The sequence below is a fragment of the Pseudophaeobacter flagellatus genome (assembly GCF_021228235.1).
GTDB classification, from domain to species: Bacteria; Pseudomonadota; Alphaproteobacteria; order Rhodobacterales; family Rhodobacteraceae; genus Pseudophaeobacter; species Pseudophaeobacter flagellatus.
Genome location: NZ_JAJQRG010000010.1, coordinates 1 through 56,255, shown reverse-complemented (window position 1 = coordinate 56,255; position 56,255 = coordinate 1). Strand labels below are relative to the sequence as shown.

52 protein-coding genes (1 of these 52 running past the window's edge) are annotated in these 56,255 nt (G+C 60.1%); 31 read left to right on the top strand and 21 right to left on the bottom strand.

What is annotated here, in order from left to right:
* Nucleotides 1-835, top strand: the 3' portion of a protein-coding gene (locus LRK71_RS16885; RefSeq protein ID WP_232405109.1) for an ABC transporter permease. Its footprint begins 8 nt before the window's first position; 835 of the gene's 843 nt are visible here — the last part of the coding sequence; the start codon falls outside the window, past its left edge; it ends in the stop codon at nt 833-835.
* On the opposite strand, the gene LRK71_RS16880 is transcribed toward LRK71_RS16885, so the two are convergent.
* A complete protein-coding gene (locus tag LRK71_RS16880; protein WP_232405108.1) occupies nt 825-1,748 on the bottom strand; it encodes a DMT family transporter in 924 nt (307 codons plus the stop codon). The genes LRK71_RS16885 and LRK71_RS16880 overlap by 11 nt on opposite strands.
* Before the next feature lie 382 nt (nt 1,749-2,130).
* On the opposite strand from LRK71_RS16880, the gene LRK71_RS16875 reads away from it, so the two are divergent.
* The 3 genes from LRK71_RS16875 (at nt 2,131) to LRK71_RS16865 (ending at nt 4,990) form a co-directional block, all read left to right on the top strand.
* Nucleotides 2,131-3,306, top strand: coding sequence for an aspartate aminotransferase family protein (locus LRK71_RS16875; protein ID WP_232405107.1), 1,176 nt, complete (start codon nt 2,131-2,133; stop codon nt 3,304-3,306).
* Nucleotides 3,307-3,375: 69 nt separating this feature from the next.
* Complete coding sequence (argF, locus tag LRK71_RS16870) at nt 3,376-4,302, top strand: ornithine carbamoyltransferase (RefSeq protein WP_232405106.1); 927 nt, start codon at nt 3,376-3,378, stop codon at nt 4,300-4,302.
* Between the two features lie 94 nt (nt 4,303-4,396).
* A complete protein-coding gene (locus tag LRK71_RS16865) occupies nt 4,397-4,990 on the top strand; it encodes an isochorismatase family protein (protein WP_232405105.1) in 594 nt (197 codons plus the stop codon).
* Between the two features lie 130 nt (nt 4,991-5,120).
* Here the strand turns inward: LRK71_RS16865 and LRK71_RS16860 are convergent, their stop codons facing one another.
* Both LRK71_RS16860 and LRK71_RS16855 read right to left on the bottom strand, forming a co-directional pair.
* A complete protein-coding gene (locus tag LRK71_RS16860) occupies nt 5,121-6,602 on the bottom strand; it encodes an inorganic phosphate transporter (RefSeq protein ID WP_232405250.1) in 1,482 nt (493 codons plus the stop codon).
* A gap of 90 nt (nt 6,603-6,692) precedes the next feature.
* Nucleotides 6,693-7,154 (bottom strand): NUDIX hydrolase, encoded by a 462-nt coding sequence (locus tag LRK71_RS16855; protein WP_232405104.1) that lies wholly within the window; start codon nt 7,152-7,154, stop codon nt 6,693-6,695.
* Nucleotides 7,155-7,451: 297 nt separating this feature from the next.
* Here LRK71_RS16855 and LRK71_RS16850 point away from each other — a divergent pair, with 297 nt between their 5' ends.
* Complete coding sequence (locus tag LRK71_RS16850) at nt 7,452-8,201, top strand: SDR family NAD(P)-dependent oxidoreductase (RefSeq protein ID WP_232405103.1); 750 nt, start codon at nt 7,452-7,454, stop codon at nt 8,199-8,201.
* A 102-nt stretch (nt 8,202-8,303) separates the two neighbouring features.
* Here LRK71_RS16850 and hrpB read toward each other — a convergent pair whose 3' ends face one another.
* Nucleotides 8,304-10,778, bottom strand: coding sequence for an ATP-dependent helicase HrpB (hrpB, locus tag LRK71_RS16845; RefSeq protein WP_232405249.1), 2,475 nt, complete (start codon nt 10,776-10,778; stop codon nt 8,304-8,306).
* Nucleotides 10,779-10,966: 188 nt separating this feature from the next.
* Here hrpB and meaB point away from each other — a divergent pair, with 188 nt between their 5' ends.
* The 4 genes from meaB to LRK71_RS16825 all read left to right on the top strand — a co-directional run bounded on the left by meaB (nt 10,967) and on the right by LRK71_RS16825 (nt 13,540).
* Complete coding sequence (meaB, locus tag LRK71_RS16840) at nt 10,967-11,947, top strand: methylmalonyl Co-A mutase-associated GTPase MeaB (RefSeq protein ID WP_232405102.1); 981 nt, start codon at nt 10,967-10,969, stop codon at nt 11,945-11,947.
* 283 nt (nt 11,948-12,230) lie between these two features.
* A complete protein-coding gene (gene rpmB / locus LRK71_RS16835) occupies nt 12,231-12,521 on the top strand; it encodes a 50S ribosomal protein L28 (protein WP_232405101.1) in 291 nt (96 codons plus the stop codon).
* Nucleotides 12,522-12,661: 140 nt separating this feature from the next.
* Complete coding sequence (locus tag LRK71_RS16830) at nt 12,662-13,012, top strand: DUF2946 family protein (protein ID WP_232405100.1); 351 nt, start codon at nt 12,662-12,664, stop codon at nt 13,010-13,012.
* Nucleotides 13,013-13,069: 57 nt separating this feature from the next.
* A complete protein-coding gene (locus LRK71_RS16825; RefSeq protein ID WP_232405099.1) occupies nt 13,070-13,540 on the top strand; it encodes a copper chaperone PCu(A)C in 471 nt (156 codons plus the stop codon).
* A 91-nt stretch (nt 13,541-13,631) separates the two neighbouring features.
* Here LRK71_RS16825 and LRK71_RS16820 read toward each other — a convergent pair whose 3' ends face one another.
* The 3 genes from LRK71_RS16820 to LRK71_RS16810 all read right to left on the bottom strand — a co-directional run bounded on the left by LRK71_RS16820 (nt 13,632) and on the right by LRK71_RS16810 (nt 16,350).
* Entirely contained in the window at nt 13,632-14,633 is a 1,002-nt protein-coding gene (locus LRK71_RS16820; RefSeq protein WP_232405098.1) for a LysR family transcriptional regulator, read from the bottom strand.
* Nucleotides 14,634-14,905: 272 nt separating this feature from the next.
* Nucleotides 14,906-15,247, bottom strand: a complete 342-nt coding sequence (locus LRK71_RS16815) for a hypothetical protein (RefSeq protein ID WP_232405097.1) — start codon at nt 15,245-15,247, stop codon at nt 14,906-14,908.
* Between the two features lie 188 nt (nt 15,248-15,435).
* A complete protein-coding gene (locus LRK71_RS16810) occupies nt 15,436-16,350 on the bottom strand; it encodes a hypothetical protein (RefSeq protein WP_232405096.1) in 915 nt (304 codons plus the stop codon).
* Nucleotides 16,351-17,058: 708 nt separating this feature from the next.
* Here LRK71_RS16810 and lepA point away from each other — a divergent pair.
* The 6 genes from lepA (at nt 17,059) to LRK71_RS16780 (ending at nt 23,531) form a co-directional block, all read left to right on the top strand.
* Complete coding sequence (gene lepA / locus LRK71_RS16805; RefSeq protein WP_232405095.1) at nt 17,059-18,858, top strand: translation elongation factor 4; 1,800 nt, start codon at nt 17,059-17,061, stop codon at nt 18,856-18,858.
* 252 nt (nt 18,859-19,110) lie between these two features.
* A complete protein-coding gene (locus tag LRK71_RS16800) occupies nt 19,111-19,416 on the top strand; it encodes a TraR/DksA family transcriptional regulator (RefSeq protein WP_232405094.1) in 306 nt (101 codons plus the stop codon).
* Between the two features lie 196 nt (nt 19,417-19,612).
* A complete protein-coding gene (locus LRK71_RS16795) occupies nt 19,613-20,146 on the top strand; it encodes a PhnA domain-containing protein (protein WP_232405093.1) in 534 nt (177 codons plus the stop codon).
* Nucleotides 20,147-20,261: 115 nt separating this feature from the next.
* Nucleotides 20,262-20,915 carry a protein-L-isoaspartate O-methyltransferase family protein gene (locus LRK71_RS16790; protein ID WP_232405092.1) on the top strand — a complete coding sequence of 218 codons (654 nt, stop codon included), beginning with the start codon at nt 20,262-20,264 and terminating at the stop codon, nt 20,913-20,915.
* A 113-nt stretch (nt 20,916-21,028) separates the two neighbouring features.
* Entirely contained in the window at nt 21,029-22,441 is a 1,413-nt protein-coding gene (locus tag LRK71_RS16785; RefSeq protein ID WP_232405091.1) for a TolC family outer membrane protein, read from the top strand.
* A 73-nt stretch (nt 22,442-22,514) separates the two neighbouring features.
* A complete protein-coding gene (locus tag LRK71_RS16780) occupies nt 22,515-23,531 on the top strand; it encodes a hypothetical protein (protein ID WP_232405090.1) in 1,017 nt (338 codons plus the stop codon).
* A 173-nt stretch (nt 23,532-23,704) separates the two neighbouring features.
* On the opposite strand, the gene LRK71_RS16775 is transcribed toward LRK71_RS16780, so the two are convergent.
* Together LRK71_RS16775 and LRK71_RS16770 are read right to left on the bottom strand one after the other, a co-directional pair.
* Nucleotides 23,705-25,204, bottom strand: coding sequence for a cobyric acid synthase (locus LRK71_RS16775; protein WP_232405089.1), 1,500 nt, complete (start codon nt 25,202-25,204; stop codon nt 23,705-23,707).
* A gap of 274 nt (nt 25,205-25,478) precedes the next feature.
* The gene (locus LRK71_RS16770) at nt 25,479-25,796 is read right to left on the bottom strand and encodes a DUF6280 family protein (protein ID WP_009811619.1); all 318 of its coding nucleotides are present in this window, start codon (nt 25,794-25,796) and stop codon (nt 25,479-25,481) included.
* 218 nt (nt 25,797-26,014) lie between these two features.
* Between LRK71_RS16770 and efp the strand changes: the two genes are divergently transcribed.
* A complete protein-coding gene (efp, locus tag LRK71_RS16765) occupies nt 26,015-26,578 on the top strand; it encodes an elongation factor P (protein WP_232405088.1) in 564 nt (187 codons plus the stop codon).
* Nucleotides 26,579-26,660: 82 nt separating this feature from the next.
* On the opposite strand, the gene LRK71_RS16760 is transcribed toward efp, so the two are convergent.
* Complete coding sequence (locus LRK71_RS16760) at nt 26,661-27,236, bottom strand: invasion associated locus B family protein (RefSeq protein ID WP_232405087.1); 576 nt, start codon at nt 27,234-27,236, stop codon at nt 26,661-26,663.
* A 42-nt stretch (nt 27,237-27,278) separates the two neighbouring features.
* A complete protein-coding gene (ygfZ, locus tag LRK71_RS16755; protein WP_232405086.1) occupies nt 27,279-28,013 on the bottom strand; it encodes a CAF17-like 4Fe-4S cluster assembly/insertion protein YgfZ in 735 nt (244 codons plus the stop codon).
* A gap of 138 nt (nt 28,014-28,151) precedes the next feature.
* Here ygfZ and LRK71_RS16750 point away from each other — a divergent pair, with 138 nt between their 5' ends.
* Nucleotides 28,152-28,844 carry a TIGR04283 family arsenosugar biosynthesis glycosyltransferase gene (locus tag LRK71_RS16750; RefSeq protein WP_232405085.1) on the top strand — a complete coding sequence of 231 codons (693 nt, stop codon included), beginning with the start codon at nt 28,152-28,154 and terminating at the stop codon, nt 28,842-28,844.
* 71 nt (nt 28,845-28,915) lie between these two features.
* Here LRK71_RS16750 and LRK71_RS16745 read toward each other — a convergent pair whose 3' ends face one another.
* Nucleotides 28,916-30,775 carry an ABC transporter ATP-binding protein gene (locus LRK71_RS16745; protein WP_232405084.1) on the bottom strand — a complete coding sequence of 620 codons (1,860 nt, stop codon included), beginning with the start codon at nt 30,773-30,775 and terminating at the stop codon, nt 28,916-28,918.
* 293 nt (nt 30,776-31,068) lie between these two features.
* On the opposite strand from LRK71_RS16745, the gene LRK71_RS16740 reads away from it, so the two are divergent.
* Complete coding sequence (locus tag LRK71_RS16740) at nt 31,069-32,292, top strand: pyridoxal-phosphate-dependent aminotransferase family protein (RefSeq protein ID WP_232405083.1); 1,224 nt, start codon at nt 31,069-31,071, stop codon at nt 32,290-32,292.
* Between the two features lie 35 nt (nt 32,293-32,327).
* Here LRK71_RS16740 and LRK71_RS16735 read toward each other — a convergent pair whose 3' ends face one another.
* The gene (locus tag LRK71_RS16735) at nt 32,328-32,552 is read right to left on the bottom strand and encodes a histidinol phosphate aminotransferase (RefSeq protein WP_232405082.1); all 225 of its coding nucleotides are present in this window, start codon (nt 32,550-32,552) and stop codon (nt 32,328-32,330) included.
* 107 nt (nt 32,553-32,659) lie between these two features.
* The gene (locus LRK71_RS16730; RefSeq protein WP_232405081.1) at nt 32,660-33,784 is read right to left on the bottom strand and encodes a pyridoxal phosphate-dependent aminotransferase; all 1,125 of its coding nucleotides are present in this window, start codon (nt 33,782-33,784) and stop codon (nt 32,660-32,662) included.
* 92 nt (nt 33,785-33,876) lie between these two features.
* Here LRK71_RS16730 and LRK71_RS16725 point away from each other — a divergent pair, with 92 nt between their 5' ends.
* A complete protein-coding gene (locus LRK71_RS16725; protein WP_232405080.1) occupies nt 33,877-34,959 on the top strand; it encodes an SMP-30/gluconolactonase/LRE family protein in 1,083 nt (360 codons plus the stop codon).
* Between the two features lie 142 nt (nt 34,960-35,101).
* A complete protein-coding gene (locus LRK71_RS16720; protein ID WP_232405079.1) occupies nt 35,102-35,887 on the top strand; it encodes a crotonase/enoyl-CoA hydratase family protein in 786 nt (261 codons plus the stop codon).
* 247 nt (nt 35,888-36,134) lie between these two features.
* Here the strand turns inward: LRK71_RS16720 and LRK71_RS16715 are convergent, their stop codons facing one another.
* From LRK71_RS16715 to secG, 3 genes are all read right to left on the bottom strand, one after another.
* A complete protein-coding gene (locus LRK71_RS16715; protein ID WP_232405078.1) occupies nt 36,135-37,031 on the bottom strand; it encodes a fructose bisphosphate aldolase in 897 nt (298 codons plus the stop codon).
* A 214-nt stretch (nt 37,032-37,245) separates the two neighbouring features.
* Complete coding sequence (gene pyrG, locus LRK71_RS16710; RefSeq protein WP_232405077.1) at nt 37,246-38,889, bottom strand: CTP synthase; 1,644 nt, start codon at nt 38,887-38,889, stop codon at nt 37,246-37,248.
* Between the two features lie 177 nt (nt 38,890-39,066).
* Nucleotides 39,067-39,438 carry a preprotein translocase subunit SecG gene (secG, locus tag LRK71_RS16705; RefSeq protein ID WP_232405076.1) on the bottom strand — a complete coding sequence of 124 codons (372 nt, stop codon included), beginning with the start codon at nt 39,436-39,438 and terminating at the stop codon, nt 39,067-39,069.
* Between the two features lie 231 nt (nt 39,439-39,669).
* Here secG and nthA point away from each other — a divergent pair, with 231 nt between their 5' ends.
* The 5 genes from nthA (at nt 39,670) to LRK71_RS16680 (ending at nt 43,004) form a co-directional block, all read left to right on the top strand.
* Entirely contained in the window at nt 39,670-40,305 is a 636-nt protein-coding gene (gene nthA / locus LRK71_RS16700; protein WP_232405075.1) for a nitrile hydratase subunit alpha, read from the top strand.
* Nucleotides 40,302-40,997 carry a nitrile hydratase subunit beta gene (gene nthB, locus LRK71_RS16695; protein ID WP_232405074.1) on the top strand — a complete coding sequence of 232 codons (696 nt, stop codon included), beginning with the start codon at nt 40,302-40,304 and terminating at the stop codon, nt 40,995-40,997. Before nthA ends, nthB begins: the two co-directional genes overlap by 4 nt.
* Nucleotides 40,994-41,326 carry a nitrile hydratase accessory protein gene (locus LRK71_RS16690; protein WP_232405073.1) on the top strand — a complete coding sequence of 111 codons (333 nt, stop codon included), beginning with the start codon at nt 40,994-40,996 and terminating at the stop codon, nt 41,324-41,326. Before nthB ends, LRK71_RS16690 begins: the two co-directional genes overlap by 4 nt.
* A gap of 128 nt (nt 41,327-41,454) precedes the next feature.
* Entirely contained in the window at nt 41,455-42,768 is a 1,314-nt protein-coding gene (locus LRK71_RS16685) for an adenylosuccinate synthase (protein ID WP_232405072.1), read from the top strand.
* The gene (locus LRK71_RS16680; RefSeq protein WP_232405071.1) at nt 42,768-43,004 is read left to right on the top strand and encodes a DUF2842 domain-containing protein; all 237 of its coding nucleotides are present in this window, start codon (nt 42,768-42,770) and stop codon (nt 43,002-43,004) included. Before LRK71_RS16685 ends, LRK71_RS16680 begins: the two co-directional genes overlap by 1 nt.
* A 159-nt stretch (nt 43,005-43,163) precedes the next feature.
* Here the strand turns inward: LRK71_RS16680 and LRK71_RS16675 are convergent, their stop codons facing one another.
* Entirely contained in the window at nt 43,164-45,533 is a 2,370-nt protein-coding gene (locus LRK71_RS16675) for a chemotaxis protein CheA (protein WP_232405070.1), read from the bottom strand.
* Nucleotides 45,534-45,672: 139 nt separating this feature from the next.
* Between LRK71_RS16675 and LRK71_RS16670 the strand changes: the two genes are divergently transcribed.
* Nucleotides 45,673-46,344 carry a thiamine diphosphokinase gene (locus LRK71_RS16670; RefSeq protein WP_232405069.1) on the top strand — a complete coding sequence of 224 codons (672 nt, stop codon included), beginning with the start codon at nt 45,673-45,675 and terminating at the stop codon, nt 46,342-46,344.
* Here the strand turns inward: LRK71_RS16670 and LRK71_RS16665 are convergent.
* From LRK71_RS16665 to LRK71_RS16655, 3 genes are all read right to left on the bottom strand, one after another.
* Nucleotides 46,310-47,338: a DMT family transporter gene (locus LRK71_RS16665; RefSeq protein WP_232405068.1), complete on the bottom strand. Its 1,029-nt coding sequence runs from the start codon at nt 47,336-47,338 to the stop codon at nt 46,310-46,312. The genes LRK71_RS16670 and LRK71_RS16665 overlap by 35 nt on opposite strands.
* Before the next feature lie 70 nt (nt 47,339-47,408).
* Nucleotides 47,409-48,782, bottom strand: a complete 1,374-nt coding sequence (locus LRK71_RS16660) for an L-serine ammonia-lyase (protein ID WP_232405067.1) — start codon at nt 48,780-48,782, stop codon at nt 47,409-47,411.
* Nucleotides 48,782-49,489 carry a glutathione S-transferase family protein gene (locus tag LRK71_RS16655; RefSeq protein WP_232405066.1) on the bottom strand — a complete coding sequence of 236 codons (708 nt, stop codon included), beginning with the start codon at nt 49,487-49,489 and terminating at the stop codon, nt 48,782-48,784. The genes LRK71_RS16660 and LRK71_RS16655 overlap by 1 nt, the downstream gene beginning before the upstream one ends.
* A gap of 227 nt (nt 49,490-49,716) precedes the next feature.
* Here LRK71_RS16655 and rpiA point away from each other — a divergent pair, with 227 nt between their 5' ends.
* From rpiA to LRK71_RS16630, 5 genes are all read left to right on the top strand, one after another.
* Nucleotides 49,717-50,505, top strand: coding sequence for a ribose-5-phosphate isomerase RpiA (rpiA, locus tag LRK71_RS16650; RefSeq protein ID WP_232405065.1), 789 nt, complete (start codon nt 49,717-49,719; stop codon nt 50,503-50,505).
* 14 nt (nt 50,506-50,519) lie between these two features.
* Nucleotides 50,520-51,875 carry a glutathione-disulfide reductase gene (gene gor, locus LRK71_RS16645; RefSeq protein WP_232405064.1) on the top strand — a complete coding sequence of 452 codons (1,356 nt, stop codon included), beginning with the start codon at nt 50,520-50,522 and terminating at the stop codon, nt 51,873-51,875.
* A 69-nt stretch (nt 51,876-51,944) separates the two neighbouring features.
* Entirely contained in the window at nt 51,945-53,123 is a 1,179-nt protein-coding gene (hflK, locus tag LRK71_RS16640) for an FtsH protease activity modulator HflK (RefSeq protein ID WP_232405063.1), read from the top strand.
* Entirely contained in the window at nt 53,123-54,004 is an 882-nt protein-coding gene (hflC, locus tag LRK71_RS16635) for a protease modulator HflC (protein WP_232405062.1), read from the top strand. The genes hflK and hflC overlap by 1 nt, the downstream gene beginning before the upstream one ends.
* 607 nt (nt 54,005-54,611) lie before the next feature.
* Nucleotides 54,612-56,051 (top strand): Do family serine endopeptidase, encoded by a 1,440-nt coding sequence (locus LRK71_RS16630; protein ID WP_408636020.1) that lies wholly within the window; start codon nt 54,612-54,614, stop codon nt 56,049-56,051.
* Nucleotides 56,052-56,255: the final 204 nt, after the last annotated feature.

Genomic DNA, 56,255 nt, shown 5'->3' with positions numbered 1-56,255 from the left:
CTATTCGTCAGACCAGCGGTCACAGCAGCAGAACGGCTATCAAATCTCCCTCGGAGAGCGCAGGTTTGGCCGGATCAACTGGCTGGGGTTGCAGACTCTGGCAGGGCGCGAAGTGACTCGGTTTCTGGTGGTCTGGACCCAAACTCTGCTGGCGCCACTGATGACGGCGGCCCTGTTCCTGATGATTTTCAACCTGGCCATTGGTCCCAGACGCGGTGATGTGATGGGGGTGCCCTTCCTGCATTTTCTGGCGCCAGGCATCATGATGATGACAGTGATTCAGAACGCCTTTGCCAATACATCCTCTTCGATTGTGATTTCAAAGGTGCAGGGGAATATTGTCGACACCCTGATGCCGCCGCTTTCGGGGCTTGAGATCCTGCTGGGCTATCTGGCGGGCGCGGTGGTGCGGGGTACATTGGTGGCCTGTGGCATCGGGTTGGGGCTGGCGCTGGTCTTGCAGATGATCCCGGCGCATCCGCTGGTGGCCCTGGCCTTTATCGTGCAGGGGGCGCTGTTTCTCGGTGGCCTGGGTATCGTGGCCGGTGTTTTTGCGGACAAATTTGACCAGATGGCGGCGATTACCAATTTCATCGTCACGCCCTTGGCCTTTTTGTCGGGGACTTTTTATTCGGTGCAGGCGCTGCCGCCGGTTTTGCGGACGCTGTCGCAGTTCAACCCGGTGTTTTACCTGATCGACGGGCTGCGCTTTGGCATGATTGGTACATCGGACAGCGCGCCGCTTGTGGGGATGATGATCTGCTCTGGTGCCAGCTTTGGTATCTGCCTGCTGGCCTGGGTCATGCTGCGCAGCGGTTATCGCCTCAAGGCCTGAAAGGTGGGGCTTCAGGTGTGCCCGCTGGCAGGCGCGGCCTTTGTCGCCCTTCGCGCCAGGCCAGCACCGCTGCCCCAGTCAGGATTGTACCAGCCCCTGCAAGGGTGACGGCATCCGGTATGACGCCAAAGCCGAGATAGTCATAGAGACTGGCAAAGATCAGCGTCGCATAGCTGAAGGGCGCCACAAAGGACGCATCTGCCCGCGCCATACCATTGATGAAACAGGCCTGGGCGCAGGCCATCAAGGTGCCAAGCGCCGCCAAAGTGCTCCATTGCATTGGGGTTGGCGCTTGCCAAACCGGAAACACTGCCACGGTGGCGATCACCATTCCCAGCGCATTGTTGAACCACAGCACCTGCAGCGGGTGTTCGCGCCCAGCGAGCTTTTTGATAAAGATCAGCTCTAATCCGATCACCGCAGCGGCGCTCAGCGCCAGCAGGGCAGAGGGCTGAAAACTGGCCCCGGTGGGGCGCAGCAGGATCATCGCCCCTAGCAGAGCCAGCCCCGCCGCGCCCCAGCGCCAGCGGCCCACCCGTTCCCCCAGCAGCGGGATCGCCAGCAGCATGGCAAAGACCGGGTTCAAAAAGGCAATTGCGGTGGCATCTGCCAGCGGGATCTGCGCGACAGCGGCAAACATCAGCGTAATACCCAGCCAGCCACAACTGGTGCGCCCCAGATGCAACCGCCATTGCGGGCGCTGCAAGCGAAAACGCAGCAGCACAACAGCGCTGGAAATCACCATAAAGGCAAAGAGAAACCGCCCATGGCTGATCTGAAGCGGGTGCAGCGGCGTGCCAAGCGTATCGGTCCCAAGGGCCTTGGCCAGCAACGTGGTTGCCGCAATAAAGACCGAGGCCATGGTGATCAGCGCGGCGGCCAAGGGTGGGTTTTGTGGTGTGACATGCATCATGATCTGCAGCTTCACCGCTTTCGCGGCATTTGCAAGAGGTCTGCTGCAAGACCCGCCCTGGCTGTTTCGACTTATCTCTGGTGGGAACAACGGCAAGGGCGGTGGCGGGGGGGGCGGCAACAGGGCGGGTGCCAAATTGTCCGTCTGCGGTGGCAAAAGGGCTTTCATTTTGTCAAATCCTCCGATATGGAGCTGTCTTATGGTCAAAGCCACGCATATCCCTTTGTTGCGACGTCGACGCCGACTGGCGTAATTCGACCACTTTGACCTATGGCCTGGCCGCTTTTGCGGCGCATTGGCACAAAACCATTCTCTCTTTCTTGACCCCTTGGCCCAGCTCATGCACTGCTTCGGCCGCAACTTGTGAAAAAGGATGATCCCGATGATCCCATCCGTACTGCCCACCTACAATCGCGCTCCGTTGGAGTTTGTCAAAGGCGAAGGTTCCTGGCTGTTTGAGGCGGATGGGCGCCGCTTTCTGGATCTCGGCTCTGGGATTGCGGTGAACGCTTTGGGCCATGCGAACCCAAAGCTGGTCGAGGTGCTGAGCGCACAGGCGCAGAATCTTTGGCATGTCTCCAACCTCTACAAGATACCGCAGCAGGAAAAGCTCGCCGATCTGCTGGTCGAACACAGCTTTGCCGATACGGTGTTCTTTACCAATTCCGGCACCGAAGCCTGTGAATTGGCCGTCAAGATGGCGCGCAAGTATTTCTATGACAAAGGCCAGCCAGAGCGGGTAGAGATTATCACCTTTGATGGCTCTTTTCATGGCCGCTCCTCGGCGGGGATCGCGGCGGCGGGGACCGAAAAAATGGTCAAGGGATTTGGCCCGCTCCTACCGGGCTTTGTGCATCTGACCTTTGGCGACATGGATGGCCTGACCAGTGCCATCAGCGATCAAACCGCTGCGGTCCTGATTGAACCGATACAGGGCGAGGGCGGCATTCGCCCGCTGCCGGATGCCGAATTGAAAGCGCTGCGTCAGATCTGCGATGCGGCGGGCATTCTGCTGATCCTGGACGAGGTGCAATGCGGTGTCGGGCGGACAGGTAAATTCTTTGCCCATGAATGGGCCGGGGTCACGCCCGACATCATGATGGTGGCCAAGGGCATTGGCGGCGGCTTTCCCCTAGGCGCGGTGTTGGCCACGGAAGAGGCGGCCTCGGGCATGACTGCGGGCACCCATGGATCCACCTATGGCGGCAACCCGTTGGGCTGTGCCGTTGGTTGCGCGGTGGTCGAAGAGGTGATGGCACCGGGCTTCCTTGCGGAGGTGAACCGGCGGGCAGGTCTGTTTCAGCAAAAACTGGAAGGCCTGGTTGCTGCCCACCCGGATGTGTTCGAAGAGCTGCGCGGCACCGGGCTGATGCTGGGACTGAAATGCAAGGCTTTGAACATGGATGTTGTCCAAGCAGGCTACGACAATGAGGTGATCACCGTGCCGGCCGCCGACAATGTCATCCGCCTGTTGCCGCCACTCACCGTGAGCGACGACGAGATCTGCGAAGCCATCGCCCGTCTGGACAAGGCCGCCACCCAGGTGGCAAGCGCCTGAATTTCCAATCTTACCTTTCCCCGTTAGCAGGCAGCGGCCTGCGGGGCTGATATGAAAAGCGAATACCCCATGAACCACTTTCTTGATATTCACAAAACCAGTGCCGCCGATCTGCACGGCATTATCGACCAAGCCAAGACGATGAAACAGGCGCGCCAGGGGCGCCCCAAGGGCATGCTGGATGACGAACTGCCCCTGGCTGGCCAGATGGTGGCCCTGATCTTTGAAAAACCATCAACCCGGACGCGCATTTCCTTTGACGTGGGGGTGCGCCAGATGGGCGGTCAGAGCATGGTGCTGTCTGGCAAGGATATGCAGCTGGGCCATGGTGAAACCATTGCGGATACCGCGCGGGTGATGTCGCGCTATGTCGATCTGATCATGATCCGTACCTTTGACGAAACCGTGCTGACCGAAATGGCGGAATATGCCACGGTGCCGGTGATCAACGGGCTGACTGATCGCACCCATCCCTGCCAGATCATGGCAGATATCCAGACCTATGAAGAACACCGCGGCCCGATTAAGGGCAAGAAGGTGGTCTGGGCGGGCGACGGCAATAATGTCTGTGCGTCTTTCCTGCATGCGGCGGCGCAGTTTGGTTTTGATCTGACTTTCACCGGCCCTGCACAGCTGGACCCAGAGGAGGAATTTGTTGGCCTCGCGCGCAAGGCGGGCTGCAAGGTGGTGATCGAACGGGATGCGGTCAAGGCGGTAACTGGCGCCGATCTGGTGGTGGCCGATACCTGGGTCAGCATGCATGACAGCCAGTCCTCTAAAGAGCGGCGGCACAATATGCTGCGCCCCTATCAGATCAATGATGCGCTGATGGCCCATGCAAAGGATGATGCGCTCTTCATGCACTGCCTGCCCGCGCACCGCGAAGAAGAGGTGACCTCTTCGGTGATGGATGGCCCGCAGTCGGTGATCTTTGACGAGGCCGAAAATCGTCTGCACGCTCAAAAAGCCATCATGCGCTGGTGTCTGGGCGTCTGAACCGCCTGGGGGCCCGCTTGGGCCAGGCCAGAGGCTGGTAAACTAGAGAAATTTCTGCAACCCTCGCGCGACTCAGTCAGCGCGGGGGATTATTTTGCGACAAACAACAGATCAAGCCATGGGGCCAAATTGCGCGCTATTGGTGGTCGATATGCAGATGGAGATGGCAAATGTCACCGCTGCGGGACGCCCGCGCGCCAACCCTGATGCCGAAGACAATGTCGCAAGCCTGCTTGCGGGCTTTCGTGGCGCGGGGCTGCCGGTGCTGCATGTGATGCATGATGATCCGCGCCCCGAGAGCAAATTTCGCCGGGATCTGGCCTCTGGTCAGCCAATGCCCTGTGCGCAGCCGCTGGCTAGTGAAAAGCTGTTCTGGAAAACCGGGTCTTCGGGGTTTGTTGGCACCGAATTGGCCGTCACGCTAGAGGCCGAGGGGATTACCAATCTGGTTATCGTGGGCGGGGTGGCGGCGTTCTGCGTCAATTCCACCGCCCGTTCGGCGGCCAATCTTGGCTTCCAGATCGAGGTGGTCGAAGATGCCCTGATCGCCTTTGCAATGCCCGCGCGAAAAGGCGGAGACATTGATGCGGACCTGGTGCTTGAGGTCACGCTTTCGGGTTTAGCGGCGGGCTTTGGCGCGGTGGTGCCCACGGCAGAGGTTTTGGCGCGACTAAGCGTTGCCGCATGACCGCCCCCGGCCCCAGGGCACTGCGTATCGCGGTGGCGGGGGTCAGCCCAATTACGCATGCTTTGGGCTGTCGGCAAGGCATTCGAAGACCCTGCCTGGGTGCCGCCCACAGCCTTCTAGTAGGTGACTGTTAGTGGGTGACTGTGGCGAGCAGCAGGTAAATACAGCCAGAAAGCAGCGCGGCAGCCGGAACGGTGATCACCCAGGCGGCGGCGATGGTCATGAAGTGACTGCGGCGCACCAGCTTGCGGCGACGGCGCTCTTCCGGGGCGATGCGCGTTTCCGGCGCTTTGGCGATAGAGGAATTGCGGCGGCGGCGTTCGCTGTGCCATTCCCGAAAGAAGCCAACACCAAAGACCGCGCCCACTGCAATATGGGTGGAGGAAACTGGCAGCCCCAGCCAGCTGGCGACAATCACGGTGATGGCTGCTGAAAGCGAGACACAGAAGGCGCGCATCGGGTTCAGCTTGGTGATCTGGCTGCCCACCATGCGGATCAGCTTGGGGCCAAACAGGAACAGGCCAAAAGAGATGCCAAAGGCACCGATCACCATGACCCAAGTGGGGATGGTGACCTTGGCGGCAAAATCGCCAAATTCGGTGACATGCACGATGGCGGCCAGCGGCCCCACCGCATTGGCGACATCATTGGCACCATGGGCAAAGGACAAGAGGGCGGCCGAAATCACCAGCGGGATGCGAAACAGCACCTTCAGGGATTTGTTGCGGTTTTCCATGCCCTGCGATTGGTGACGGATCAGCGGTGCGGTGATAATGTAGCTTAGGGCACCAATTCCGGCACCAATGATCAGGGCCGTCTGCAGGTCGATCTTGACGATCCGCTTCAGCCCCTTGAGCGCCAGATAAGAGGCAAAGGCCCCAGCCATGATGCCCACAAGCACGGGCACCCAGCGCCGCGCGGCGGCGATCTTGTCATCCTGATAGATGATCTTAGCCTTGATCAGGGCAAGAAACAGCGCTGCGACTACGCCGCCCAGCACTGGTGAAATTACCCAGCTGGCGGCGATCTTGCTCATGGTGGCCCAGTTGACTGCGGAAATCCCGGCTGCCGCCACGCCTGCGCCCATAACTCCGCCGACAACCGAATGGGTGGTGGAGACCGGCGCGCCGATCCACGTGGCAAGGTTGACCCAGAGCGCCGAGGAAATCAGCGCGGCCATCATCGCCCAGATAAAGATATCGGCAGTCGCTACCGCATCGGGGTCGATGATGCCTTTGGAAATGGTTGAAACCACATCACCGCCGGCCAAGAGCGCACCAGCACTTTCCGCGATGGCGGCAATCAGGATGGCACCGCCCATGGTCAGCGCATTGGCGCCCACCGCTGGCCCCATGTTGTTGGCGACGTCGTTGGCGCCGATGTTGATTGCCATATAGGCACCAAAGGCGGCGGCTGCCACAACCACAAAACTGCTGGTAGAGCCACCAAGAAAAATCGCCGCAACGGCCCCGGCGATTACGATAAAGGCCAGCGCAATGCCAGGCGCGACCAAGGGTCGCGACACATAGGAGGTAGCCAGCTCCAGCTGTGAGATCCGGTTCAAATCCCGATCGAGTGTAGACCACTGGGGCCCCTTGGGCGCGTCGCTCATGTCATCAATCCCGATTCCATCTTCGCGCTCGCGCCTAACCTCCTGCCAGGCTTGGCGCAAGGTTTTCGTCATGAATTCTTTACAATGGCGCTAGAATTGTCGCAGCAGGTCTTGCAACTCTGGCTCGTTCACCAAGTTGGCAGCCTCTGCCGGACCCATCCATTTCCGCTGGCGCTGGTCGGCCTCGGGGTAGTCGTCTTCCAGTTCGGTAACCTCGGCGACATAGACCAGTGTATGCACCTGGATATGCGGGCGGCCATCTTCCAGTTTGACGTATTCATATGATCCCAGCGGTGCCTTGTTGCGCACTTCGGCGCGGATGACGCCAGCCTCTTCCCAGGCCTCTTGCAGGGCGGATTCAGCGCCGTCCTTGCCCGAAACGGGCCAGCCCTTGGGCAGGATCCAGCGGCCGGTGCCGCGACTGGTGATCATCAGAACCTCTTTGCCGTCCGGGGTGGTGCGGTAACACAGGGCCGCCACCTGCACCCGCTTGGGGCGAAACAGAATAGGCTTGATCATTTCTTCCCAGGCCTGGGTGAAAATGTTGCTCATTTCGAATTGCCTCGTCTTCTTATTGGCAGCCACCGCATCTGCTGCAGAGGCACGGCCTTGGGCTGCATTTTGTGAATGCCTCAAAATAGGTATTTTGTGGGTGAAATTCAACCTGTTTGGATTTTTGCCGCAAAGTTTGCCGCAAAGTTTGCCGCGAGAGGGGGCGGCGGTGGCCGCGCGGGCAGGGGCGGGGCGGTGATTAGCCCTTGTGCGGGAGGGCCGTATTGGCGAGGCTTTGACCGGCCGCGCCTGCGCAGATGGGGCGGATCGCAAGAACAGGAACAGATTGGGCATTTTATGAAGACAGCATTGATTACGGGCGCGGCGCGCGGAATTGGCCTGGCCACGGCACAGGGGTTGCTGGCCGAGGGATGGCAGCTGGCCCTATTGGATCGCGACGCAGAGGCGCTGGCAGAGGCGGCGACAGCCCTGCCTGAGGCGCTGATCATCGAAGCGGATGTCTCTGTGCCGGAAGATGTCGCGCGGGCACTGTCTGAGATCGAGGCGCGTTTCGGGCGGCTGGATGGGTTGGTCAATAACGCAGGCGTCGCCGATTTTGGTCCGATCAGGGACACCAGCTTTGCCCGCTGGCGTCGGGTGATGGAGACCAATCTGGATGGTCCGTTTCTGATGACGCAGGCCTTTACCGATTTGATCGCGGCTGAGGGCGGTGGGGCGGTGGTCAATATCACCTCGATCTCTGGCCTGCGGGCCAGTACCCTGCGGGTGGCCTATGGGACGTCAAAGGCAGCTTTGGCGCATCTGACCCTGCAGCAGGCAGTCGAACTGGGTGAGCTGGGCATTCGTGTCAATGCAGTGGCGCCAGGGCCAGTGGCCACCAAGCTGGCGATGGCGGTACACAGCCCCGAGATCATCGCGGCCTACCACGATGCCCTGCCGTTGAACCGCTATGGCAGCGAAGCGGAAATCGCCGCTGCGGTGACCTTTCTGCTGTCTGACAAGGCGAGTTTTGTCACGGGTCAGATCCTGGCCGCAGATGGCGGCTTTGAGGCCACGGGTATTGGTCTGCCGGCGCTGCGCATCTAGAGCGAGGCGGAGCGCTCCCGCCCGTTGATCGGCGCATCAAAGATACGCCGCCAGCCGTTGGGCCTGGCAGCACCTCGGTAATGCCGAGGCACTGCGGTGGCGTTATTTGCGCCGTTTTGCCCGCAGGGTCGGGTCTTCGCGGGTGGGGTCCTCAGGCCAGGGGTGGCGGGGGTATTGCGCGCGCATGTCTTTGCGCACATCGGCGTAGGATCCGGTCCAGAAACCCGGCAGATCGCGGGTGATCTGGATCGGGCGCTGGGCCGGGGACAGGAGCGTGATCTTGAGGGGCACACCGCCGACGCTGGGGTGGCGGGTGACGCCAAACAGTTCTTGCAGGCGGACCGAAATTTCTGGTACCTCGGTGCTATAGGTGATCGGGATTTTGCGCCCCAACGGCGTGGTGAAACTGCCCGGTGCTTCGCGGTCCAACAGCTGCGCCTGGTCCCAAGTGAGCGCGGCGCGCAGGGCTGGCAGCAGGTCAAACTGTTTCCACGCGGCGGCGGACTTGACCCCGCCCAGCATGGGCAGCAGCCAGTTCTCCAGATCTTCCATCAGGCCGGGGCTGGAAAAATCGGGCAGATCATGACCATCGGCGCGCAGCAGTTCAACCCGCGCGGCGAGGCGAGCAGAGCCCCCTTCCAGTCGCAGACCGAGGTCGCGCACGCCGTCCAGCATGGCCGTGGCCACCTGATCTGCCGGGGCGTCTTTCCAGAGGCGGTCATCCAGGGTGATGGCGCCAAAGCGTTCCTGCTGGCGGGTGACCACCCGGCGTTCGCGTTTGGACCAGTGGCAATTGTCCTGCCATTCGATCTGATCGGCAAAGAGCGCGCGGATTTCCCCGAGCGTGATCTGGCTGGCCATGCGCACGCGGGCTTCACGCGGGTTGCCATCGGTATCCAGCGCCACGATGAAGGGCGCGGCGGCAAGCGGGTCGCCGGGGTCAAGCACAACGCCCTTGCCGCCTGACAGCACGTAGCGCGGCTGATCCCCCTTGCGGCGCTGCCCGATGCGATCGGGATAAGCCAGGGCAGCCATCGCTGCCGAGGAGAGACGGGCATGGCCCTTTGGGGCCAGGTCGCCATGTTTTTGCAAGCGCCGCGTTTCGCTGCGAATGCGCTCGATCACCGGATAGAAGAGTTGATAGGAACGGTTGCGCTGAAAGCTCTTGGGGTTTTTCAACGCCTCAAGGCGCAACGCCAGATCGGTTGGGGCACCGCGCAGCGGGTCGCGCTCTGCCAAAAGCGCCGCCAGCTCGGCGGCTTTGGGACCAGCGTGCAACAGCATATGGCCCAGACGGGGATGTAGCGGCAGTTTGGCCAGCGCCTTGCCGTGGTGGGTCATCCGGTTCTGCTGATCCAAGGCCCCCAGCATCTGCAGCAGCCTGCGAGCCTCTGCCATGGAGCCGCTGGGCGGCGGGGTGAGAAAGGCGAGATCGTCAGGCGCAGCGCCCCAAAGAGCCAGTTCCAGCGCCAGCCCGGTCAGATCCGCCGAGGCGATTTCTGGCGGCGGAAAGGCCGCCAGCGCGCCTTCCTCGCCCTTGGTCCACAATCGATAGGCGGTGCCGGGGGCCACCCGGCCAGCCCGGCCCTGCCGCTGGGTGGCCTCGGCGCGGGTGACCTTTTCGGTGATCAGCCGCGACATGCCAGAGCCGGGATCAAACCGGGCCCGCCGTGCCTGACCCATGTCGACGACCACGCGAATGTCCTGAATGGTCAGCGAAGTTTCGGCGATTGAAGTGGCCAGAACAATCTTGCGCCCGGATGTCGCGGGGCGGATGGCTGCCTGTTGTTCCGCAAAGGGCAGCGCCCCAAACAGCGGCTGGATCAGGCAATCGCCGGGCAGGCGCCTTTCCAGGTTTTTGGCGGCGCGGCGGATTTCACCTTCTCCGGGCAGAAAAACCAGGATGCCGCCGCCCATCTGGGCACCCCTGGTGGTATCGCGGCTGTCGGCTTCAGCCTGCACCACCAGATCGCAAAGCGCATCCAGGCGTCGCACCTGCGGTGCGAGCGGGCGATCAAGCCAGCGGGTTTCAACCGCAAAGCTGCGCCCTTCAGAGTTGATAAGCGGTGCCTGCATCAGCTCGGCCACCGGTGCGGCATCAAGGGTGGCAGACATGGCCAGCAGGATCAGATCGTCGCGTAGGGCACCTGCGACCTCCAGGCAGAAGGCGAGGCCAAGATCGGCATTCAAGGAACGTTCGTGAAATTCATCAAAGATCACCGCGCCGACGCCGGGCAGGTCTGGGTCCGATTGCAGCATCCGGGTCAGGATGCCCTCGGTGACCACTTCGATACGGGTGGCTGTGCTGATCTTGGCCGCGCCGCGAATACGGTAGCCGACGGTTTGACCAACCGGCTCGCCCAGGGTTTCGGCCATGCGTTCAGCCGCGGCGCGGGCGGCCAGGCGGCGGGGTTCCAGCATCAAGATCCGCTGATCAGTCAAGCCCGCCGCGCGTATGGCCAGCGGCACCTTTGTGGTCTTCCCGGCCCCTGGCGGCGCCTGAAGCACGGCACGGCGGTGCTGTTTCAAGGCGTCTATCAGCGCTGGCAGCGCGTCATCAATGGGGAGGCGAGGGATTGAGGGCTGTGTCATGCCCTGCTTATCGCCAAAGCGCCTGCCGGGGTCCAGAGCCGAGCTGTGGTGCAGGCTCTGCAGTGGCTGACCTGTGCCTGGTCTGCGCCAGCTTGGCACTGGACAAGGGGTTCGTGGCTGCGCCAAGAAGGGCGGAGAAATTTCAAGACCTGACGAATAACGGGAGACCGGGCATGCAGATCGCCGCGTTGAGTGAGAAAATCCTTGAGGGAGATCGTCGGGCGCTGGCGCGGGCCATCACGCTGGTTGAAAGCGGGCGTGAAGATCACCGGGCCGCCGCGACAGAGCTGCTGGAGCGGCTGGCGAAATCCGGGCGGCAGGCGCTGCGCATCGGTCTGTCGGGCACACCGGGGGTGGGGAAATCCACCTTTATCGAGAGCTTTGGCATGATGCTGGTGGCGCAGGGGCTGCGGGTGGCGGTGCTGGCAGTGGATCCCAGTTCTGCCCGTACCGGCGGATCCATCCTTGGCGATAAGACCCGGATGGAACACCTGAGCCGCGAAAAAGCCGCCTTCATCCGGCCATCGCCCAGTCAGACCAATCTGGGCGGCGTGGCGCGGCGCACCCGCGAGGCGGTGGCCCTATGCGAGGCGGCTGGCTTTGACGTGGTGCTGGTTGAAACCGTGGGGGTGGGACAGTCGGAAACGGTTGTAGCGCAGATGTCGGATCTTTTCTTGCTGCTGCTGGCACCGGCCGGCGGGGATGAGCTGCAGGGTGTCAAGCGAGGCATCATGGAGATGGCCGATATCATTCTGGTGAACAAGGCCGATGGCGATTTGAAATCCGCAGCCATGCGCACCTGCGCCGATTATTCTGGTGCCCTGCGCCTGCTGCGCAAACGGCCACAGGATCCAACAGGCTTTCCCAAGGCGCAGACGGTTTCCGCCCTGCAAGAGGCCGGGTTAGAAAGCGCCTGGCAAGAGATGCAGACCCTGGCCACCTGGCGGCGAGAGCAGGGCCACTGGGACCGGATGCGGGCCGAACAGGCGCGTTATTGGTTTGTCGAGGATGTGCGCCAGGCGCTGTTGGCGCGGTTGCAAACCCCCTGGGCGCGCGAGCGCATGGCAGAACTGTCGGATCAGGTGGCGGCAGGGGGCATGTCGCCCACCGTGGCCGCGCAGGATTTGCTTAAGGGGCTGGGTGTCTCGGCCTAGCCGTTTTGCGCGGCAAGAGCGTGTTGACACAAAAGGTAAAGAAGACTCGTCAAGGGGGATAAAAGCCCCTATAGCGCTGTTGAAAATCACGGGTTGGGGTGGGTTTTGCCATTTCACCGGAGGGTTGCCACAAAACGCCGTCATATGGCTTGACCCCTGCGGCGATTCCTCCTAAACGCATCCAACCAGTTTTCGGGCGTCGCCAATGGCTGCGCCCTTTGAGATATGGTAGATGATTCGAGGACTGCCCTCGGATACTGCCCCAGATACGAAGGATGAACCTATGTCGCGCCGTTGCGAACTGACCGGAAAAGGCCCGATGACTGGCAACAATGTCAGCCATGCAAAAAACAGAACTCGTCGTCGGTTTCTACCCAACCTGAACGATGTCACCCTGCAGTCCGAGACGCTGGGTCGCGGCATCAAGCTGAAGATCTCTGCTGCAGCCCTGCGCACCGTTGATCACCGCGGTGGCCTGGATGCTTTCCTGGCGAAAGCCAAGGACGAAGAGCTGTCCAACAGCGCGCTGAAAGTGAAAAAAGAAATCGCCAAAGCACAGTCCGTAGAGGCCTGATCGCTGGCGCGTCTGGTCCCGCATCAGCGCATGTGATTTATGAACGTCGTGTATCCTTGTGGATGCGCGACGTTTTGCCGTTATAGGCACATTTCATTTACAACTTGCAGCCCCTGCCGGGTGGGGGCATATGCTTGGGTATGGCGCATTCTCTGCGGATATCTTTTGCCCTTGTTCTGGCGCTGGTGGTGACCCTGACGGGGCATGCCTCTGCCACTGCGAAGGGGGCGCGGGATGCCAGTGGACAGATGGTGATCTGTTCCGGCAGCGGGCCCGTGACCATCTATATCGACGATCAGGGGCAACCGACCCAGCCGCCGCATTATTGTCCGGACTGCGTGATGCATCTGTTGGATGCTGTTCCCGTGCCGGATGCTCTGGCCCTGCCGACCTATGCCGGTCAGGCCTATGATCGCAGCTGGTTGCGCCTGCGCCTGCGTCATCGGCCCAAGCTGACGGCAACAGCGCGGGCGCCTCCCGTCGCTGTTTGACGATCCGACAGTCAGAATTACCCCTAAAATTTCAGTAACTTGAGAAAGGAGACAGAGATGTCCCTGAAATCCGTTTTGTTTGCGGCGGTTGCCGCCGTGTCGCTTGCTGGTGCGGCTTCTGCCGAGGGCACCAAGATCATGGTGCAGGATCAATATGCCCGCGTTTCTACCAAGATGGCCTCTAGCGGTGCTGCCTTTATGAACATCATGAATATGAGTTCGGAGGCAGATCAGTTGCTTGCGGTACGCTCTGACGTGGCCAAGCGGGTGGAGCTGCATACCCACATGGAAAGCGGCGATGGCGTCATGAAGATGATGCATGTGGAGGACGGCTTTGCCATCCCGGCCGAGGGCAGCCATATGCTGCAACGCGGCGGTGACCATGTGATGTTCATGGGTCTGACCGAAACGCTGGAGCATGGCGATGTGGTGCCCCTCACGCTGGTGTTTAAAAATGCCGGTGAGATCAATATCGAAATCCCCGTCGATCTGGAACGCAAGCCCGGCCATATGAAGCACTCTAACTAAGCACCAAGGCAGAGAGGGGGCAGCGACCATGCGGCCTTCCTCTTTGCCGCTGCCCACGCCAGGTGACCCCGGCGCAAACAGGGGCGAGAGGCTACAGCAATTCGTCCAGCAGCCGGAAATCCTGCGCCAGCCAGGGCAGGCGGGCGATGGAGGGGGCCACCATCTGCCGCTTGATCAAACCCTGAGTTGTCTGCGCCACAGTGCGGGGCAATTGGTCGGCCCAGTCCTTGCCTGCAAAGAGTGATATCTTGCGCGCAGAAAGCCCGTCAGAGGGGTCGAAGGGCAGCGGAAAGGCATCGATTTCATCGTGGAACCGCGCTGCACGCATATAGCCCAGCGGTGTTGTCACCGCCCAGCCGATACGGCGCGCCACCATGGCCATCAGTGCCAAGTGTGATCCAATTTCAAACCGGTTTTCAAAGGCTTGTTCCTGCCCCAGCGCCTGTGCGTGGTTCTGGACCAGGGCTTCGATTTGCTGCGAAATCAGCTGGTCTGCGGCATAACGCAGAAACGGCAGCTGGTCGAGCTGTTCTGCGGCGACTTTGGGGGTGGGGTAATAGCCCTTGGGCGCCACCAGAATAAAGGGATCGCGCACCAGCGGGAATTCGACCAGCCCGTCTTGCGGAGTACCCGTGGTGGCGGTGATCGCCAGATGAAGCTCCCCGGCCTCGATGGCGCGCAGGATGTCATGGCTGGAGGCGGTGATCATCTTGAACCGGCATTCGGTCAGGCTCTCGGCGAGGGCCGTCACCAGGCGGGGTGTTAGATCGTTGTCAAAGTCATCAATCAGACCGATCGACAGCTCCGGCAGGTGGCTCAGATCCATCATCGACAGCTCGCTCTGTGCCAGGCGCAGCTCGGACAAAACTGCATGGGTCCTGGCCAGAAAGTTCCGCCCGGCAGAGGTTGGCACCATGGGGCGGCGGCTGTGATCGACCAACTCTGTTCCCAGAGCTTTTTCAAGGTTGCGCAACTGTTGGCTGACGGCAGGCTGGCTGAGGCCAGTCACATCGGCGGTCTGCGCAACCGAGCCGGTCTTGGCCAGGGTTTCAAAGACCTCTAACCCTCGAAGGGTGACCCCCTTGATCAACATGCCCGCGCTCCTGAAAAAATGTTTGCCTGACGATAGTTTCCTCCAGCGCTTGCTGGTGGGTCAAGGGTGCTAATCCCCCTGCTATTCCCCCCCCAAGGTCGTATCGGTTGGGGGTTGAAGGCCCGAATGTAGGGGCAGGGGGCGTATTGGTGTCGGCTTTGGTTTTCTGAAAACATCCCGCGTCATGGTCTGCCCAGCCGCCTTGGCGCAGGCCAAGCCCGTCTGTTCGGCCCGTCTGTTCGGTGTGCTTTAGGGGAGCGCAGGCAGGCGCCTTAGCCGCAGGTTTTGGCGGCGGTATCACCAAAAACCTTGTAGCGCAGCCAGAGCCGTTCATCGCGGCTATTGCTGGACTGGCGCACCACCTGTGCCTGGTGCGGATCGGCAAACCACTTGGACACGGTGCGCCGCTCGGAAGAGGAGAGCTGCTGGTTGGCCACCTTCTGAATGCAGTTGCAGAGGGCCGGGCTGGCGGCGATCCGGTCAGAGTTGCGGCAGGCCCGTTCGATCACACCGGCCTGGGCGGGCTGAACAAACACGATCTGCGCAGTAAGAACCTGAGCAGCCAATACGGCACAAAGCCCTGCAGGACGCAGGAAGGTGGGCAGCAATCTCATCAAATGTCCCTCGTGTGTTTACCCCGGATCCCGTGCCCGGTTTTGCGCGAATATGGCGAAGTGCGAGATAAGTTTCAATCGTGGTTAAAATCGCTTCACAAATGCGCAAAATCTTGCTGGTGTCGGATCTGATTGGGGAAGGCCGAGCGCTTCGCACCCACCCAGGGTCAGGCGCTGACCTGAGGGATTTACAGAACGCCCAGTATGCGAAGGCCCACCTGGACCACCGCGTATAGAACCCCGCCAACACCACCAGTTACAGAAATAGCGAGCGCCGCGAGGCGGACAGATTTTGCGAGGTCGCTGTCAAAGGCCTGTGCGCCTTGTCTGGCTAGGTCTTTTCCATTTCGAATAAGCAGTCTCATTTTCGACACCCGGTCAAACAGCCGGGTTGTTACGTCTGCACCCGGCAGGGGCGGTGCGCCTATTGGCAGAGGGAGGATGCTATCATTGATCAGCTCTTGAATGTCATGCTTAAAATCATCGACAAGTTCCGGTTCGCTGATCGCGGTCAAGACGGGCAGTGCCTGTTCCAGGAGCGCTTTGTCCTCTGGTGTCAGGGCTTTCAGGGCTTGTTTGGTCAGTTGCTCGCGATTTGCGGCCTCCTCTGGGTGGTTGGCGCGAATACCGCGCACACCTTCCTCAACCGCATCAAGCAGAGCGAGATTGTCCTCATTGTCCGCCAATTCCCTCGTTTCATGCAGCTGGTTGCGCAGACGGCCCGCAACGCGGGTGAGGGTGAGTTCGGCGTTCTGCGGATCATTCCGGTATTTGGTCAGCACACGGTTGAGCTTTTTGACATTGCCGGAGCGTTCCGCCAGCCCGTTATGCCCGCCGAGGCAATCCTCCAGCGCATCTTCGATCTGCGACAGCAGGGCAGAGAGCGTGACCGGGTTTTCGACCGAGATCGGAACCGCGCGGAACTTGCCGGTGTCCGGGTTGATCTCAATGCGTTCTGCCATCGGCAGCTTTGCAGCGAGCATTTCCGTCTGAATGCGTTCGATTTCCCTGGCGACCGCCTTGGGCTCCGCCGCCCAGATGGTGTCATCAATCAGGGAAATCTGTAATTGCAGATCCCAATCTATCGGTTCGCCGGTGAGCATGCCGCGATACCAGGTGCGCCAGAAGTTCCAAATGCCCTCTGGATCTTTGCGAGTCTCAAATACCTGCCAGAGTTGGAGTACCCGCCCGACATCATCTGTGCTGTGCCACAACGGGTGGCCAAAAATCTGATGGGGTTCATTGAGTATACTTAACCTTGCATCGGAAGCGCTGGAGGCGAAATGAGAGGTATTGGAGGTCGCAGTTGCTTTCTCGATGATCATGCTTGGGAGTTCAAAGGAGCGGGAGGCGGAAGCCGAGACGGGATAGGCAATGTGATCGGCCGCGGCTAGGCGGCAGTAAGAGGGTTAACGCGATCACTGTAGGCATCAGGGAAGAGAGAGTCGCCTGCGGATCGGGCAGCACGGCCAATTTTCTTTGTATCCGAGGGCGCACAAGCGCTTGCAACTCCAGACGTGAGGACGGCACGGAAGCCTGCCAAAAGATATGCTGTGCCAAGGCTTCCGCCGATCATTTTATCCGCCTCTGCCATCAATATTGGCAGACTTCGTAGGGTGGAGCGGGCGGCAAGAGCATGGGTGACCCGCACATCTTGCGTTTTAAGCCAGGCTTCTAGCTGGTTAAAATCTTCTATCTTGTCCACATCTGCTATGCTCAATACGCCTTTGACTGCCGATTTCGATAAATAACTTCATCGCAGCATAGACGCGCGCTTGACCAAGACAAGAAACCAAATCATATCAACTTGCATGACAGATCTCGCCAAAATCCGCAATTTCTCCATCGTCGCTCATATCGACCATGGCAAATCCACCCTCGCTGACCGGCTCATCCAAGAGACGGGGACGGTGGAGGTGCGTGATATGAAGGCGCAGCTGCTTGATAGTATGGACATCGAGCGCGAGCGCGGCATCACGATCAAGGCCAATACGGTGCGCATTGATTATACGGCGGACGATGGTGAGCAATACGTGCTGAACCTGATCGACACCCCTGGCCACGTCGACTTTGCTTACGAGGTCTCCCGCTCAATGCGTGCGGTTGAAGGCTCTTTGCTGGTGGTCGACAGCACGCAAGGGGTTGAGGCGCAGACATTGGCCAATGTCTATCACGCGATGGAGGCCGACCATGAAATCGTGCCGGTGCTGAACAAGATCGACCTGCCGGCCTCGGATTGTGATCGGGTGGCGGAACAGATCGAAGATGTCATCGGCATCGAGGCCACTGGTGCCATTCGGGTTTCGGCCAAAACAGGCCAGGGCATCCACGAAACACTGGAAGCCATCGTCAATGACCTACCTGCGCCAACTGGCACCCGCGACGCGCCGCTAAAGGCGATGTTGGTGGACAGCTGGTATGACGCCTATCTTGGCGTGATCGTTCTGGTGCGGATCATGGACGGGGTGCTGAAAAAAGGTGAGCGGATCAAGATGCTCTCCAATGGCTCGACTCACCATGTGGACCGCATCGGCGTCTTCCGCCCGGCCATGACGGTGATTGATGAACTTGGCCCCGGTGAGATTGGCTTTTTGACCGCCTCTATCAAGCAGGTCCGCGATACCCGTGTTGGCGATACCATCACCCATGAGAAAAAAGGCACCGAAGATGCTTTGCCTGGCTTTAAGCCTGCGCAGCCGGTGGTGTTTTGTGGGCTGTTCCCGGTGGATTCCGCCGAATTCGAAGACCTGCGCGATGCCATCGACAAGCTGGCACTAAACGACGCGTCCTTCAGCTTTGAGATGGAAACCTCGGCTGCACTGGGCTTTGGATTCCGCTGCGGATTTCTGGGGCTGCTGCACCTGGAAGTGATCCGCGACCGGGTTGAGCGCGAGTATGACATTGATCTGATCACCACTGCGCCTTCGGTGGTTTACCACGTCTATATGCGCGATGGCAGCATGGTTGAGCTGCACAACCCCGCTGATATGCCGGACCTGACCATTGTTGATCACCTGGAAGAGCCACGTATCAAGGCGACCATTCTGGTGCCGGATGAATATCTCGGCGATGTGCTGAAGCTCTGCCAGGACCGTCGCGGCATCCAGTTGGACCTGACCTATGCGGGCAGCCGTGCCATGGCGGTTTATGATCTGCCACTGAACGAGGTGGTGTTTGATTTCTATGACCGGCTGAAATCGGTGACCAAGGGCTATGCCTCCTTTGATTATCAGATGACCGGCTACCAGCAAGACAACCTGGTCAAGATGTCGGTGCTGGTGAACGATGAACCCGTCGATGCCTTGTCGATGATGGTGCATCGCGACCGTGCCGAGGCCCGTGGCCGCGCCATGGTGGAAAAGCTGAAAGACCTGATCCCGCGCCATATGTTCAAGATTCCAATCCAGGCAGCGATTGGCGGCAAGGTGATTGCCCGCGAAACCCTGTCCGCGATGCGCAAGGATGTGACCGCCAAATGTTACGGCGGCGACGCAACCCGGAAGAAGAAACTGCTGGAGAAGCAGAAGAAGGGTAAGAAAAAGATGCGCCAGTTCGGCAAGGTCGACATCCCGCAGGAAGCGTTCATCTCGGCGCTCAAGATGGATAGCTGAACAACGTCTGGGGGAGGGCGCTTTGCGCCCACCCTGGGTCCGGCGCTGCCCTTCGCTTTGTGGCGGCCGCTGCGACCATTTTTAGACCCTCTGAAATTCACGCTTGTGGCCGTGGTTTTGTGCGTTGCGCAATTTGTCTTCGCGAAATTGTCGCAACTTTTTGCTGATCTTCCCTCATTTTTCACGTCGTGGAATGCGTTTTTCTAACCTATGTTAGGATCGGCGCAGGTCACTGATTTGGGAGGGTCGGGGATGAGTTATTCAGCACAAAGAGCGATACTGGAGGCGCGCCGCCGGGCGCTGACGGAACCGGCGAGAGAGGCCGCGCAGGTCTTTTCTGGCGCGCGGCAACAGGCGGGTACGCGGCCTGCCTTTCAGCTTGATCCAGGTAAGCCGTTGGGCGATCAGGACGCGGATGAACTGCGCCAGATTGATGCCGCTCTGGCCCGCTTGCGGGAAGGTTCTTACGGGTATTGCCAGATTTGCGGTGAAGAGATTGCTGGGCAGCTGCTGGATTTGGTGCCATCGACCCGCTTTTGCAACACCTGCGCCGAATAGCGCCCGGTTGCCCACCGTCATCTTGAGCACAGGAGCGCCTGTATGGGGGACGCATGGGCCGACGTATTGTCGGCGCGCGTGGGGTTTGGCTTGGACAGTGTCGGCGGACCTGTAGGCCCGGGAGGCTTTTCTTCTATGGAAGAAGGCGCTAAGGCGAGGGCAGCCTATACCTATTTTCTTTTACCGGAGCCCCGCCATGTCCGCCGCCACACCATCTTCCCCGGTTTGTGATCTGTGTTCTGCCGCGCAAGAGACCCGTTTTTACGCTGTCCCCGGCGGCCCCGAGGATGCCGGGGTTCAGATCTGCGCCACCTGTCAGACGCAGATCGACGGCGATCTGGATGCGGCGCATTGGCGCTGTCTGGGCGCGTCCATGTGGTCGCCAGAGCCCGCAGTGCAGGTTCTCGCCGCGCGGCTCTTGGCCCGGCTGGCAGAGCATGACTGGGCTCGCGATCTGGCAGATCAGCTCTGGCTGGAGGATGAGACCCGCGCCTGGGTCGACAACCAGGTGGCGTCTGGCGGTCATGTTGACAGCAACGGCGCGCCGCTTGCGGCTGGTGACAATGTGGTGCTGATCAAGGATCTGCCCGTCAAGGGGGCAGGCTTTACCGCCAAGCGCGGCACTGCGGTGCGGGGCATCTCTCTGGTGCAGGACAATCCCGAGCACATCGAGGGTCGCGTTGAAGGCCAGAGAATTGTTATTTTGACCAAATTCGTGAAGAAGAAATAGCTCTCAGTGCAACAGGATCTGCATTTTGCCACGGCCCGAGGCTATGCGTCGTTGCTGTAGATGCCGCGATATGGCACAATATCCCGCAAACAGACTGAACAAAAGAGTTTAGCATATGACCGACTTTGCCGAACGTCGCCGCATGATGGTTGACACTCAGGTCCGTCCTTCGGATGTGACCAAATACCCGATCATCGAGGCGCTGCTGGCCGTTGCGCGCGAAGATTTTGTTCCGGATGCGCAGCGCGAAGCCGCCTATGCGGATCGCAACATGGATCTTGGGGCGGGGCGCGCATTGATCGAGGTGCGCACGCTTTCCAAAATGCTGGACGCGCTTGATATTCAGCGCAATGAATTGGTGCTCGATGTGGGCTGTGGGCTGGGGTATTCCACCGCCGTCGCCGCCCAGATGGCGCAGATGGTGATCGGCGTCGAAGAAGATGAAGAAATGTCCGGCGAGGCCCAGTCGCAGCTTGCAGAGGCGGGCGCTGATAATGCCATCGTCCATGTCGGCCCGCTGACCGAGGGGGCTGCCGAACATGGCCCCTATGATGTTATCCTGGTGCAGGGCGGCGTCGAAGTCCTGCCTGACCAATTGTTGGCGCAGCTGAAAGATGGCGGTCGCATTGCTGTCATTTTCATGACCGGAGCCCTGGGCGAGGTGAAGGTGGGATACAAACAGGGTGATCAGATTTCCTGGCGCTTTGAATTCAACGCAGGTGCGCCTGTCATGCCCGGGTTTGAACAGGCTGCGGCCTTCGCGCTTTAGGGGGGCTTTGGTTCGGGGTCGTTGAAATGATCTGCCAGGCCCGGCTGGATGTGGGGCCTGATACATAATAATCTTCCCGCGGCTGGCGGCGCGGCAAACAAATAGGGTTCCCGATGTATAAGAAGAATTCGGCGAGTTTGTTTAAGGCTTTTGTATTCGCAGGCACTGCGGCGTTTGCCTTTGCGCTGCCAAAAGTCGCCAGTGCGGATAATCTGTCAGACGCGCTGATTGGCGCTTATAAATCCAGCGGCTTGCTGGAACAAAACCGGGCTTTGCTGCGGGTGGAGGACGAAAACGTTGCTGCGGCCGTTGCCGGGCTGCGCCCTATTATCAACTGGACGATCACTGCCAAACACCGAACCAGCAATACGACGGCTTCTGTCAACGACATTACCAACAATGAACTGAGCACCGGCTTGAACCTGAGCCTGCTGTTGTTTGATGGCGGTGCGACGCGCCTGAGACAGCTGGCTGCACAGCAAACTGTTCTGGCCACCCGGCAAAGCCTGATCAACATTGAACAACAGGTGTTGTTCAACGCGGTGCAGGCCTATGTGAACGTGTTGCTGCAAAATGAAATCGTGCGGCTGCAGGGCAACAACCTGCGCTTGCTACAAGAAGAGCTGAAGGCCTCGCAGGATCGCTTTGAAGTCGGCGAAGTCACCCGTACCGATGTCGCCTTGGCGCAGAGCCGTCTGGCCTCGGCCCGAGCCAATCTGATTGAAAGCCGTGGTAATCTGCTGGAAGCCAAAGCCTCCTATGTCGAGGCGGTTGGCAACCCCATCGGATCAGCTGCCGGCGCGCCCCCTTTGCCTAAGCGGGCGGCCTCTTTGTCGTCTGCCGAGGCTATCGCTAACCGCAATCACCCCAGCCTTTTGGCGCAGCAGCATACGGTCAAGGCCGCTGATTATAGCGTTGAAGCAGCGCGCAAGGGGCTTGGCCCGAACGTCAAGTTTATTGCGGATGTCAGCACCACCGTCGGGATTTCCTCGACTGCTGACTCCGATACATCTGGTGCCAGCATTACCTTGACCCAGCCGATCTATGCCGGCGGCGCATTGGCTTCGGCCCTGCGTTCCAGCATGGCCATTGGCGATGCGGCGCGCGGCCAGTTGATCACTGTACAGCGGGCGGTGACGCAGGATGTCGCTGCGGCCTATGTCACGCTTGAGGCGGCCTCGGCCAGCCTTGTGTCCTCGAACGAAAGTGTGCGGGCGGCTCAGGTCGCTTTTGACGGGATTCGCGAAGAGGCGACGCTGGGCGCGCGTACCACGCTGGATGTGTTGCAGGCGGAACAGGATCTGCTGAATGCGCTGACCTCGCGGGTACAGTCGCGGGCCAATCAGGCCACCGCCGCCTATGCCCTGCTGCAGGCGCAGGGGCTTTTGACGGCTGAACACCTTGGCTTGGCTGTCGAAATCTACGACCCGACGCTGTACTATAACCTGGTCAAAGGCGCGCCAGCCCAGGTGAGCCAACAAAGCCGCGATCTGGATCGTGTGCTGCGGGCTCTGGGAAAAAACTAAAAGTCACCAGAAATATTGTGCGCGTGCAGCGGGGCAGCTACACTCGCGTAAAGGCTAGAGTGGTTTAAATACTATGTCCGATCCTGTAACGCAGGCTGAAATCGAAGATGTGCTTTCCTCCATCCGCCGTTTGGTGAGCGAAGATGGGCGCGTGGCGCCACCTGCGCGCGCGGCGGCAACGCCAAAGTCGCGGTTGGTTCTGACGCCTGCTTTGCGGGTGGCCGAGAGCAGGCCGGAAGAAGCCCCCGCTGCCGCAGAAAATCTGGACGCCGTTTCCCCCCTGCAAGATGAAGCCGGTATCGCGCTTGATGCCCAGCCAGAGCTTGATCCGGCTGAGGTGTTGAGTTTTCAAAACAATAGGGACGTCAAGGATAGCCCGCTGCCAAGGCAGGCGCCAGAGATTGCTGCCGCAGCGCAGGCAGATACACCCGAGGCAGAATCGCCAGAGGTCGTGGCAGCGGATGCTGAGACAGCAATCCCGGATGACACCGTCCCCTGGCAAGAGCCGGGTGCCACTCTGTTTGGTGCGGTGGATGCCTTTGCCGCCCCGCAGGAAACCCTGCATGGAGCAGATGCGCCTGCCAGCCCGGACGCTGCGACCCAACCTTTAGAGGTGCAACTGACGCCTGAGCTGGATGGCAGCGAACGGGTTTCGGCTGTGGTACAAAAGATTGCTGAACTTGAGGCAAAGGTGGCACAGGCGCAGGACCAGTGGGAGCCTGATGGTGCCTCCAAGGATCCCTATGCCGGCACCAATATCGAAACGCTGGAATGGCAGGACGACATTGGCGCGTCTACAGGGGACGCAGCCGAGACCGCGCCTGCACCGATGGCAGACGAATCGGCGGGGCAAGAGCCTCTGGATGCGGTAGATCTGGTGCAGGACGCGGTGACCAGCGAAACTCTGGACCTGCTGGAGCAGGACGCCGGGGATGATCGCTACCTGGACGAAGACAGCCTGCGCGAAATGGTGGCAGAGATTGTCCGCAGCGAGTTGCAGGGGGCCCTGGGCGAGCGGATTACCCGCAATGTGCGCAAATTGGTGCGCCGCGAAATCCAACGTGCCCTTGCGGCGCAGGATCTGATCTAGCGCTTCTGAAACATGCGGAAACAAAAAATTAGTACCTGTCGCGTGAATGAAAATGAACGCGCCAGGTACTAGGTCAACGTCTGCCGTCCACCTGCCAAAACCCGCTACATTTTGTGCAGATGGCTGACTGGTCGCAGCAATCATCTGTGCCCGCATCTGGTGCCTAGTGCGGGCTATACTGTCAGATTTGGGGCGGATACCGGTGACGGGATCTCTGTGGCCAAGGACAGCAGCTGATCCAGATCCATATGCTGCTCTAGATGATCGGCCAGCGCGTCAAGCGTGGTTTCAATGCCTTCGTCATAGGGAATCTGGCTGCTATGACCCAGTCCGGCCAGATACTGGCCGCGAAAGCGATCAGAGCTGAACAGCCCATGCAGATATGAGCCCAGCACCCGCCCATCGGGCGAGGCGGCCCCCTCCGGGCGGCCGTCAACCTGAAGCCAGGCGCGGGCGCAGTCGGCACCGGTCGTGCGTCCCATATGGATTTCGTAGCCGCTGACCGGCAGCCCGGCTTCAAACAGGCCACCGCCCAGGCTTTCGGCCTGGGTCAGGGTGACGCGCTTGCTCTCGGCCATCACCGTATGCACATCCAGCAGCCCCAGCCCGGCAACCTTTTCTGGACGCCCTTCGACCCCATGCGGATCGTCGATGGTCTTGCCGAGCATCTGATAGCCGCCACAGAGCCCCAAGACATGGCCGCCACGCCGGTGATGCGCCAGAATGTCGATATCCCAGCCCTGGGCACGCAGATAGGCCAGATCTGCGATGGTGGATTTGCTGCCCGGTATCAGCACTAGATCTGCATCCCCTGGCAGTGCCTTACCCGCAGGGACAATTTCCACCGTGACCTCTGGCTCTACCGCCAGCGGGTCGAGGTCATCAAAGTTTGCCATCCGCTCCAGCTGGGGCACCACCACCTTGCAGGCGCCGCCCTTGGTCGAGACGATATCCATCATGTCTTCGGCGGGCAGCTTCCAGGCCTCCCAGAACCAGGGCACTACCCCCAGCGAGGGCCAGTCGGTGCGTCGGGCGATGTCATCGCGCCCGGCGTCAAATAGGCTGATATCGCCGCGAAAGCGGTTCACGGCAAAGCCGACAATACGGTCGCGGTCCTGCTGGTCCAGCACCGCCTGGGTGCCGACAATCTGGGCAATGACGCCGCCGCGATGAATATCCCCCACCAGCACCACCGGCGCCTGCACTGCGCAGGCAAAGCCCATATTGGCAATGTCGCCCCGGCGTAGATTGGTCTCCGCAGGCGATCCCGCGCCCTCGATCAGCACCAGATCAACCCCCTTGGCCAGCCGGTGGTAGCTGTCCAGGGCCGCCTCCATCAGGCCAGTCTTGTCGCGCATGAAAGAGCCCGCAGCCTGACTGCCGCGCCGCTTGCCCTGAACGATCACCTGGGCGCCGGTATCCGTTTCGGGTTTCAGCAGCACCGGGTTCATATCCACATGTGGTGCCCGCCCGGCAGCCCGCGCCTGTAGCGCTTGGGCCCGGCCGATCTCTCCGCCTTCTGGGGTGACGGCGGCATTATTGGACATGTTCTGCGCCTTGAAAGGTGCCACCTTCAGGCCGCGCCGGTGAAAAGCGCGGGCAAGACCCGCCACAAGCATGGATTTGCCAACATTGCTGCCGGTGCCCTGAATCATGAGTGCGCGTGCCGCCATTGGGGTTCTCCTGCTGTGGTTTGACCTGTGATTGCCGATTGGGCGGCAGAGGAAAAGCCCTTTTTGATCAGGCTAGCGCATTGGCGGGGTGGGGGGGCTGAAATTTACGCCCCAAAGCGGCACCTGCGCGACAGCTGTTCTGGATCGGGCGCGGCTGGGGCGCAGCTGGGCACAGCAAGGGGCAGTGCACAAAGAAAAACGCGCCCCCCAGGACGCGTCTTTCTGTAGATCTGTCGTCAGTCTTGGCCCTTCTGGGCCATGGGTAAACTTAGCTTCAGGCGGCTTCTGCCTGGGCTGCATTGCGCCGTTCGCTTTCTTCGCGCGACAGGGCAACGGAGGTCCGAACCCCACGTCCGACAAAATCCATCAATCCGCCGACAACCCGTTCGTTGGGGTCAATGCCAGCACAGCTGAGGACTTCGCGCCCATCGCGTGAGCGTGCCCAGCGGGCAATTTGTTCCGGGCCGTTGCCATATTTTTTATCATCGGCTATGGCGTCATCCAGCGCGGCCAAAACGACAGCGGCAAAGAGCTTGCGTGCTCGGTTGCCCTGTTCATTGTTGTACGCGGTGCCGTCAACGAAATCTCGCATCCCGTTTCCTTTGTTGTTCTTGCTATTGCAATTCGCGGCGTGACGTTCCTTATGACGGAACTATGACGATTCGGATAGCCTGTGTATGCATAGCTTTCATGCAAAATTTGCATAGCTTTAGCGCCCTACCTACGAGATATCGTTGTCTTGCCAGCGGTGATTACGCCAGATATAGGGTCTCTTAAGATATCATCAACCTTCCCAGATGGATTTTTCAGATGCCCAAGATCAATGGTAACGAGATCCGCCCCGGCAATGTTCTGGAGCACAACGGCGGTCTGTGGGCCGCAGTCAAGGTCGATCACGTGAAGCCTGGCAAAGGAGGCGCCTTTGCCCAAGTAGAGCTACGCAACCTGCGCAATGGCTCTAAGTTGAACGAACGTTTCCGCAGTGCTGACAAGGTCGAGCGTGTGCGGTTGGAGCAGAAAGACCAGCAGTTTCTCTATGAGAGTGATGGCATGCTGGTCTTTATGGATACCGAAACATACGAACAGATCGAACTCTCGGCCGAGCTGCTGGGCGATCGCCGCCCCTTTTTGCAGGATGGCATGACCATCGTGATGGAATTCTACGAAGAGGAAGCCCTGAACGCGACCCTGCCGCAGAAAGTGACCTGCAAGATTGTCGAGACAGAGCCGGTGGTAAAGGGGCAGACGGCTGCCAATTCCTTTAAGCCTGCCATCCTGGACAATGGCGTCAAGGTCATGGTGCCGCCCTTCGTCGGCCAGGACGAAATGATTGTGGTCAATACCGAAACCATGGAATACGCGGAACGCGCCTGATTTCGGCGGCGCTGCCAGTTTAGGTTTCTTCTAATCCCCCGCTGCCAGATTCTGGCGGCGGGTTTTTTTTATTTATGCGGTATCAGTTCATCTGGTCGACGAGTTCGATGCTAAAGCCGCATTCATCCATCATCTTGCCATAGGCCGCCGTAAAGCCCGCCAGCGAGACCTGCAGCACCGGTTCACCGGCACCATAGGGCTGCACCGTGCGGATATCGATGTTTTGCCCCGCCTTCATCCAGCGCAGCATGTTGAGCCTATCCTGCCAACGTGGCGATACCCGCGCCTGGGCAAAGCCATCGGCATCATAGTAGCCATCTGCAATGCCATAAAAAGCGGCCTGTTTATCAAAGACAAACCCCAGGGCCTGACCGTTTTGCACCTGGGTACCATGGCCGCGCGGGGCGCTTTCTTCCAGGGTTGGGGCGGGGTAGTTCGTGGGCGGGCCTGCATCCACGTCATGCACCGTAATGCTAAGCACGGGCAGCCCATCGCCGCCAGTGGAGGCCCGGCAGGTGCGGCTGACGTGCTCGGTGGTTTCCTGCACTGTGAGCGAGACGCGCCAGGCGCCAAATTCCCAATATTGGTCCTGTGCCTGGGCAGGCAGCGCCGTCAGAGCAGGGAATACCGCAAAGGCAATGGGAAGAAAGTGTCGCATATAGTCTCCGAAAAATTGATTTTTGGTATAAGAACGCGCGCGTCAGGGCGTCCAGTGGAGCTGGGCTGTCTCGGCTTGCATATCGCCCTTGGCGCGGTCAAAGCGTAGATAGGCGATGGCCTGGCTATGCGCTTGGCTATACAGAGTGCCGACGGGTTTGCCAGCGGCAGTGATAGTGCTGCCTATGGGCGCGGCACCGGTGATATCTACCCGGCGCAGCCCTTTTCGCAGCTCGGTTTTGTGCTTCATGCGGGCGGTGATTTCTTGGCCGACATAACAGCCCTTGCGAAAATCAACGCCGTTCAGCGCCTCAAAACCGGCTTCCAGGATGTAGCTGTCCGGCCCCAGCTCGATACCGCTTTGCGGGATGCAATGGGCCACATGCAGCCCGGTCCAGTCGCTATCGTCCTCGCCGGTTTCAGCGCCAATCAGCCGCCAGCCAAGCGCCGCATGGCGCGGATCGGCCAGCGCGCCCTCGGGGGCGGCACCAGTGCCGCGTGTGACGCCCAGATTGGTGGGAGAAATTTCGACCTTGGCCCGCAGCCGGTACATGGTCAGCCGCTTCATCAGCGCCTCGGCCTGTTCGGCGTCGACATCCAGCAGGACGGCGTCGCCGTCGGCGGCAAGAAAGAAATCCGCAAGGTATTTACCCTGGGGTGTCAGCAGTGCGGCATAGGTCAGCCCCTGATCAATCTTGTTGATATCATTGGTGATCAGCCCCTGCAGAAAGTCGCGGGTATCGGGTCCCGACAGGCGAAGGATCTTGCGCGCGTGCATGGCGTGGTCTCCTGATGCGGCCACCCATTTGGGTGGCGCGGTGATACGATCATGGGATGGCTGGCCTGCCAACTGGGGCGTGGCCAAGTCCGGGACCAGTGATATAGAAATAAGACCTGAATTGAATAGGAAAATCCCATGTCGGCGCCAATTACTGTTGTGATACCAACCTTGAATGCGGCGCAGGCCCTGCCGGGGTGCCTGGGCGCGCTGATGGAAGGGCTGGGCGAGGGGCTGATCCGCGAGCTGGTGATCAGCGATGGCGGGTCTGACGATGCCACAGCGCAGCTGGCCGATGAGGCCGGGGCGCGGCTGGTGTCGGGGGCTGCCTCGCGCGGGGGTCAGCTACGGCGTGGCTGTGCGCAGGCCCGCGGTGATTGGCTCTTGGTGCTGCATGCCGATACTGAACTGGCCCCCGGTTGGGCCGCAGTTGTGGCGCAGCACTTGCAGGTCGGGGAACAGGCACCCGCTTATTTCCAGCTGCGGTTTCGCGCTAGGGGTTTTTGGCCGGTTGTGGTGGCGGGCTGGGCCAATCTGCGGGCGCGGCTGTTTGCCTTGCCCTATGGCGACCAAGGGCTGCTGATCCCGCGCGAAGGCTATCTTACGGCAGGTGAATACCCGGATCAGCCGCTGATGGAGGATGTCGCGCTGGCGCGCCGCGTAAGGGCGCATCTGGGGAGGTTCAAACCCTTGCCTGTGTTGGCGCACACCAGTGCTGCGCGTTATCAGGAAGAGGGCTGGCTGAGGCGCGGTGCGGCTAATCTGTGGACCCTGTTGCGCTACGCTCTGGGGGCCGATCCCGCTACCCTGGCGCGGGGCTATCAGAAATAGCCCGCGCCAGGAGATCGTTGCCGTGCACTCGGTTTGATCCGGTTCGGTGTGTTAGCGACAGCCGGGATGGGCTAGCCCAGCAGGCGGCCCACAACCCGACGAAGCCAGCCGGATTGTTCGTCGGAATCCTGGGGTTTGGTCTCTGACAGTTGTGCTGCCATGCCCTGGCGGTCCAGCAGGGTCTTGCCGTCCTGAAATTGCAAGCGGTAGAGATCGGCGTAGATGCCACCGCGCTCCAGCAGCTCTTCGTGGGTGCCTTGGTCGACAACCTGGCCGCGGTCCATCACGATGATCTTATCGGCGTTGCGTACGGTCGACAGGCGATGTGCGATCACCAGCGTGGTGCGTCCACCGGCCAGACGATCCAGCGCCTGCTGTACCACCTTTTCAGACTGCGCATCCAAGGCCGAGGTTGCCTCGTCCAGCAACAGCACCGGTGTATTGCGCAGCAGGGCGCGGGCAATAACCACCCGCTGACGCTGACCACCCGAGAGCGCAGAGCCGCGTGGCCCCACCAGGGTTTGGAGCCCGTTTGGCAGTTTTCCCAGGAAATCAGAGACATGCGAATCCTTGAGCGCCTTTTGCAGCTCCTCTTCGCTGACGTCTTCGCGCCCCAGTATGATATTTTCGAGCAGGGTTTCGTCGAACAGCAGCCCCTCTTGGGTAACAACTGAAAACAGCCCGCGCAGATCGTCGGTCGACAGGTCGGCGACGCTCGTCCCGCCAACCTGGACAGCGCCGGACTGCGGATCAACCATGCGGGTCAGCAGGTTGAAAATGGTGGATTTACCGGCCCCCGAGGCACCAACCAGCGCGGTGGTCTTCCCAGCCTCTGCCTCGAGGTTGAGGCTATGCAGGATCTCGGCCTCACCATAGTTGAGATCTACGTTTTTCAGGCTAATGGAAGGCAGCCCTTTGGGTGGGGCGACTGGATTTTTAGGCGAGGTCAACAGGATAGGCGCATCCATCAGCGCCTTGATGCGCTCTAGTGCGGCGGCGGCGGCTTGCCAGATACCGGCAATATTCGCCAATCGGCGCATGGGCTCAAAGGACAGGCCGATCGAGGTGAAGAAGCTCATGAATTGGCCGACAGTTTTGTCGCCCGCAATAATTTCGGACCCGCCATAGAGCAGAACTGACATGAAACCGACCCCGGCCATGATATCGGTCATGCCGGAAATGGCCGAGGTACCAAAGGCAGATTTCACCTCGGCATTCACAAAGCTTTCTGTGCTCTTGGTGAACCGGCCAACCTGATAGTCTTCCAGCTTGTTCAGCTTGATCGGCACGATACCGTGAAAGATTTCATCCAGGCGGGTGGCCAGGCTGGCGCCGAGATCGCGCGCCTCAGAGGCCTGGCGGCGGACAAATTTCTGCAACAGGGAAATCGGCAGCAGCATCAGCGGCACCCCGATGAGCAGGATTGCGGTCCAACGCCAGTCGATGCTGATGGCGACGCTTAGCACCGCGATCAGTGCAACAGTGTCGCGCCCGGCACCGGTGATCATCGCCTGCCAGACGGCATTGATGGCACCAACGTCGCTTTGCACCCGTTGCAGCAGCAGGCCGGGGGCATGGACTTGGTGAAATGACGGGTCCTGCCGGATCAGCCGGGCCAGCATATCCTTGCGCAGATGCGCCGCCGAGGTCTGTGAGACTTTGCTCAGCAGCACCTTTTGGGTGACGCTAGAGATGCCACGCAGGGTGAAAATGGCAAGAAAGGCAAGGCTGACCCAATACAGGGCATTGGTGTTGCCGGCGACAAAGATCAGGTCGAACATCGGCTGCATCATGTAGCCGAGTGCGCCCATGGTGGCACCTTCAAGCAGCATAAAGACCACGGCGATCGACAGGAGCCCCATGTAGTGCCGTAGATAGCCACGCCAAAGCCAGCTAAGCAGCTCGCGCGAGGAAGTGTATTCAGTTTTCATGAGGGGCAGACCTGATTGCGATAACGGCGGAATTGAACTGTCATTTGGCGCTTTCTAGTTACTTGCTGGCGCCATTTAAGCAGCTCATGGCTCAGGTGCAAGCGTTCTACCTTGCTGCGGTCGGGCACTGATCGTTGCGGGATGGGGCAAAGGGGCAATGTCGTAGTAGGCGCAAAGACCCTGCGCCGGACTTTTCGGCAATTGACCTCAGCCGGGCGCAGGCTAGGGTTGCGCCAGCAACAATCTGGCTGGGGCCGCGTCGTGGCATCCCCGGCCCCTGCGAGGGAGTGCAGATGAGCACCACAACAAATCTATCAGCCGGTCGGCCCTATCTGGCCATTCCTGGTCCCTCTGTCATCCCGGATGCGGTACTGCAGGCGATGCATCGGCCCTCGCCCAATATCTATGCCGGAGAATTGCTGAGCCTGACCGATAGTCTGATCCCCGATCTGAAGGCGTTGGCACGGACAGAGCATTTTGTCGCGATCTACATTGCCAACGGCCATGGTGCCTGGGAAGCGGCGCTGACCAATACCCTGCAACCGGGTGACAAGGTTCTGGTGCCGGCCTCCGGTCGGTTCGCTATTGGCTGGTCGGAAATGGCCGAGGCCCTGGGGATCGAAATCGAGATCCTGGATTTTGGCACCGCCGCCCCCTGGGATCTTGAACAGGTGGCAGAGCGTCTGCGCGCCGATCCGGGTCATCAGATCAAGGCAGTTTTGGGTGTTCACGTTGATACGTCTAGTTCGATCCGCAATGACGTAGCTGCCCTGCGCGCGGTAATGGACGCGGCGCAGCATCCGGCGCTATTGATGGTTGATTGCATTGCTTCGTTGGGCTGTGATCGGTTCGAAATGGATGCCTGGGGCGTCGATGTCATGGTGTCGGCCTGCCAAAAGGGGGTGATGACGCCAGCTGGGATGAGCTTTGTCTTCTTCAATGACAAGGCGGCAGCAGCGCGGGCAAAGCTGCCGCGTGTCAGCCGGTATTGGGACTGGACGCCGCGCGCCAACCCGGCTGAATTCTATCAGTATTTTGGCGGCACCGCGCCGACGCACCATCTTTATGGTTTGCGCGCGGCACTGGATCTTGTTCAGCAGGAAGGCCTGGAACGGGTCTGGGCCCGCCATGCCCGTCTGGCCGAAGCCATCTGGGCCGCCTGCGAATGCTGGGGGGCGATCGACGACCCTATGCAGGGGCTGCGGCTGAATGTGGCTGACCGGGGGCTGCGCTCGCATGCGGTGACGGCGCTGCATCTGCCCGCGCCCAGTGCCAGCAGCCTGCGGCAGTGGTTGGAACAGAACCTTGGCCTGACGCTTGGCATCGGGCTGGGGCTGGCACCTGCGGGCAGCGCCGAGTGGCACGGCCATTTCCGTCTGGGCCACATGGGGCATGTGAATGGTCACATGATCATGGGGCTTTTGGGCGGCATCGAAACCGGGCTCAAGGCGCTGGACATTCCGCATGGGCAGGGCGCACTTGCCGCCGCCGCTGCGGTCCTGGCACGACCTGTTTGATCCGCGCCCCTTGCAGGGACAGGCCTTGTGAGGGGCTAGGACTGTTCCTGCGCGATGCGATCTTCCAGCCGGTTGATCATGTGGTTCAGCAGCAGGGCGAAGAACAGCACCGGCACCATGCCAAACAGCATCCAGACGGCAAAGAAGAGCCAGATCAGATTGAGGCCAATAAACGACAGCGCGTTGGCAAACAGATCAAGCGAGGCCTCCGGCTGCTGCCGCACCCCATGCGGGGGATTGTTGCCTTTGTCAGAGCGCATGCGGGATCCTCCTTGGTCATCTCTGCCAGGGAGGGTAGCGCGTAGAGAATGAAAGCCAGGTAAAAACACCACAGCGCATCGGCACCACATGTGTTTTATTGCGATCCTTAGGTTGATGCAGCCACCTGCGCCTGCGCCGTGGCCAGGGCAATGGGCAGCGCTGCTGCAAAAAGAGCGAGCTCCTCTTCGGGGCCGCAGCTGACACGGATACAGCGGTCTTGTGGCGCAGCAAATGGCATCCGCACAAAGACATCCTGGGCAAGCAGCGCGTCAAGCACGGCCTTGGCAAAGACACCGTCGCCGCCGCAGTCAACGGCGACAAAATTGGTTGCCGAGGGCAGGGCGGTCAGCCCGTTTTCTGATGCGATATCAGTAATGTGACTGCGTGCTGCGGCGATTTCCTGTTGCACATGCGATAGCCAGTCCTGATCCAGAAGAGCCGCCAGAGCACCGGCCTGGGCTGTGCGGTTCATGCCAAAATGATTGCGCACCTTATTGAAGGCCAGGATCAGATCCGCCTGCGCAAGGGCATAGCCAACCCGCGCGCCGGCCATGCCATAGGCCTTGGAGAAGGTGCGCATGCGGATGACACGGGGGTCAGTGATGTCCACCGGCGCGGCGGTGCCTTCGGGGGCGCATTCGACATAGGCCTCGTCCAGCAGCAGCAGGCAGCCCTCGGGCAGGTCTTTCAGCGCGGCAACGATGTCGGCGCCGCTGTGATGGCTGCCCATCGGGTTGTCGGGATTGGCAAGATACACCAGCTTTGCCGCCACTTCCGCAGCTTTGGAAAACAGCGCCTGCAGATCCTCGTGATCGTTCTTGTAGGGCACCATATGCAGCGTGCCGCCAAACCCAGCCACATGGTAATTGAAGGTTGGATAGGCCCCTTGTGATGTCACCACCGTGTCGCCAGGGCCAATCAGCAGCCGCACCAGATAGCCCAGCAAGCCGTCAATGCCTTCTCCGACCAGGATGTTTTGCGCCGGGATGCCATGATGCGCCGCCAGGGCCTGGACCAGATCATGGCTTTGCGCATCGCCATATTTCCAGATCTCTTCTGCGGCGCGCTGCATGGCCTCAATCGCCAGCGGCGAGGGGCCAAAGATGTTTTCATTGGCTCCCAAACGGGCGGCAAAGGGCTTGCCACGTGCGCGCTCTTGGGTTTCGGGACCAACAAAAGGCACGGTCGAGGGCAGGGACAGGGCAAGCGGGGTGTAGCGTGGCGTTTTCATGCCCAGCTGATAGCCCAGAATATCAGCCCGCGGCAAGGCTTGCCTGATGTCGCAACTCAGAGCAGACTGCGCAAAACCTTGGGAGATTTGGAATGAAGCGAATTCTGTTGCTGTTGCTCTGTGTGGCCTTGGGTTATCTGTCTTTTTGGCCGGTCCCGCTGACGCCAGAGGCCTATCGCCCGCTGAAAGCGCCGGGCTTTACCGGCGAGTTTGAAGCCAACGATGCCCTGGCCGGGCTGGAACTGGTGCTGCTGCCCGATGGAGCAATCGGCCCCGAGGATCTGGCGGTGATGCCGGATGGCAAGATCTATACCACCGATCTGGCAGGGGGGCTGTACCGTATTGATGGTGCCACCCCGGAAAAGATCGAAGATCTGGGCGGCCGTCCCCTGGGCCTGAAGGCGGGGCCGGATGGGGCGCTGTATATCGCGGACAGTTTTCGAGGTATCTTGCGCTGGAGTGGACCGGGACAGCTGGAAACCCTGGTGAGCGAGGTTGAAGGCGCGCCGCTGATCTATGCCAACCAGCTGGATATTGCGCGCGATGGGACGATCTATTTTTCCAACTCGTCGGATCGTTTTGATCCCGAAACTCTGGGTGGTACCAAGCCTACCTCGGTGATGACCGTCTGGGAGCAGAGCGACAGCGGCTATGTGGCGCGGCGCCTGCCGGATGGGACGGTCGAAAAAATCGCCAGCGGCTTTGTCTATACCAATGGCATCGCCCTGTCGCAGGCCGAGGATTTCCTGCTGATCAATGAAACCGGGCGGGCGCAGGTGCATAAATTGTGGCTGACAGGCGACAAGGCAGGCGAGCAAGAGCTGTTTCTGGGCAATCTGCCCGGCTACCCCGACAATCTAGAGGCCCAAGGCGATGGTACCTTCTGGCTGGCCTTTGCCAGCCCGCGCCTGCCCTCGGAGGTGCTGATGCCCTATCCGTTTTTACGCAGTGTGATCTGGCGTCTGGGGCCAAAGGTGCGCCCGGCACCGGTGCATCGGGGCATGGTGATCCAATTCGACGAAGAGGGAAACATTCTGCGCAATCTGCAGGATCCCGACGGCCTGCTGGGGGTTACCACCAGCGCCCTGGTGGCGGGGGATCAGTTTTATGTCATGTCCCTGGATGGGCCGGGCTTTGGCCGTGGCGCGGCGCGCGATTTGCCGCCAATGCAGTAAGCAGAGTCAGCGTTGGGCCACTGTTGAAAATATCGGTTACGCTGGGGGCTTTGCGCCGTGCCCCGGCGTTATGCTGGTATGCGTCGCGTCAGCAGGGCACCTTTTGCCGCAGCAACAGAGATAACGCAGGGGAGGGGCCGTAATGACGCGGGTTAACCTAGAAATCAAAGACCATATCGCCCATGTCACTTTGACGCGCGGCGACAAGATGAACGCCCTGGACGATGCCATGGTCAAGGGGATCCTGGCGGCGGGAGCCGAGGTTGCCGCCTCTGATGCGCGCGTGGTGGTGCTGTCCGGCGCGGGCAAGAGCTTTTGCGCCGGGCTGGATCTCATGAGCTTTATGGCGATGGGCAACAGCACCCCCGAGGTCTGGCTGATGGAGCGCAGCCACCACGATGCCAATGAAATGCAAGAGGTTGCCATGATCTGGCACCGACTGGAAATCCCGGTGATCGCGGCGCTGCAGGGGGCAACCTATGGCGGTGGCCTGCAATTGGCGCTGGGCGCCGATATCCGCATTGCCGCCCCCGATACCAAACTGGCTGTGATGGAGATGAAGTGGGGCCTTATTCCCGATATGGGCGGTATGGTGCTCCTGCCAAAGTTGCTGCGCTCGGATGTGTTGCGCCAGCTGACCTATACGGCCAGCCCGATCACCGCCGCCCAGGCTGAAACCTGGGGGCTGGTGACGTCGGTCTGTGATGACCCTCTGACGGCGGCCCGGGCAATGGCGCAAGACATCGCCAGCAAGGGGCCAAATGCCATGCGCGCGGCCAAGCGGATGATCGATTATGCCGAATCCGGGGCCTCGCAAGCCGAAGTCCTGCTGCGCGAAAGCGCCGAACAGGTGCAGTTGATTGGCAAGCCCGAGCAAATGGAAGTGATCGCAGCCCAGATGCAAAAACGCCCTCCGGTCTTTAAATAGATAGGCCGTAGCCTATATCGAGGGTGCAGTCGTCCCTCCCAGACTGTTAAGACTTCTCACCCGGAGACGGGGTTGCAGAAGCAGGGGCGGTGCCGGTGAGCTGGCACCGTCCCTTTTTTGCGTTTGCAGGCAGGGCGTCCCACAGGCGGTGCTGGCCTGCGTCGATTGATCCTGTGGTCGTGGCCCGGCATGGTAAAAGGCCGCCCACTGGGACGGCCTTTTCACAACGGTTCAGTACGCCTGGCTATTACAGCGAAGCCTGATAGATTTTGTCGATGTTGGAGCCAAGAGCCTGATTATACTCGTCATCGGACATGGCTACATTCAGGCCCTCGGTCAGGGCGCGGCTGAAAGAGGCGATCATCTTTTTGTTCTGGGCCAGTCGGGCGCAGGCGTCATCGGTGCTGTAGCCACCGGACAGGGCGACAACGCGCACCACGGCGGGGTGATCTGCCAGCGAATCATAAATACCAGCCTCATTTGGGATGGTCAGTTTCAGCGAAACCTTGGTGCCTTCGGGAAGGGCGTCCAGTTGATCCTTGATTTCCGCCTTGAGGAAAATCTCGGCTTCGCCCTTGGTGGGGGAGTTGATGTCGACCTCTGGTTCGATGATCGGTACCAGCCCTGCCGCTGCGATCTGTTTGCCAACTTCAAACTGCTGCGCGACAACATTCTTGATGCCCAGGGGGTTTGCCTCTTTCACCACCGAACGCATTTTTGTACCAAAGATGCCCTTGTCAGCGGCGCGCGACAGCAGCGCGTCCAGCTCGGGCATTGGCTTCATCAGCTGTACACCGTCCGCTTCATCTGCCAGGCCCTTGTCGACCTTGAGAAAGGGCACAACGCCGCATTTTTCCCACAGATATGTCGGGACGGGGATCCCGTCGATGGCATTATCCATGGTCTTTTCAAACAGGATCGCGCCCAGGATCTTGCCAGAGCTGAAATCCGGCGCGCAGATGATACGGGCACGCATCTTCTGGATTTCGCCAAACATTTCGTCGTCATTGGCATAGGCGTCTTCTGTCACACCATAAAGGGCAAGCGCCTTTGGAGTGGAGCCGCCGGATTGATCCAGTGCGGCAATAAAGCCGGCGCCATTGGCGATACGGTCAAACTGTTCCTGGTGAATCTCTTGCGCCATGATCCTGTCTCTCCGCGAAAAAACGTTTCTATATCTGGCCCTGTCTATAGCGCGCCTGTCACAGGAAACAAGTTGTGCTGTTGCCGCTTGCGCTAACGGAGCGGGGTTTTCTGCCCATCGCAGCACTGCTTGGCGTATTGTCTGGCTCTGCACAAGAAACGGGCCCCCAGACTGGGGACCCGCATAAGATAGATTTCAGAAATCTGGGGCTGGATCAGACCAGGCGCGAGGCCTCTTTGGCTGCGCGCACGAAGCCGTCAAACAGGGGATGCGGTGCAAAGGGTTTGGATTTCAGCTCGGGGTGAAACTGAACGCCGATAAACCAGGGATGGTCGCTCCACTCCACGATCTCCGGCAGGCGGCCATCGGGCGACATGCCGGAAAATTTCAGACCGCAGGCCTCTAGTTTTTCTTTGTATTTGATGTCCACCTCATAGCGGTGGCGGTGGCGCTCTTCGATATGGCTGCTGCCATAGACATTGGCGACATTTGAGCCTTCGCTGAGGGTGGCATCATAGGCACCCAAGCGCATGGTGCCGCCCTTGTCGTCATCCGCTTTGCGCTGGACCCGGTGATTGCCCTGCACCCATTCTTTCAGGTGGTAGACTACGGGTTCAAAGCGCTTTTCACCGGATTCATGGTCAAATTCTTCAGAGCCGGCCTCGCTGATGCCTGCGACATTGCGGGCGGCCTCGATCACCGCCATCTGCATGCCGAGGCAGATGCCAAGGTAGGGGACCTTGTGTTCACGGGCATACTGGGCCGCCTTGATCTTGCCTTCGGTGCCACGTTCGCCAAAGCCGCCAGGCACCAGAATAGCATGGAAGCCCTGCAGATATGGCGTAGCATCTTCGCGGTCGAAGAGTTCGGCATCGACCCATTCGATTTTGACCTTCACCCGGTTGGACATGCCGCCATGGGTCAGCGCCTCGGCGATGGATTTATAGGCGTCTTCCAGCTGGGTGTATTTGCCAACGATGGCAACGCGGACTTCGCCTTCGGGGTTGTAGATCCGGTCGGCCACATCTTCCCAGCGCGACAGGTTGGGCTTGGGCGCGGGCGAGATGCCAAAGGCATCCAGAACCGCCTGATCCATACCTTCACGGTGATAGGCGAGCGGGGCCTCGTAGATGGATTTCAGATCCTGCGCCGCAATCACCGAATCGGGACGTACATTGCAGAACAGCGCCAGCTTTTCGCGCTCTTTCTTGGGGATCGGGCCTTCAGACCGGCAGACCAGGATATCGGGTGCCAGACCAATTGAGCGCAGTTCCTTGACAGAGTGCTGGGTCGGCTTGGTCTTCAGCTCGCCGCTTGCCTTGATGTAGGGCAGCAGGGTGAGGTGCATGAACAGGCACTGGCCGCGCGGCTTGTCCTGGCTGAACTGGCGGATGGCTTCAAAGAAGGGCAGCCCTTCGATATCGCCTACGGTACCGCCGATTTCACAGAGCATGAAATCAACCTCGTCTTCGCCAATCGAGATGAAGTCTTTGATCTCATTTGTCACATGGGGAATCACCTGAATGGTCTTGCCCAGGTAATCGCCGCGCCGTTCTTTTTCTAGCACATTGGTGTAGACGCGGCCGGAAGAAATCGAGTCGGTCTTGCGTGCAGGCACGCCGGTGAACCGCTCATAGTGGCCAAGGTCCAGATCGGTCTCGGCACCATCGTCGGTTACAAAGACCTCCCCGTGTTCAAAGGGGCTCATAGTGCCGGGGTCAACGTTCAGATAGGGATCCAGCTTGCGCAGGCGGACTGAATAGCCACGCGCTTGCAAAAGAGCACCAAGAGCGGCGGATGCCAGACCCTTGCCCAGTGATGAAACAACACCGCCAGTGATAAAGATGAAACGCGCCATGAGTGTCGGCTGCCCCCGTGAGAAGTCAGAATATAGCTGCCCGACGGTTATGAGAAAACCGCTGCACCACGGGGCTATACATGTATAGGATTCGCGCAGAATGCGCAAGGGAACCGCAAGATGCTGTTACGGTTCCCGGCCAGAATTCTAGGTCTTGTAGATTTAGTATCGTGTTGCTTAGTCGGCGCTGGGAACCAGCGGCGCATTGTCGCCTTCGGCCGGTGGCAGCAGATCGCTACCCAGTGGCGCGCTCGGCGCCTCTGCGGCTTCACCATCCTCTGCGTTTTGTGTCTGGATGCCATCGGCAACCGAAGCACCAGCAGATTTCTGCGCGGCCAAAATGGTGAGGGTGATTGAGGTCGCAATAAAGGCTACGGCCAGGATCCAGGTGACTTTGCTCAGCGCGGTTGCGGCTGAACGACCAGACATGGCACCGCCACCTCCGCCACCGCCCATACCAAGGCCGCCGCCTTCAGAGCGCTGCAAAAGCACCACGGCAATCAGGCCAAGAGCCAAAAGAAGATGGATGATGAGAACAACGTTTTCCATAGGTTCCTGCGGCTGTTGGCTAAACTATCGGGCGGTTGATAGGCAAGAATGGCGACAGGGGCAAGGGCTCAGTTTGCTTTGTTGTCACTGAGCGGCAGGCCAGGCGCCGGGGACCAGGGCTTCAACGGCTGAAGCAACAGTCAAATTATTGTCTAGTTTGTCGGCCAAGCCGTACGGGGAGCTGGAAAAAGTGGCTGGACGCGGGCTGCAAGGCTGGGGCATTGTCGGCCTATGCCACATGATCATTCTGACCACCCGCACGCTCTTTTACCGTCTGACCCCGCCTTGCGGGTAAAGGCGCTGGAAACGATTCTGACACGCAAGGGGCTGATTGAACCGGCTGCGTTGGATGAAATCATTGATACCTATCAAAACAAGATCGGGCCGCAAAACGGCGCCCGCGTCGTCGCCAAGGCCTGGAGTGATCCTGCTTTCAAGGCGGCGCTGCTGGCCGATGCCGATCCGGTCTTGGCCGATCTGGGCTATTACGGTCGTCAGGGGGAGCACATGGTGGTGGTGGAAAACACCCCCGCCCAGCACAATATGGTCGTCTGTACCCTGTGCAGTTGTTACCCATGGCCACTGCTTGGAATTCCACCCGGCTGGTATAAATCTGATGCCTACCGCGCCCGTGCCGTGCGTGAACCCCGCAGGGTTCTGGCCGATTTTGGCGTGACACTGCCTGCCGATACCGCCGTGCGGGTTTGGGACTCGACAGCGGAAGTCCGCTATCTGGTGCTGCCCATGCGACCCGATGACAGCGAAGGTTTCGACGAGGACGCGCTTGCGGCGCTGGTGTCGCGTGATTCCATGATCGGCACGGCGCTGGCCTCGCCGCCCCAAAGCAGCAGCGAGGCGTCGGTATGAGCAGGCTGCATGACATGGGGGGGCGAATCGGCGATGGCCCTGTGGTGCCCGATCCGGTGGGGGCGCCTGTCTTTGAAAATGACTGGCACGCCCGCGCTCTGGCGGTGACCCTGGCCTGCGGTTCTTTGGGTAAGTGGAACATTGATGTGTCGCGCCATGCCCGCGAGCGGCTGTCCCCCAAGGATTACACCCGGTTTTCCTACTACGAGAAATGGATCTCGGCGCTGGCAGATCTGCTGGTCGAAAACGGTGTCCTGACCCGAGAAGACCTGCAGGGGCAGGGGGGGGAGGGGCTGCATGTGCTGGCTTCCAAGGCGCTCAAGGCGGAAGCTGTTGCCGCGGTTCTGGCCAAGGGTGGCCCTGCCAATCGCGACAGTGATATTGCCGCCGCCTATCGCCCTGGCGACCGGGTAAAGACCCGCCACCCCGGTGGCAACGCGCTGGTGGATGGCGGCCACACCCGTCTGCCCGACTATGCGATTGGGGCCTGCGGCGAAATCTTGTTGCAGCACGGCGCCCATGTACTGCCCGACAGCAACGCCCATGGATTGGGAGAGGCGCCAGAGCCGCTTTATGCGGTTGCCTTTAAGGCCGCTGAACTCTGGCCGCATCCGGAACATCCGAATGACGAGGTCGTGCTAGACCTGTGGCAAAGCTATCTGCAATCGGATCCAGAGGAGGCCGGGGCATGAGTGACTGTATCGGCCACAGCGCCCCCGAACCCGCCTTTCTGGAACCCTGGCATGCCCAAGTTTTTGCGCTGACCGTTTCCCTGAACGAAGCCGGGCGGTTCAGCTGGGCGGATTGGGTAGAGGCGTTTTCTGCTACGCTGCGCCGCAATGGTCTGTCGCGCAATCTGGATGGCGGTGCGGATTACTTCAATGCCTGGCTGCAAACCCTGGAGGCGATTCTGGCCGCCCAGGGTAGTGCCAGCCCGCAAGAGGTGGCGCTGGTGCGCCGTGACTGGGAAGAGGCCTATCTGAATACTCCGCATGGCGATCCGGTGCAGTTGGCGCGCTGAGCTGCAGCCTGCGAGCCATTACTATGTGGGCTGCGGCGTTTTAGTGGTTTCCACGCGGGCGCGGCATCGCTATACGGGGCTCTGGTTTCCACCAGCATACATTTAAACCAGCATACAAAGGACCTGAGATGGCCAATGTCGTGGTAGTCGGCGCCCAATGGGGTGATGAAGGAAAAGGCAAGATCGTTGACTGGCTCAGCGAACGTGCCGATGTGATTGCGCGTTTTCAGGGCGGTCACAATGCCGGCCATACGCTGGTCATTGACAGCAAAGTCTACAAGCTGCACGCGCTGCCCTCGGGCGTTGTCCGTGGTGGCAAGCTGAGCGTGATCGGCAATGGTGTGGTTCTGGACCCATGGCACCTGCTGAAAGAGATCGAAACCGTGCAGGCGCAGGGCGTTGATATCAACCCCGAGACCCTGATGATCGCAGAGAACACACCGCTGATTCTGCCAATCCACGGTGAGCTGGACCGCGCCCGCGAAGAGGCGGCCTCCAAGGGTACCAAGATCGGCACCACCGGTCGCGGCATCGGCCCCGCCTATGAAGACAAGGTTGGCCGTCGTGCCATCCGGGTTGCCGATCTGGCCGATGACGCCACCTTGGAAGCCCGCGTTGATCGGGCGCTGCAGCACCATGATCCGCTGCGCAAGGGTCTGGGTTTTGAGCCGGTTGATCGCGACGCGCTGATTGCCCAGCTGCGTGAGGTTGCTCCTGAGATCCTGAAATTTGCCGCCCCTGTGTGGAAAGTGCTGAATGAAAAGCGCAAAGCCGGCAAACGGATCCTGTTTGAAGGTGCCCAGGGCGCGCTGCTGGACATTGATTTTGGCACCTATCCCTTTGTGACCTCGTCCAATGTGATCGCAGGGCAAGCCGCAACCGGTGTGGGCATTGGCCCCGGTTCCATCGATTATGTGCTGGGCATCGTCAAAGCCTATACCACTCGTGTCGGCGAAGGCCCCTTCCCAACGGAACTGCTGGGCGCCGATGGCGCACCGGATGCCGATGGGCAGCGCCTGGGCGAACGCGGCCATGAGTTTGGCACCACCACGGGCCGTCAGCGCCGCTGCGGTTGGTTTGATGCCTGTCTGGTGCGCCAGACCTGCGCCACCTCTGGGATTACCGGTATTTCCCTTACCAAGCTGGACGTGCTGGACGGGTTTGAAACCCTGAAGATCTGCGTGGGCTATGATCTGGACGGCACCCGGCTCGACTATCTGCCCACTGCTGCCGATCAACAGGCCCGCTGCACCCCGATCTATGAGGAAATGCCCGGCTGGTCCGAGTCGACCGAGGGCGCGCGCAGCTGGAATGACCTGCCTGCCAATGCCATCAAATATGTGAAACGCGTCGAAGAGCTGATCGAATGCCCTGTGGCACTGCTCTCCACCAGCCCGGAACGGGACGACACCATTCTGGTGACCGACCCCTTTGCTGACTGATGGCGGATAAACCCGGTCTCAGCTACAAGGCGCGCCGCCGTTGGGCGCTGGTGATCCTGTTGATTGGCATGCCGCTTTATATCATTGCAGCCGTCAATGTAGTCAGCCTGTTTGAGCGCCCACCGATCCTGTTGGAGCTGCTTATCTATGCGGTGCTGGGGGTGCTTTGGGTCTTGCCGTTCAAGTTTGTCTTTCGCGGTGTTGGCAAGGAAGACCCAGAGGAGACAGACCAGTAGGCAGGTCAGCAATCTGTGGCATCCGGCCCGTTGAACCGGGCCTGCCCGATGCCAAATGCGCCAAAGCCGAAAAGAGAAAGGCCCGACCAGAGGAAACTCTGGTCGGGCCTTCTTGCCATGTGGCGGTTGGGTTTCGCAGTCGGCGCTGCCGTTTTGCTCTTAGCCCGCTGCACGTTTGGCAGGGCGGAACCCGATATCGTCTGTGACCGAGAATTGACCGTTGGTGGCGGCGCGTTGAATTTTACCCTCACGCAGCATCTGGCCAAAGAAGCGCAGCCCATTTTCACGGTTGAAATCGGCATGGCCGACGCTGCGCACCTTGTTCATCAACTGGGGCCGCGAGAAGTAATCACGCCCTTCCACAAAACTGAGATAAGCGGCGGCAGCCTCCAGCAGCTCGTGCAGTTCGGCTGCACCGCGTTCCTGCACATAGTCGGCAAAGCTGCCAAAGGCAGCAGCCTGCACTGGAAGTGGTTCTTCCTTGGGGGCAGAAATCCGGCGCGGGCGTACGGGATCAACCGGGCCTTTGGCAACCGGGTCAATGCGCTGTTCGGCTACCAGCTTCAAAGGGGCCGGACGGCTGCCTTTGCTGCGGGCGCGCGGCGTTCTGGCCGCGTTGGTTTCGGGGCGGCGGGGGCGTACCACATTGGCCAGGTCGGCGCGGTAAGGTTCGGCCTCATCCGCCTGGGCGCTGTTGTCCCCGGCCGAGCGATCTGCCTCGGAGACGGCAACAGCGGCGCGCAGGTGGCTATAGGTCTCGCGCGAGGTTGCATTGTCGGGATCGCCCAACTTGCTTTCGGCGGCGGCCATCAGACGAGAGACATCGCTGTCTGGTGACGGGGTGTTGCTGGGGCGTAGCTCTGTGACTTCGACGTGGTTGGCCTGTTCAGCCGGTTCCTCTTGCGCGGGCGTCTCGCGGGGCTGCGGGGCCGCAGCTTCGGCGCTGGTTTGGCTGCTGGCCAGAAGATCGGCTTCGACCTCTGCCAGCTCTCGCATCAGGTCGGCTTCTTCTTCCGGGTCTAGCGAGCTGTTGACCTGACTCTCGGCGCTTACGGCCTGATTGTCTGCGTCGTCTTCCTCTGTGATCTCTTCCAGATTACCCGCGGCCATGGCCGTTTCCAGTTCTGCGCGCTTTACCTTGACGATGCGCGCCCGCCGCTGGGGCTTGCTGGCATCTGTGGTCGGCGCTGGGGATGGGGTCGGGATAGGCTCTGCGGCGGCCTCAGTCTGGGGCGCCGGGCTGTCAGTGGAGGCTGGCTCTGGCTGCCCCGTTTCAGCTGCTTCCGCTTCTGTCTGCTCTAGGTGTTGCTGCTGACGCAGGTTAAGACGAATCCCCCGTTTGGGGCGGCGAAGGCTTTCGGCCTGGGCCTCTGGCGTTGCGTCGTCCTGCTGTGTTTCGGCGGGCTGTTCCTGCACAGCGGATTTCACGTCCGCCACGGTCTCGACTTCGGGTTTGTCGGTGTGGTCGGCTGGTGCAGCGGCTGCGAGGCTTCCGGTCAGGTCAAGCCGATCCAGAATGCGGGAAATTTCATCGCCCTCTGCCTCGTCCTCGCCCTCATCTGAGATAAGGTCAGCGCTCTCTGCGTCATCGGTCTGTGCCAATTCGGCGTGGACAGTGTCGAGAAAGGTTTCGGCGTGCTCGTCCTCGGAGAACTCGTCTGCGGCGGGCTGGCTATCGGACGATTTGGCCACGACAGCGCGAATACGCTGCAGTTTGGCGGCAATGCTGTCAGCAGCGGGCGCGGGCTCTTCTGCGGTGTCGCTTGCGGTGGCTTTGTCGTTGCCCATGTCTTGTGCAAGGTCTTCAACAGGCGCTGTTGCGGCGGGCTCGGCGGATACGGCGGCTGAAATGGCGGCAATGGTGGCCATATCAACCGAGGCCGCAGGGGTAATATCCGGCTCGGGGGCGGCCTCTTGCTCTGCCAGGTCCTCTGCCAGTTGTTCTGCCTGTGGCGCGACTGGGATCTCAGGCTCATGTTCTGGCTGGGCCTGGGGCTCGACTGGTGCTTCGGCTGCGGGCTCTGGGGCCTCTGCTTCCTCTGCGGCGGCGGCCTCTGGTGCGGCTTTTGCCATATCCTGTTGTGTCACGGCCTCAGGCGCGTCTTCCGCAGGATTGGCAGCTGCTTCAAACAGATCAACACTGCTGAGATCAAGTTCGTCTGCCTCGGCGGGCTGCGTCACCTCTTGTACCGGGGGCTGTTGCGGCTCTGCGGTTTCTGGCTCTTGTGCCTGTACCTGTGCAGCTTGCGCGACCAAGGGGGCGGTGGGCACCGGAGCAGAGGTGCGCAGGTGAATACCAGTGCTGCTGGTACGGGCTTCAACCTGGCGGGCAACTTCGCGCTGGGCAATCCGGGCCAGCATATCCGCATCAGGCTGCGGCGGTTCGGCACCAAAATACCGGTCATCCGAGGCGAGATCGCGAAAGTACTCGGCGATGGCCTTCATGGTGTCAAAGGAATCTTCAAAGCCTTCCAGCGTACAAGAAAAGGTTCCGTAGGAAACCGTGAGAACTTTGTTGTTTTGTACCATCGGTTCGCGCGTCCTCGCCAAAGTAATTGCAATTTACTATATGGGCTAGCTCGTCAAATTATGCTCAAATCCGTGCAATTCATCGTATCATTTTGTGTTTAGATTGTGGCTGGTTTCCAATTCTGCCAGTAATCTCGGCATGAATAAGCTGATTGTAGAACAAAACACCCCTGTGACCTTGATTGGCGGTGGCGAACTGGGCGAGGCGGACCTCGATCTGGCGCTTTCGCTGGCCTCTTGTCTGGTCGCGGCGGATGGTGGCGCGGCCCATGCCTTGGCGCGGGGACATCTGCCAAGCGCAATTATCGGAGATTTTGATTCGATTGCAGAGGATATGCTTGCGCAGATCCCGCCAGAGCGCCGGTTCCATGAGGTCGAGCAAGACAGCACCGATTTTGACAAGGCGCTGCGGGCGATCCATGCGCCTTTGGTTCTGGCGGTGGGCTTTCTGGGCGGGCGGGTTGATCATCAACTGGCGGTGCTGAACACACTGGTGCAGAAACAGGGGCCACCCTGTATTGTGCTTGGCGCGCAGGAGGTGATCTTTCACCTGCCGCCGCGTATTTCCCTGCCGCTGTTAGCCGGAGAGACGGTTTCCGTGTTTCCGTTGCGCCGGGTGCAGGCGCGCTCAACCGGGTTGGAGTGGAAGCTGGATGGGCTGACGATGCAGCCGGGCGGGCAGATAGGCACCTCTAACCGCGCCCTTGGTCCGGTGGACATCCGGGTGGATGGGCCTGGGCTGCTGGCGCTGGTGCCACGGCATCATCTCGCGGCGGTCATGCAGGCTCTTTTGGCGGTTCCGCAGGGGTAGGTACCTCTGTGGTGGTCAGCGGTGCAGGAGGCAGGCTGGTGCCTGTTGCGGCGGCCAGCATTGCCTCTTGCTGCGCGTGTTGCGCAGCCTGCTGCCGAAGGCTGTGGTGTTCGCGCAGGATTGCATAAAGCCCCGCTGCGACAGTCAGCGCAATCCCGAGGCTGGCCAGGCTGTTGGGCAGCTCGTTGAAGATCAGCCAGCCGACCAGGGTGGCGATGGGAATTTCCAGATACTGCATCGAGGCGAGGGTTGCGGCAGGCGCGTAGCGCAGGCTCCAGGTCATCATCAGATGTGCTGCGGTGCCAAACCCGCCGGCCAGCGCCAGCAGGGTCCAGCTGTCCTGGTCGGGCAGGGTGGGGCTCAGGCTGGCGATGTTCCAGCTCTGGCCCAGCCAGAATAGCGGCAGCATCAGCCCTGCTGCAATCACACCGGACATCGCCTGTAGCGGGATCGGGGCGGTGTCCTTGGCGATGCGGCGGGTGACCAGCATGAACAGGGCAAAGATTACGGCCACCGCCAGCGGCCACAGCGCATTTGCCCCAACCACCGCAAAGCTGGGCTGGATCACCAAGAGCGTGCCGATAAAGCCAACCACGCAGGCGGCCAGACGGCGATAGCCAACCTCTTCGCCCAGTACATATTTGCCCAACAGCAGCATGATAAAGGGCATGACAAAGGCAATTGCCACCGCATCGGCCAGCGGCAAATAGCGCAGGGCGTTGAACATGGCGGTGATCCCAGCCATCTGCAACAGGGTGCGCAGCACCACCTGTGGCAGCACCGCGCGGGGGATGCGCAGCGATTGCCGCAGCAGCAGCGATAGGGGCAGCAGGATCAGCGCCTGGGCGACAAAGCGCACAAAGACGATCTGTCCCACCGGCACCCGATGGGACAGCAGTTTGGCAATTGCATCGCCAAGCGGGATAAGCAGGCAAAAGCCCAACATCAGGGCGATGCCAAGCAGGGGGCGATCCTGGGTGGTGTCTTGTGTCATGGCGCCACGCTAGGCGCGGCAGTAGAAAGGTGCAAGCTGAGGTTGCCTTTGAACTGGCGCCACACCCCAATTAGCAATTGGGCACATTCACCGCCAGGCCGCCAAGCGAGGTCTCTTTGTACTTTTCGTGCATATCTGCCCCGGTCTGGCGCATGGTTTCGATACAGGCATCCAGCGGCACAAAATGCTGACCGTCGCCGCGCAGCGCCAGCGAGGCGGCAGAGACAGCCTTGATCGCTGCCAGCCCGTTGCGCTCGATGCAGGGGACCTGCACCAGGCCCTTGACCGGATCGCAGGTCATACCAAGGTGGTGCTCCAGCGCGATTTCTGCGGCGTTTTCCACCTGTTCGGGCGTGCCGCCCATGACCGCGCAGAGGCCAGCGGCCGACATCGCCGCAGCAGAGCCAACCTCGGCCTGGCAACCAGCTTCGGCACCAGAGATAGAGGCATTGAATTTGACCAACCCGGCAATGGCGGCGGCGGTCAGCAGGAAATCCTCCACATGCGATTCTGACGCCCCGGGCACATGATCGAGATAGTAGCGGATCACCGCAGGCAGGGTGCCGGCGGCACCATTGGTGGGCGCGGTGACAACCTGACCGCCGGCGGCGTTTTCCTCGTTCACCGCCATTGCATAAACGCTCATCCAGTCGTTGATGGTATGGGGCGGGCTCTGGTTCATGCCGCGTTCCGCCAGCAGGCTATCATGGATGCCCTTGGCGCGGCGGCGCACAAACAGACCGCCGGGCAGGATGCCTTCGCGCTCAAGCCCGCGATTGATGCAGTCGTTCATCACCTGCCAGATCCGTGCGGTGCCTTTGGACAGGCTTTCCGGGCAACCACGGGCCACTTCATTGGCTCGCTTCATCTGCGCGATCGACTTGCCGCTGGATTTGGCCATGGCCAGCATTTCATTGGCGGATTTGAACGGGAAGGGAACCGGGTCGCCCTCGTCGGTGTCCTTGCCCTGGGCCAGTTCTTCTTCAGTAACGACAAAGCCGCCGCCGATGGAATAAAACACCTGCCGCAGGATGACATCGCCCTGGGCATCAGTCGCCATCAGGATCATGCCATTGGCATGGCCTTCAAGGGCGTGATCATAGTCAAAAAGCATATCGGCCTTGGGGTCAAAATGCAGCACAGGCAGCCCCTCGGGCTGCATTTTGTGGGTCTTGGTCAGCTCTGCCAGAAAGGCCTCGGCCTTTTCGTCATCATAGGTGTCGGGCACAAAGCCGCCCAGCCCCAGAATGGTAGCGCGGTCGGTGGCATGGCCCACTCCGGTAAAGGCGAGAGAGCCATGCAGCGAGGCGCGCAGCCCGTGAAATTCGAAGGGCGAGGCGCGCATCATGTCAAGGAACCGTGCGGCGGCGACCATCGGACCCATGGTATGCGAGGAGGAGGGGCCAATGCCCACTTTGAACATTTCAAAAACGGAGAGGAACATCAGGTGGCTGATCCTTCTGGGGGAATTGCAGGGTGGGGCTGGGTAAAGGGCGCAGGCCCCAGACCCTCGGCGGTTTGGGCCGCATGAGTGGCTGGGCGGTTTTCCAGCCCTGTCAGCATACGGTGCAGATGCGGGTAGTGTTCCAGCTGGTACCAGCTCAGATCACTCTTGGCAGGATAAAGCGCCATCCAGCGCATCATCGCCGCAAGATAATAATCCAGCACCGAGGGCTGTTCAGCCCCCAGCCAGGATGGGGCATGGCTGGCCAGGGCATCCAGATGCCCCAGATGCACCATAAGCCGAGACTGCATGCGGCGGCGCAACACCGCCTGATCGCTTGGGTCGGGACCAATGTAGATGTCGGGATAGAACGAAATCCGCAGATCTGCATGCAACGTGTTGGAGGCAAAAAATAGCCACTTCAAGAATGCAGCCCGCTCTGGGCTGCCGTGCAATGGTGCCAGCTGCTGATGCCGATCAGCCAGCCAGAGCAGAATGGCGGCGGTTTCAAAGATCGCCCCCTGCGGCGTTTCCAATACGGGAATCAACCCGTTGGGGTTAAGGCTGCGATAGGCGCTACTGTGCTGCGCCCGGGCGCGGCGGTCCACCAGGCAGGTCTCATAGGGCTGGCCAAGCTCTTCCAGCACCAGGCGGATCACCAGCGAGGCGTTGTCAGGGGCATAGTGAAGGCGGTAGCTGTGCATCATAGGGTCGTTGTACGGGGCGTACTGCGGCAAATAGCGCCCGTTTCCGGCGTTTCCAATCGGAAACCCGCCTTTTTGCGACAGAGGCCCACCTGGGCCCGCCCAGGCGCAGTCGGCGCGGTATCGGGGCGCACCCTGGGGGGGCATGGTCCGCGGCGGGGTAATTGCTGCTCGCGCTTGCCGGGGGCTTTGCTTATAAGCAAGCAAACGCCAATCACGGAGTCAGCACCATGACCGGAGAACTGTCCCCCATTGACAGGGCCAAATTTGTCGCCGCCAAACGCGCGGCGAGCTTGGTCGAGCCGGGCATGCGGGTTGGTTTGGGAACCGGATCCACTGCCGCCTGGCTGGTGCGCTGCCTTGGCGAGATGGTGCGCGAAGAGGGGCTGCGGTTCACCGCAGTGCCAACCTCGACCCGCACGGCTGATCTGGCGCGCGAGGTCGGCATCGCTGTTACCTCGCTGGATGAGGCAAAATGGCTGGACCTGACGATTGATGGCGCCGATGAGTTTGACAGCGATCTGAACCTGATCAAAGGCGGCGGCGGGGCCCTGTTGCAGGAAAAGATCGTTGCTACCGCCTCTGATCAAATGGTGGTGATCGCGGATGCGGGCAAAGAGGTGGAAAACCTCGGTGCCTTTGCCTTGCCGGTAGAGGTCGTCCCCTTTGGCTGGCAGACCAGCCATGCCCTGATCGAGGATACCCTTGTTTCCATGGATGTTCTTGGGCGTTCTGCCAGCCTGCGGATGCACGGGGATCGGGCCTTTGTCACCGATGAAGGCAACTATATTCTGGATCTGCACCTGAACCGGATTGGCAATGCCCGCCAGTTGGCCCTGGTGTTGAACCAAGTCCCCGGAGTGGTTGAAAATGGCCTGTTTATAGATATCTGTGACACCGTCATTATCGGATACGGCGATGGCAACGTGGAACTGCGTGATATCAATGAGGGCACCGTAGAGCGGGAAAAACTGGATTTTGTCGAAACCGACAATCTGTTTTCCGATCTCTCCGACTGAAAGGCAAAATTAGAATGAGCTTCGACTACGATCTTTTTGTAATTGGCGGCGGTTCCGGCGGCGTGCGGGCTGCGCGGGTGGCCGCAGCGGAAGGTGCCAAGGTCGCCCTCGCCGAGGAAGACCGCTATGGCGGCACCTGCGTTATTCGCGGCTGTGTGCCCAAAAAGCTGATGGTCTTTGCCAGTGAGTATTCTGCCATGGTGGGGGATGCCCAGGCCTATGGCTGGGATATTACCGGCGGTGCCTTTGACTGGGATGCCTTCAAGGGTAAACTGCACGCCGAGCTGGACCGGCTGGAAGGGATCTATCGCAACCTGCTGAAAAACAGCGGCGTAACCAGCTATGATTCCCGCGCCACCCTGGTGGATGCCCATACGGTGGCCCTGGCCGATGGCAGCCAAAAGACCGCCAAGCACATTCTGATCGCGACTGGTGGCTGGCCCAGCGTGCCTGACTTCCCCGGAGCAGACCTGGCGATCACCTCGAACGAGATGTTCCATCTGGATACCCTGCCCGAGACAATCCTGATTGTTGGCGGCGGCTATATCGCCTCGGAATTTGCCGGCATTATGAATGGGCTGGGGGTGAAAACCACACAGTTCTATCGCGGCACCCAGATTCTGCGCGGTTTTGACGAAGAGGCACGCGCGGTCGTGGCCGAGGGTATGGTCGAGAACGGCGTTGATTTACAGTTGGAAACCAATGTGGTTTCGATGGTCAAAGATGGCGACAAGATCTGCGTCACCGATACCAAGGGGCGTGAGCACCTGTTTGACAAGGTGATGTATGCCACCGGTCGGCACCCCAATGCCGACAACCTCGGGCTTGAGTCACTGGGCGTTGCGCGTGGTAAAAAGGGTGAAATCCTGGTAGATCAGTACAGCCAAACGGGCGTGCCTTCGATTTTTGCCATTGGCGATGTCACCGATCGGGCCAATCTGACGCCAGTTGCAATTCGCGAAGGCATGGCCTTTGTTGAAACTGTGTTCAAAGGCAATCCCACCAGCCCCGATCACGATCTGATCCCCACGGCGATTTTCACCCAGCCGGAAATGGGCACGGTTGGGCTTAGCGAAGAAGAGGCGGCGGCGCAGGAACCGGTCGAGATTTATTCGGCCAGCTTCAAACCCATGCAGCAAAGCTTTGCTGGGCGGGCGCAAAAGGTTCTGATGAAGCTGATCGTCAGCAAGGCAAACCGGCGGGTTTTGGGCTGCCACATCGTGGCGCCGGGCGCTGGTGAAATGATCCAGCTGGCCGGGATTGCGGTAAAAATGGGGGCAACCAAGGAAGATTTTGATCGCACGGTTGCAGTTCACCCCACCATGTCCGAAGAATTGGTAACACTGAAACAACCAAGCCGAACGACTTGAAATCACAAGACAAGACCATAAATTTGACGAACATGCCGCAGACAGCGGCAGAAAAGGGATAGGAGACAGATGGCGGGCAATAGCGGTGGCCCCTGGGGGGGCGGAGGCTCTTCTGGTGGCGGAGGCAATCAGGGCGGCAACAACAGCGGCAATGGCAGCGGAAACAACTCTGGTGGCAATAAAGGGGGCGGCGGAGGTCGGCGCCCCGAAGACCCACAGATCCCCGAAATCGACGAGTTGGTCAAAAAGGGCCAAGAACAGCTGCGCGTCCTGATGGGCGGTCGTGGTGGTTCTGGTCAGGGTGGCGGCCGTGGCCCTGGCGGCGGCGGCGGCCCCCTGTTTACCAAGGGCACTATCGGCATTGCCGCCATTGCCGGCGTAGTGCTCTGGGGTATGGCCAGCTTCTATTCGGTCAAAACCGAAGAGCGCTCGGTCGAGCTGTTTCTGGGGGAATATATGGATACCGGCACGCCGGGTCTGAACTTTGCCCCTTGGCCGCTGGTCACCTATGAGGTGATTCCGGTGCTGGTGGAGCAGACTGAAAACATCGGCGCGGGTTCACGCGGCAGCGATGCCGGGCTGATGCTGACTGGCGATGAAAACATCATTGATGTTGATTTCCAGGTGGTCTGGAACATCAGTGATCCGGCCTTGTACCTGTTCAACCTGCGCGATCCAAAGGCTACCATTCAGGCGGTCTCGGAATCTGCGATGCGTGAAATCATCGCGCAATCGGAATTGGCGCCGATTCTGAACCGGGATCGCGGTGCGATCACCACCCGTCTGGATGAGCTGATCCAAACAACGCTGGACAGCTATGACAGTGGCGTCAATGTGGTTCGGGTCAACTTTGACGGTGCCGATCCACCAGAGCCGGTGAAAGATGCCTTCCGCGAAGTGCAGTCTGCGGGCCAGGAACGTGACCGGCTTGAGAAACAGGCCGATGCCTATGCCAACCGCAAACTTGCGGCGGCACGCGGGCAATCTGCCCAGACCCTGGAAGAGGCCGAAGGCTACCGCGCCCGCGTGGTAAACGAGGCCCAGGGTGAGGCAAGTCGTTTCTCGGCGGTTCTGACCGAATACCAAAAGGCGCCAGAGGTCACGCGCAAGCGTCTCTATCTGGAAACCATGGAGCGGGTCCTTGGCAATGTGGACAAGATCATTCTTGATCAATCCACTGGCGAAGGTGGCCAGGGTGTCGTGCCCTATCTGCCGCTCAATGAATTGCGCCGCACGGGAGATAAATGATGAACAAGACAACTTTCCTTCTCCCTATTCTGGTGTTGGCCGTGGTGGGGATGCTGTCTTCGATTTTCATCGTGGACGAGCGTGAAAAAGCCCTGGTGCTTCGCTTTGGCCGGGTGGTTGCCGTGAAAGAAGACCCCGGTCTTGCATTCAAGGTGCCGCTGATCGACGAGGTCGTCACCTATGATGACAGGATTCTCAGTATTGAGGTTGGCCCGCTGGAAGTCACGCCGCTGGATGACCGGCGCCTGGTGGTCGATGCCTTTGCCCGTTATCGGATTGTTGACGTTAAACAATTCCGCGAAGCGGTTGGTGCTGTCGGGGTTAGCGGTGCTGAATCGCGTCTGGACAAGATCATGCGGGCCCAAACCCGCGAGGTCCTGGGTTCTGTCAGCTCCAATGACATTCTGTCATCGGACCGGGCGGCCCTGATGCTGCGGATCCGCAATGGTGCCATCACCGAGGCCGAAGGCTTTGGGCTTGAGGTCATTGACGTGCGCCTGAAACGTACCGATCTGCCGCAGGCCAACCTGGAAGCCACCTTCTCGCGGATGCGGGCGGAACGGGAGCGCGAAGCCGCCGATGAAATCGCCCGTGGTGACGAGGCCGCGCAACGTGTGCGTGCTCTCGCTGACCGGACCGAGGTTGAGCTGGTTTCCGATGCAGAGCGCGAAGCCGAGGTGATCCGCGGTGAAGCCGATGCGGAACGCAACGCCATCTTTGCCGATGCCTATGGCCGCGACCCGGAATTCTTTGAATTCTACCGTAGTCTGAATGCCTATGAAGGGGCGCTGAAAGGGGAAAACTCTTCCCTGGTACTGTCGCCGGATTCCGAATTTTTCAGCTATCTGAAATCTTCGCATGGCACCGCCACATCTGAGTAGACCTCTGGCCTGAAGAGGCGGAGATCATCAAGGGGCTGACCTGCGGGTTGGCCCCTTTTGCTTTGCGCTTTGGAAATGAGCGAGGGCGCATGATCGAGGGTTCTACTTTTAATGCATTATTTTCCTTCTTTGTTTTCGACGCCTGATATCGGCTAGAAGGATGCTAAGACTGCCAGAGAGAGGGAGATTTGAAGGGGTTAGAGGGTAGGGGCGTTGGACGGTTTAATGTTTCAAGCGGGATGTTGCCTGCTGGATTTCGTCACTGTGAAACTCGCCAGCTGTGTTTTACCAGTATTTTCAGGGGCGGCGTTTGACTCTGCGGCATTTCACAACGACTTGAACGGCCCGGCCAGGTGTTGCGATTGGAAAAACTCCCCCTACATTGAGAGCGTAGTACTATAGGATCTATGTAACCCCCCAAGAAGGATAGTTTGCAAAGCAAGGCGGGCGGGCGTTAGGCCAATGGCAGCGGCTTTGACAGAGTTTGCAGACCCGGTTCTGTGGGAAAGGCAAGATGATGGCAAAAACAGGAATGGTGATGACAAGGAGTAGCTTCGTGCAGCCTCAGGCGATTGCAGTTTCAAAAGAACAAAACGGACAGGCCACAATGTGGCGGATGCTGTGGCTGGCTGGTGTCAGCCTAGTGATGGTCCTGATGCAGGTGCTCACCGCACAGGCCCGGCCCGAAAGCTTGGCTCCGCTGGCCGATAAAGTCAGCCCGGCGGTGGTGAACATCACCACAACCACTGTGATCGAAGGGCGGACTGGCCCCCAGGGCATTGTGCCAGAAGGATCACCTTTTGAAGATTTCTTCCGTGAGTTCCAGGACCGCAACGGCGGCGACAATGGCAACCGCCCGCAACGCTCTTCGGCCCTTGGGTCGGGGTTTGTGATTTCTGAAGATGGCTATATCGTCACCAATAACCACGTGATCGCAGATGCCGATGAGATCGAGATCGAGTTCTTCCCTGGTGATGGCCAGCCCAGGAAACTCTTGCCCGCCAAGGTGATCGGCACGGATCCAAACACCGATATTGCCTTGCTCAAGGTAGAGGCTCCGGCGCCCTTGAAATTTGTCACCTTTGGCGACAGCGATACTGCCCGCGTCGGCGACTGGGTGGTGGCCATGGGCAATCCGCTGGGGCAGGGGTTTTCGCTTTCGGCCGGGATCGTATCTGCGCGCAATCGTGAATTATCTGGGTCCTATGATGACTACATCCAGACCGATGCGGCGATTAACCGGGGCAACTCGGGCGGACCGTTGTTCAATATGGATGGCAATGTGGTCGGTGTGAACACCGCAATCCTCTCTCCCAATGGTGGTTCTATCGGGATTGGCTTTTCGATGGCCTCTAATGTGGTCAGCAAGGTGGTGGAGCAACTGAAAGAATTCGGGGAAACCCGCCGTGGCTGGTTGGGCGTACGGATCCAGGATGTCGATACCGATGTGGCCGAAGCCATGGGGCTGGACACTGCCAAGGGTGCACTGATCACTGATGTTCCAGAGGGCCCCTCGAAGGAGGCAGGCCTGCTGGCCGGGGATGTGATCCTCAGCTTTGATGGGACCGAAGTGGCAGATACCCGCAGCCTGGTGCGCACGGTCGGCAACACCGAAGTGGGCAAAACGGTCCGCGTGGTTGTCTACCGGGAAGGCAAGACCGAAACCCTGAAGGTGACCCTTGGCCGCCGTGAAGATGCAGAGCGCCAGTCTGGCGATTCAGATGATGATGGGGCTGATCCGGATGTGACCGAGAAAGAGCTGCTCGGGCTGTCGATCGGTGTTCTGACCGACAAGATGCGCAACGAACTGAACCTTTCGGCGGATATCGATGGGCTGATCATTCTTTCAGTGAACGAAGCCTCTGAAGCCTGGGAAAAGGGCCTGCGCGGAGGTGATGTGATCACCGAGGCAGGCCAGCAAAAGGTGGCATCGATCAGCGCGCTTGAGGCCCGGATCTCTGAAGCGGAAGAGGCTGGTCGCAAGTCTCTGTTGCTCTTGGTGCGCCGCAATGGCGAGCCGCGCTTTGTCGCGCTGAACCTGCAGTAAGACTAATAAGCCCTGCTCGCCAGAGCCGCGCTTTATCAGGAAAGGCCGGGATCTTCCCCGGCCTTTTTCTGTTCAGCGGCAGGCTTCTCTAATTGGGTGTTTGGGTCAAGCTCGTTTTCCTTTTTTCATGGGCCATTGTCACTCATCCGGGTCACGCTTCTCTTCGCAGTCTGACTGATGACCTGATGTCATCGCTGCACGCAT

Bases quoted from the DNA above. Each gene is read 5' to 3' on its own strand.
- LRK71_RS16720 (WP_232405079.1), top strand. From the start codon at position 35,102: ATGACGCGGGTTAACCTAGAAATCAAAGACCATATCGCCCATGTCACT.
- LRK71_RS16675 (WP_232405070.1), bottom strand. From the start codon at position 45,533: ATGGTACAAAACAACAAAGTTCTCACGGTTTCCTACGGAACCTTTTCT.
- LRK71_RS16630 (WP_408636020.1), top strand. From the start codon at position 54,612: ATGTGGCGGATGCTGTGGCTGGCTGGTGTCAGCCTAGTGATGGTCCTG.
- rpiA (WP_232405065.1), top strand. From the start codon at position 49,717: ATGACCGGAGAACTGTCCCCCATTGACAGGGCCAAATTTGTCGCCGCC.
- LRK71_RS16830 (WP_232405100.1), top strand. From the start codon at position 12,662: ATGGCGCATTCTCTGCGGATATCTTTTGCCCTTGTTCTGGCGCTGGTG.
- secG (WP_232405076.1), bottom strand. From the start codon at position 39,438: ATGGAAAACGTTGTTCTCATCATCCATCTTCTTTTGGCTCTTGGCCTG.
- LRK71_RS16825 (WP_232405099.1), top strand. From the start codon at position 13,070: ATGTCCCTGAAATCCGTTTTGTTTGCGGCGGTTGCCGCCGTGTCGCTT.
- LRK71_RS16740 (WP_232405083.1), top strand. From the start codon at position 31,069: ATGAGCACCACAACAAATCTATCAGCCGGTCGGCCCTATCTGGCCATT.
- meaB (WP_232405102.1), top strand. From the start codon at position 10,967: ATGCAGATCGCCGCGTTGAGTGAGAAAATCCTTGAGGGAGATCGTCGG.
- LRK71_RS16880 (WP_232405108.1), bottom strand. From the start codon at position 1,748: ATGATGCATGTCACACCACAAAACCCACCCTTGGCCGCCGCGCTGATC.
- hflK (WP_232405063.1), top strand. From the start codon at position 51,945: ATGGCGGGCAATAGCGGTGGCCCCTGGGGGGGCGGAGGCTCTTCTGGT.
- LRK71_RS16785 (WP_232405091.1), top strand. From the start codon at position 21,029: ATGTATAAGAAGAATTCGGCGAGTTTGTTTAAGGCTTTTGTATTCGCA.
- LRK71_RS16660 (WP_232405067.1), bottom strand. From the start codon at position 48,782: ATGTTCCTCTCCGTTTTTGAAATGTTCAAAGTGGGCATTGGCCCCTCC.
- LRK71_RS16760 (WP_232405087.1), bottom strand. From the start codon at position 27,236: ATGCGACACTTTCTTCCCATTGCCTTTGCGGTATTCCCTGCTCTGACG.
- LRK71_RS16750 (WP_232405085.1), top strand. From the start codon at position 28,152: ATGTCGGCGCCAATTACTGTTGTGATACCAACCTTGAATGCGGCGCAG.
- efp (WP_232405088.1), top strand. From the start codon at position 26,015: ATGCCCAAGATCAATGGTAACGAGATCCGCCCCGGCAATGTTCTGGAG.
- LRK71_RS16735 (WP_232405082.1), bottom strand. From the start codon at position 32,552: ATGCGCTCTGACAAAGGCAACAATCCCCCGCATGGGGTGCGGCAGCAG.
- gor (WP_232405064.1), top strand. From the start codon at position 50,520: ATGAGCTTCGACTACGATCTTTTTGTAATTGGCGGCGGTTCCGGCGGC.
- LRK71_RS16690 (WP_232405073.1), top strand. From the start codon at position 40,994: ATGAGTGACTGTATCGGCCACAGCGCCCCCGAACCCGCCTTTCTGGAA.
- rpmB (WP_232405101.1), top strand. From the start codon at position 12,231: ATGTCGCGCCGTTGCGAACTGACCGGAAAAGGCCCGATGACTGGCAAC.
- LRK71_RS16725 (WP_232405080.1), top strand. From the start codon at position 33,877: ATGAAGCGAATTCTGTTGCTGTTGCTCTGTGTGGCCTTGGGTTATCTG.
- LRK71_RS16780 (WP_232405090.1), top strand. From the start codon at position 22,515: ATGTCCGATCCTGTAACGCAGGCTGAAATCGAAGATGTGCTTTCCTCC.
- LRK71_RS16685 (WP_232405072.1), top strand. From the start codon at position 41,455: ATGGCCAATGTCGTGGTAGTCGGCGCCCAATGGGGTGATGAAGGAAAA.
- LRK71_RS16810 (WP_232405096.1), bottom strand. From the start codon at position 16,350: ATGCTCACCGGCGAACCGATAGATTGGGATCTGCAATTACAGATTTCC.
- LRK71_RS16800 (WP_232405094.1), top strand. From the start codon at position 19,111: ATGAGTTATTCAGCACAAAGAGCGATACTGGAGGCGCGCCGCCGGGCG.
- LRK71_RS16655 (WP_232405066.1), bottom strand. From the start codon at position 49,489: ATGATGCACAGCTACCGCCTTCACTATGCCCCTGACAACGCCTCGCTG.
- lepA (WP_232405095.1), top strand. From the start codon at position 17,059: ATGACAGATCTCGCCAAAATCCGCAATTTCTCCATCGTCGCTCATATC.
- nthB (WP_232405074.1), top strand. From the start codon at position 40,302: ATGAGCAGGCTGCATGACATGGGGGGGCGAATCGGCGATGGCCCTGTG.
- LRK71_RS16860 (WP_232405250.1), bottom strand. From the start codon at position 6,602: ATGAGCGACGCGCCCAAGGGGCCCCAGTGGTCTACACTCGATCGGGAT.
- nthA (WP_232405075.1), top strand. From the start codon at position 39,670: ATGCCACATGATCATTCTGACCACCCGCACGCTCTTTTACCGTCTGAC.
- LRK71_RS16680 (WP_232405071.1), top strand. From the start codon at position 42,768: ATGGCGGATAAACCCGGTCTCAGCTACAAGGCGCGCCGCCGTTGGGCG.
- argF (WP_232405106.1), top strand. From the start codon at position 3,376: ATGAACCACTTTCTTGATATTCACAAAACCAGTGCCGCCGATCTGCAC.
- hflC (WP_232405062.1), top strand. From the start codon at position 53,123: ATGAACAAGACAACTTTCCTTCTCCCTATTCTGGTGTTGGCCGTGGTG.
- LRK71_RS16850 (WP_232405103.1), top strand. From the start codon at position 7,452: ATGAAGACAGCATTGATTACGGGCGCGGCGCGCGGAATTGGCCTGGCC.
- LRK71_RS16875 (WP_232405107.1), top strand. From the start codon at position 2,131: ATGATCCCATCCGTACTGCCCACCTACAATCGCGCTCCGTTGGAGTTT.
- LRK71_RS16665 (WP_232405068.1), bottom strand. From the start codon at position 47,338: ATGACACAAGACACCACCCAGGATCGCCCCCTGCTTGGCATCGCCCTG.
- LRK71_RS16855 (WP_232405104.1), bottom strand. From the start codon at position 7,154: ATGAGCAACATTTTCACCCAGGCCTGGGAAGAAATGATCAAGCCTATT.
- LRK71_RS16670 (WP_232405069.1), top strand. From the start codon at position 45,673: ATGAATAAGCTGATTGTAGAACAAAACACCCCTGTGACCTTGATTGGC.
- LRK71_RS16815 (WP_232405097.1), bottom strand. From the start codon at position 15,247: ATGAGATTGCTGCCCACCTTCCTGCGTCCTGCAGGGCTTTGTGCCGTA.
- ygfZ (WP_232405086.1), bottom strand. From the start codon at position 28,013: ATGCACGCGCGCAAGATCCTTCGCCTGTCGGGACCCGATACCCGCGAC.
- LRK71_RS16730 (WP_232405081.1), bottom strand. From the start codon at position 33,784: ATGAAAACGCCACGCTACACCCCGCTTGCCCTGTCCCTGCCCTCGACC.
- LRK71_RS16775 (WP_232405089.1), bottom strand. From the start codon at position 25,204: ATGGCGGCACGCGCACTCATGATTCAGGGCACCGGCAGCAATGTTGGC.
- LRK71_RS16795 (WP_232405093.1), top strand. From the start codon at position 19,613: ATGTCCGCCGCCACACCATCTTCCCCGGTTTGTGATCTGTGTTCTGCC.
- LRK71_RS16820 (WP_232405098.1), bottom strand. From the start codon at position 14,633: ATGTTGATCAAGGGGGTCACCCTTCGAGGGTTAGAGGTCTTTGAAACC.
- LRK71_RS16790 (WP_232405092.1), top strand. From the start codon at position 20,262: ATGACCGACTTTGCCGAACGTCGCCGCATGATGGTTGACACTCAGGTC.
- LRK71_RS16745 (WP_232405084.1), bottom strand. From the start codon at position 30,775: ATGAAAACTGAATACACTTCCTCGCGCGAGCTGCTTAGCTGGCTTTGG.
- pyrG (WP_232405077.1), bottom strand. From the start codon at position 38,889: ATGGCGCGTTTCATCTTTATCACTGGCGGTGTTGTTTCATCACTGGGC.
- LRK71_RS16715 (WP_232405078.1), bottom strand. From the start codon at position 37,031: ATGGCGCAAGAGATTCACCAGGAACAGTTTGACCGTATCGCCAATGGC.
- LRK71_RS16770 (WP_009811619.1), bottom strand. From the start codon at position 25,796: ATGCGAGATTTCGTTGACGGCACCGCGTACAACAATGAACAGGGCAAC.